Here is a 57671-nt window from a genome sequence, read left to right on the forward strand (position 1 = left end):
GGGGGGCCATGCGCTGATCGTGCTCAAGGGGTGCTCCTCGTTTTCTCAACTCTATCTGGTGGTGCTCTCCTGGCTGGTCTCCTGCTGCTGGCTGGCGCCGGATCGGCCCCTCTACCGGCAGTGGCCCATGTTGCTGCTGGTTTGCCTGCTCTATATCGGGGCCAATCAGCTGCGGCTGGTGCTGATGAGCCTGGATCTGCGCTGGTATGGCTGGCTGCATACCGGCTCGCTGGCCCAGCTCTACCAGTGGGCCATCATGTTGCTGGTGATGACCATCCTCTTTATCCGGGGGCGCCGTGATGCATCTATCTAGGGGGTATCTGCTGCTGTTGCTGGTGGCGCTGCTCAGTGCTGCCGCCATGGGCTGGCGTTATCAGAACCGGGCAGTTAACGAGGGGGCCAAGCCCATGCTGCTGGAGCTGGTCCAGCTGGGATGGCGCTTGCGGGTGGCTACGCCGGTATTGGGCGGCACCTATGTCAGCTATCAGCTTGCCCATCCCCGTTGTGACGGCCTGCTGCAGGCCATGCTGGTGGCGCCGGATAGCGAGGCGATGTCAGTGACGCTGGCGGGTGAAGGGATGAGCCAAGGGGTGATGTTTTTAGGCGAGCTGCACCAGAGTCCACCGTTGCTCTCTTACCGTCTGACCCAGGGTTGGCGCAAGTTGTGGGGGCTGACCCCTTATCCCCTCTATCGGGTGGCTTTGCCAACCTCTTGCCTCGGCCTTATTGCGCCGCCGCTGGGGTGACCGACCCCGGTTCACCGTTTGGCAGAATGCGGATCAGCAAGGTATTGGGGGCCAGCATGGGGTCATAGCGGGGCTCCAGTTCAATGGCGCGAGCTCCAAGCAAGCGGGTGAGGGCGGTCAGCCGCACGCTCGCTATCCGCGCACTCTCCAGCATGTCGGTTTGCAGCCCGGGGCCGCTTACCAGCGCAATCCGGGCCGGATCCTTGCGTCCCAAAAACTGATGCAGCTGCTGCTCCTGATCCGCCGGCAGTTGTGTCTCCGCTTGCTGATACTGCAGTTGCAGTTGGGGCTGTTCGGCCAGCTGTTGTTCCCGCAACTGGTTGAGGATCGGCAGGGTCTCATTGACCGGCTCCTGACGGGCGCAACCGGTGAGGATCAGCAACGGCAGCATCAGGGGTAACAGGCGGCGCAGGGCGCTGTCTTTGGCTGTGGAGCGGGGAATCTGGTTGGCCATACGCAGTCACTTCAGGAGGATGAGTTGGCACCAGTTTGCAATGTTTTCAATCCCTTGGCCAGTTGTTCAATCTCGCGGCGCCACTGGATCCAGGCGGCAGAGGGCAGTTGCTCTGCCACCTGCCAGCGGGTCGGCAGTTGATCCCGCAGGCGCTCCAGCAGCAGGGCTGCTTCCACCTGATAGCGGGCCTCCTGCTCCAGCCAGGCGAGCCAGCGCAGATCCTCGATGGCTTGCTGCAACAGCAACAGATCGTGAGAGAGTCGGTGCGCCTCGCAGGCTTGCGGGCCGAGCAGCATAAAGTCGCTCTCCCGCCCATCGGTGGGGTCATAGGGCAGGGCGGTGGGCATGCGGCCATGCCACTGCAAATAGCCCTCGGCGCCGCTTTGCCACAGATAGAACCCGGCGGCTCTCGGGGTGCCCAGATTGTAAAACCAGGGGGTGACCTTGTGCTGGCGCACCCGCGCCACATCGGCCTTGTCGGCGCCAAAGCCTGCGTTGATCAGGGCAATCTCCACCTCTGCCAGCAGACCAACCTGACCCGGATGATTGAAGTGGCCCGCACGGATCACCGCCGGATCCCGCCGTTTCATCTCCCGCGCCAAGGTGGTGATGGCGGGCAAGGTGGCAAGATCCGGCTCATCAAACAGGCTCCATGCCAGCGGGGGCAAGCCGCTGGCGGTCAGCCCCTGTTGCCGCGCCTGCCACTGTTCAAGCTGGCTGGCAGGGTCGCCCCCCCAGCGTTTGAGCGGGGTATAGGCCAGCAGGGGCGGCACAAAGCCGAGCCCCACCGCCTCTCCCATGATCTCCCGCATCCCCGCCTCATCTTGTGGCAGGGCAGGCGAGAGGCCAGTGATCCCGAGCTTGGCGAGCCGCGCCAGATCGCAGCGACTGGCCTCGGCGATCTGCTCTTTTAACGCCTCGGGGTCGGGGCTCAGCCAGTTGAGATAAGGGGGCGCTTCGACATAGATGCCGACCGGCTTGCTGGCCGCGGGCAGAGTCAGCGGCAGCACCTCGATAGTCAGTGGCAGCTGCACCAGTTGCTGCTGGCTCAGCAGCTGAATATTGCCCAGATAGCGCCCCGCCGGCGCATCGCGGGGGATGGTGATCTGCAACACCAGACGCCGAGGTACGTCTGCCAGCAGGGTGAGCCCGGCGATCCCCTCGACCAGCTCCTGATCCGAGGGAGCCAGCAGGGTGCCACTCGCCTGCGGACGAACCAGATGCCACTTGCCGTAATAGGGGGTCAGCGCCAGCGGCGATCCTGCCTGCTCGGGGGGCTGGATCACCAGCAAGGGGGCCGGATCGTCGGTGGCGGCGTGGATGGCAAATTCCAGCAGCAGCTGGCTGCCACGGGCGGCCAGCACCGGTTGAGCAGCCTGCTGCAACGCATCGACCGCAGATGCCGGGGCGATCTGCAGGGTTGGGGCGGCATCCGTAATCGGCGTGAGGCTCAGTTGCTGCGCAGCTGGGGCTGGGGTTGGGGAATAGGGGGCCAGAGTCCACTTTTCCAAAAACAGCTGGCGCTGCTTGGTCAGCACGCTTGCGGTAGCGTCGGCCAATACGGCGAGATCTTTTCCACTATTTGGCAGCGCCTCTTTGCTGGTGGGGGCCGGATAGGGGGCAAGCAGCAGCCCTGCCAGGTATTTGGCATCCGGTGAGTGGCCCACCAGTGTAATAGTGAGCGAGCCGCCGGGGTGGTTCAGGGTGACATGGACCGGGCCGCCTTGACGCGCCCCGAACAGCTGCCAGGGATCCGGATTTGGCAGTGCCTCGCGAGATTGCCCCGCCAGATAGCTCTGCGTTAGCCACTCCTGCGGTTGCCACTGCTCGGCCCAGATGGGCTCGCCATTGACCAGCACGCTGCGCTCGAAGGGGTGGGGCAGGTACTCCCACTCGCCGGGGTCATCCAGCCAGAGGGTGAGCTGGTAGCGTCCTTTGGCCAGGTCCAGCCGCACCCCGTCGAGATTGCGCAGTCCATCGCGAACCAGGGCATCGCCGGAGGGACGCATGATGGTGGTGGGATGGCCAATCAGCCGGGGATCCCCCGGGCTCAGGGCCTCAAAGCCGGTAAAGCGGGGCGCAGCCGCAGCCCCCAGATCCAGCGCAATGGTGCCCGCTGGCAAGGTCAAACCGGGCTCCCAGTACCAGCGGCGAATGGTCAGCGAGGGGGCGTTATCGGCCATAAAGAGATAGAGCTTGGTGAGTTTGTCCAGCGCCAGCGCTCTGGGTTGGCTGGTGCGCCACTCGCTCAAGGCAAAGCGCTGGGTGAAGGGGCCGGGTGCGACAATCCGCTCCAGATTGACCCGACTGCGGTAGTTGACCGAGGCCTCGTCGTCGATACGCAGGATCAGGGTTTGCGGGTGGGCGCTGGGGTTATGGCCCTCGATCACCAGTTCATCATCGCTGCCTATTGGCCAGTTGTGGGTGCTCAGATCGAGCCGCTGGGGTGTCTGGTTACCTGTCATGGGCAGCGGGGTCTGCCCCTCCAGCCGGGTAGTGGCCATTGCTGCATTGGCGCAGAGCAGGGTAACCAGCCAGAGCCCTCTGCTCATCCGGCCAGCCCCTTCAACCAGTTGTTCAGCTCGGCAGCCTTGTGATCCCAGCTTTGCAAGGCCACCTGCTGTTGGCGCGTGTGGCGCCCTTCGCTGCGGGTGAGCCCCTCCCAGCCACTCTCCTGAAACCAGCCCGGATTGGATTGATCAAAGGCGGCCCGATTGATGGCCTGGGCCAGGCTCTCCCCATCGTGGGGGAGCTGGATCTGATCCCGATAGCCATCGAGGGCCGGAAAATCGGTGCTGACGATGGGTCGCCCTGCGGCCAGATACTCGCGCAATTTCAATGGATTGCAGGCACGGATCTGGGCGTTGTCGACAAAGGGCAGCAGACTCACCTGCCAGTGCTGGGCATAGGCCGCCAGCGTGTGATGGGGACGGGGCCCCAGCAGATGGATATTGGGGAGCCCCTTGAGGGGGGAGATATCGGTCTGGACCGGGCCAATCAGCACCAGATCCCAATGGGGCAGGGCGGCGGCCGTCTCTGCCAGCAGGGGGATATCAATCCAGTCGCTCAGGCTGCCGTAAAATCCGGCAATGGGGCGGCCGGAGGGGAGATCCGCTGGCCGCTCTCTGGGGGGCATAAACAGTTCGAGATCCACGCCGTGGCTGAGGAGCCGGGTTTTATGGGGGGGGAAGCGGCTGGCCAACACGGGGCTGGCGGCCAGAATGAGGTCCGCTTTTTCCACCAGTCGGGCCTCGCAGTGAGCGATGGCCTGATGATCCACCCCAGCCAGCGCCGAGAAGTCATCGCCGCAGTAGTAGATCACCGCCCGCTCATCCAGCTTGCCAATCAGATCGACGGCGCTGGGCAGGGAGATCCAGAGCAGGGGGCGATCCAGCTCGGGCAGCTGACGCCGGATCTGCGCCGCCAGCCAGTGGCCATTGATCTTGCCCGCCAGCCGACTGCCGGGCAGCGGCAAGGCGAGCGGCGGCAGAACCCGGGGGCTGCTGACCTCTGATGGCGCAACCGACTGGCCGCCAGCTTGGCGCGCACCGCGCAGCACGGCCCCCAGTTTGCGGACGATGCGGGTGAGATCATGAAGGGTAAAGCGGGGGCAACGCATGCCGATGGAGTTGACCCAGAGCACTTGATAATCGGGCAACAGACGCTTGATCAGGTGTTGGGTGCTGGAGGGGTGCTGGCCCCAATCCTCGCCCAGTACCACCAGTTGCGGCAGTGAGTGTGGTTTCATGCAAAGGTCTCCGAAGCGTGTGCGGGGTCGCTGTGATCCTGTGGTTGCAAGGTGCGCAGTACTGTGGCCGGTACACCCGCTGCCAGCACACCTGCGGGCAGATCCCGAGTGACGACGCTGCCTGCGGCGACAATGGTGCCGGCGCCTATGGTGACACCGGCCATCACCATCACCCCGGTGCCAAGCCAGACATCCTGCTCCAGCACAATGGCCCCCACCTGTTCATCGCGATCCGGCAGGCCCCGGGCGCGATCGCGGGCGTTGACCGGGTGCCCCGGGTAGCCCGCCAGAAAGGCACGCCCTGCAATCCGTACGTTATCCCCCAGCACTATCTTGCTGCCCACCGCTAGGGTGGTTTGCCAGCCAATCCCGACATTGCGGCCAATGACCAGCCTTGGTGTCTGGCTCGATGCCCGGCCGCTGATGGTCATGGCGGCGCTGAGGCGGCAGTCGGCACCAATTTCGATGGTGACCGGACCGCTGATATAGGGGATGCCGCCATAGAGATAGAGGCGCGGGGCGGGGGCTGTGAGGCGAGATTGAAACAAGGGAGTCCACCAAAGGGTGCGGGTCAGGGTCGCCAGCGCGTTGCTGCCCAACAGATAGAGCCGATAAAGCAGCCGATGCAGGGGAGGGATCACGGGGCATGACCAGTGGCGGGCACTTTTGGCCAGTCGCCATACCCGGCGAGCCAGTGGCGTCTCCCCCTGTTTGGCCCAGCTTTTCATCCGGTGCAGGTTGATGGTGTTCATTGCGACCTCTCCCTCTGGTGCAGTCCGTTGCTCGCTAAGCAGAAAGCAGGGATCGGGCCAACAGGACGGCCCCAGCTAGATCGGGCCAAATGGGGCTAAGAGGAGGGGCAGATTGCGCCGGTCGGTGCAATTTGCAGCCAGCGTTGTGCAAAACGCAAATGCCAGTCTCATTCTGGGCTTGTTCAGGCCGGTTAAGCCGCACAGAGGAGCTATCGCTTCAGGGCGGGAGTGAGTGGCGTGGGCTTTGCATTAGCGGTAGCTGACCCGGAGCAGGATGCTTCGGGTGGCTGGGAGGCCCTATGAAACTTGGTGTGAACCAGATTGCCATGCTCTATTACGCCGGCGGCTTGCTCCTGATGAAGGGGATCTCCCTGCTGATGCTGCCGGTGCTGACCCATCAGCTGCTGCCTCGTGAATACGGCCAGCTGGAGGTGCTGTTGACCCTCATCAATCTGGGTTCCCTTATTTTGGGCTTCGGGCTGGTGGATGCCCTCTACCGTTTTGCCGGATTGGCGAAAGATGAGCAGGAGCGCCAGCAGGTGGTGGCCCGCATGTTTGGTCTGGTCTGGCTGATCGCCCTGGCCAGTCTGGTGCTGCTCTGGCTGCTGGCACCTGTGGTGCAAGCCTGGCTGCCGGTGGAAACTCGCCTTGCGGATGTGCGCTGGGTGCTTTGCGCCCTGCCGTTTGAAGGGGTGATCGGCGTGCCACTTGCATGGCTGCGCATGCGCAATCAGGCGCGGCTCTTTTTCGTGGCAACCGCAGGCAAGGCGGTGATCCAGTCGGTGCTGACCGGCTGGTGGCTCTGGCTCGGCTGGGGCGTGAGCGGGGTGCTGGCCTCCGGCACCCTGACCTGCGTTGCACTGGCGCTGCTGCTGAGCCTCTGGCAGTGGCGAGATAGCGGGATCCGCTTTGACTGGCAGCACTATCGGCCGCTGCTGCGCTATGGATTGCCCCTGGTGGTGAGCGGGCTGGCAGGTTTTGCCCTGAGCGGACTGGATCGCTGGCTGCTGGCCGATGTGGTGGGGGAGGCGCTGCTTGCCTACTACGCCGTTGCAGGCAAGCTCGCGCTGGCGGTGGGGTTGTTGCTGCAACCCTTTGCCCTCTGGTGGTATCCCCGCCGTTTCATGCTGCTGCGTGAGCCGGATGGACTGCGGCTCAATGCCCACTACAGCGTGATGGGGTCGGTGCTGGGGTTTGTCACCGCGGGGATTGTCGGGCTTACCGCCCCCTTGCTTATTCGCTGGCTGACCCCGGAGAGCTATCACGGGGCGATCGCCTATATTCCGCTGCTGGTGCTGGGTATGGCGGTGCGCAATGTTTCGGACTTGCTCAATGTCGGCTGCTTTAGCGGCGAGAAGAGCAATGCCCAGATGGTGATCAATCTGGGCTGCAGCGCCCTTGGGGTAGCAGGCTTTCTGCTCGCCATCCCCCCCTTCGGGGTCGCCGGGGTGATCTGGACCCTACTGCTGGTCTATCTGGTGCGGGCGCAGGCCTTTTATCTGGTGAGCCAGCGGTTGCTGCCGCTGCCGTATCGCCTCTCGACCCTCTGGGCCAGTTCGCTCGGGGCGCTGGCGATGGTCTGGCTCGGCCAATGGTGGGCAGGATCATGGCTCGTCTAACGCCAGCCATCTGGGCAAGCGCCATCTGTCTGGTGCTGGCACTGCTCTGGTGGCGGCTGCCCCATCCCTTGCTGCTGCCGGTGCTCGGCCTTGCCATTCCCGCCATCTGGTTTGCCCTGCGCTGGCCCTTCTTGATGGTGCTGGGGTTTGTCACCTTCTCCTTCTTTCGGCTGCATGAGGTGTTCCCCCAGCTCTATCCCCTCAAGATCCCGCTGCTCTTCTCGCTGGCCGCCATCGGTGCGCTGGTCTGGCACATTTTGCTGACCGGTCGGATCAAGCCCTACTGGAGTCCAGCCCTGAGCTGGCTGACGGCCTTCTTTGTGATGGTCTCCATCGGTGTGCTGTTTGCCAGCAACCGGGGCGAGGCGATCGCCACCTGGACCGGCAGCTACAGCAAGATCTATCTGATGACCCTGGCCACCGCCTGGCTGGTGCGCACTCCGGGGGATTTTGCGCTGGCGGTGCGCACCTTTGTGGTGGCGGGCTGTCTGGTGGCGCTGGTGGCCCTCTACAACAAGGCGAGCGGGATCGGGCTGGTGGAGGGCACCCGGGTGACCATAGGGCGCGAGCTGGGCTCTGTGCTGGGGGATCCCAACGATCTGGCGCTGGTGCTGCTCTTTCCTGCCGGTTTTTCGCTGAGCTTACTGCTCAATCAGGGCAATGGGGTGGGGGGGCGTTTGCTGGGTGGGCTCGGCTTTGCGCTGACTGCGGCCGCCATTATCGCCACCCAGAGCCGGGGTGGTCTGCTGGGTATCTGCGCCGTTGGTGGCCTGTTTGCCTGGCAGCGGGTGAAGTCGAAAACCCTGTTGATCTCGCTGGGGATGGTTGCGCTGGTGGTGCTGTTTGCCGCTGCCGGGATTAGCGATCGGGCATCTGGCGGTGCCGCCGAGAGTGGGGTCGATGCCTCGGCCATGGGGCGGATCTACGCCTGGCAAGCGGCCTGGGGGATGGCGCTGGGCCACCCGCTGGTGGGGGTGGGCTTGTCCAATTTCTATTACAACTACTTCTTCTACAGCCCCCATTGGGATGGACTCAATCATGCGGTGCACTCCACCTGGTTCGGGGTGCTGGCTGAAACCGGCTTTGTCGGGCTGGCGCTGTTTATCGGCATGGTGACGGTGACCCTGCGCAGTTGCTGGCGTTGCCAGCTTGCTGGCATGCCTCCTGCAGTGATCACGGCGATGCAGGGGGTGATGGCCAGCATGGTGGGGTTTGTGATTTCGGGATCCTTCCTGACCCAGGGGTTTACCTGGCCCATCTACCTGGAACTGGCGCTGGCCGTTGCCGCCATCAAGTACGTGGAGCAGGCGGCCACAGAGGCGAAGGCCACCGCTGAGGATCATCAGGAGGCAACCCGGTTGCCGGCAGTGCCACCAAAGGGAGCAAGAGGATGAACGCAACCCCTGTTTTGCTGGTTCACTACGGAGAGGACTGGATCCGCGGCAGCGAACGCTGCCTGCTGGATCTGCTGGCCCACCTCGATCGCAGCCGGTTTACGCCGTTGCTCTGGTGCAATAGCCCGACGCTGGCGGCAGAGGCGGCCACCCTCGGGGTCGAAACCATGGTCGAGCCGTTCAGCCTGCTGCTGGGATGGCAGGCGCCCCGCTTTGATCTTGCTGCCCATCGGCGCCTCTCCCGGCGAGCCAGAGAGCTCATCACCGAGCGGCAGATTGGGCTGGTGCACGCCAACAGCGCGGCCCCTTGTCAGTGGCTGGCGGGGGTCTGTCGGGCGTTGCAGGTACCGCTGGTGTGCCACCTCCATGCCCGTTACCAGCCAAGAGACAGGTTCAGCCTGCGGGTCCATCAGGCAAGCGTGCTGATCGGGGTGAGCGAGCCGGTGTTGACCGGTTGGCGCCAGGATGGCTGCGCGGCCGAGCGGTTGATCCGGGTACCCAACGGGGTGGATGCCGCTCGCCTGAATGGCAGTGCTCACTGGCCGGTCGTCGGCATGCTGGGCTTGCCCCCGGGGGATATGATCATCGCAACCGTCGGCTCCCTGATCAAACGCAAGGGGATTGATCTGCTGATCCGCTCGCTGGCTGCCCTGATGGCATCGGGGGAGGAGGCCCAGTTGCTGATCATTGGCAGCGGCCCGGAGCGGGAAGCATTGATGGCGTTGGCTGTCGAGCTCGGGGTGGCCGAGCGGGTCCACTTTTTGGGCGAGCGGCCGGACAGTGCCGCTATCTTGCGGGGCGGGGTGGATCTGCTGGTCTCTGGAGCCCGTGAGGAGGTGTTTGGTCTGACGTTGGCGGAGGCGGGCATGTTGGGGCTCCCGGTCAGTGCCTACCGAGTGGGCGGCATCCCCGAAGTGGTGGAAGAGGGGGTGACCGGTTTGCTGGCAACCCCGGGGGATTGGGCCGAGATGGCTGATCACTGGCGGCAATTGAGCAATCCGCAGCGCCGATGTGAAATGGGGCGGGCCGCTCAGTTGCGTGCCGCACAGTTGTTCACGGTGGCGCGCTATGTCGACGGGGTCACGGCGGTGTGGGACGCCGCGCTGGCTGGTCGTTGGCACGCCACGGCCCCCACACCCTTCCGACCACTCATGCATTGGGCGGGGCAACGCCTCCTTGCCAGAGGTCGCAATATGCTGGCGAGTGGGATGGCAAGAGTGGCGCAAAAAGTGCAACTGGGGTTTGGCCGCCGCAAGGTGCCAGAGTAAGGGAGCAGCAAGATGAGCATGCAAACTGAGCCGGTGTTCGGAAAGGTCATCGTTGTGGATCCTATCCCGTTTCGCGGTGGCTCCAAGGTTGCGACCGAAGTGCTGCTCGATGAGTTGGCCAAACGGATGCCCGGGCTCACATGCCATGTGTTGACCCAGGATCCCGACTCCTGGTCCCGTTGTCAGCATCATCCTCTTTGGTTGCCCCACATATTGAAGGGGCGGGAGTCCGGCATCGGTTATCTGCTTAAACAGGGGTGGCAGACCCTGCTGATCCTCTGGCTGGTGTTGCGTCTGGGGCAGGTGAAGTGCCTGGTGGCGGCGTCCGGGCCGGGGGTGGATCTCTGCTGTTACTGGGCTGCCCGCTGGTTGCGGTGCCGGGTGGTTCAGCTGATCCATGGCCCTGTGGGGTGCTCGGGGCTCTCTGCCAGAGCCTTGCAACGGGCGAGTTTAGTGTTTTATCTCGAATCGACCCGCAGCTCCCTGGCGGCGCTGCTGGCCCGGCTTGGCGAGACCGAGTTCCCGTCACACTGGCAGCCATTTACCAACGGTTTGAGCGAGATTGATTGGCCCAAAGCGACCCTGGGGGGGCACCGGATTTTGTGGGCGGCCTCGTTGCTGCGCTGGAAGGGGCTGGAGACCATGCTTGCCGCCCATCAGATGATCCCTGACGCTCGCCCCGAGCTGATGGTGTGCTATCTGCAGCCCAAGGGCACGCTGCAACCCTGCAGCCAGCCTCAGCCACAGCTGCCAGACACGCACTGGTATGCCAACCCCGCCAATCTTGACGAGATCCGATCTCAATGCGGCATTTTTGTCTCCACCAGTCATCAGGAACCCTTTGGTCTCTCCATTCTGGAGGCCATGGCGGCAGGATTATGCGTAGTGATCCCGGCCGATGGCGCCTGGTGGGATCGACACCTCACCGATGACGTGAATTGCTGCAAATATCAGCCAAACGATCCCGGCGATCTGGCGCGGGTGCTGGCCAGCCTCAATGCCATGCCCGACGTGGTCAAGCGACTTGGCCATCATGCCCGCCTGCATGCCATGGTCCATTACAACGCGGCGGATACCTATCAAAGCACACTGGATCAGTGGGAAGGTATGTTGCGATGGGATGCGTTGAGCCTTGCCGTGAGTGGTTAGCGCTTGCTTGGCCAGCAGGCGTGGCGGTTGCCGGTGCCACTGCTCAACTGAAGGTCCACGGATTTTTCTTGGTTGGCCCGTTTATCCCTCTCTCATTATTGCTGACTATTACTGAACGAGAACAATTATCATCGTTGCTGATGAAGAGGGATATTTACGCTTTGGTTAATTAGTCAAGGTGACGTTAAGGTAAATAGTATGAGTGTGAGCGGTAACATCTGTAACCTGATAAACGAGTTCGCCGCCAATTAAATATTATCACTTTGTTGCAGATGGTCTGCTGATGAACTGTTTATCTTACCGTAAAATTGAATGTGAATTCATGATGATGCGTAAACATATCCACCGTCGCGATATTTTACTCGTCTCGACATCGGATGATAAAGCATATCTGGATACCCTCCGATATGAATACATCATCTGCATCTTCTTACTGCTCAGGTTCAACAGACGGGGATGCAACCAGGGGCGCTGCCGCTAGTGCTTTCCGGCAGAGACCATCTGCGCGAATTTACGGGAAATTCTGCCATGAAGGCCCTGGCAGCAAGGGCTGAGCGGGTCTCTTGTTCCTGCCATGATTTGGTGTTGCAAACCGTGCTGAGTCAGATTTAAAGCCAGTAAAATATGCAATTCAGTGAGTAAAGGTATATTTGATTGAACATTTATTGTCGGGTGTCAATACTGTGAAATAAGCGGCATGGCACAGTCATTCCGCATGTTAATTTAACTGGGAACAAAAGGGTATTTGGTCCGGTGATTAATTATTTGCTGTCCAATTAAGTTCATAAAATTTATTTCCCTGCCAAATATCTCTTTGGGGGTAATTAATTCTGTTTGTGATGTGGCTCGCTATGTAAATAGGGGGAAGCCGGTCGAAGTTGATAGAGATCAATACTGTGATGTGGGTGAGTCCTTAGCATTTATTAAGCATTTACCAAACAAGTGCTCACTACGGGAATAACTAGAATGGTCGAGGATAATTTTTTATCGGCTCATGGGATTAATCGCCGTGATTTTATGAAATTGTGTGCCGGGATGGCCGCAACCTTGGGATTAAGTCAGCATGCCGTCGCCAAGATGGCCACCGCGCTCACCAGCCCCGAGCGGCCGCCGGTGATCTGGATTGGGGCGCAGGAGTGCACCGGTTGTACCGAATCGCTGCTGCGCGCCACTCACCCCACCATCGAGAACCTGATCCTCAACACCATTTCGTTGGAGTACCACGAGGTGCTCTCGGCGGCCTTTGGTCATCAGGCGGAAGAGAACAAGCACAACGCCATCAAGCGCTATAAAGGCAAGTATGTGCTGGTGGTGGATGGCTCCATTCCGCTCAAAGATGGTGGTGTCTACTGCATGGTGGCCGGTGAGCCTATCGTCGACCATATTCGCCGTGCCGCCAGTGATGCCGCTGCCGTCATCGCCATCGGCTCCTGCGCCGCCTGGGGCGGTGTGCCTGCTAGCGGCGGCAACCCGACCGGTGCCGTCAGTCTCGAAGAAGCCCTCGGCAATATCGGCACCCCAATCATCAATATCCCGGGCTGCCCGCCCAATCCCCACAACTTCCTCACCACGGTTGCCTACTACATCACCTACGGCAAGCTGCCGGCGCTGGATAGCAAGAAGCGTCCGCTGTTTGCCTATGAGCGGCTGATCCACGAGAACTGCGAGCGCCGTCCGCACTTCGATGCAGGGCGTTTTGCCAAGGAGTTTGGCGATGAGGGCCACCGGCAGGGCTGGTGTCTCTACCATCTGGGCTGCAAGGGGCCGGAGACCTACGGCAACTGCTCGACCCTGGAGTTCTGCGATGTGGGCGGCGGCATCTGGCCGGTCGGCATCGGTCACCCCTGTTATGGCTGCAACGAGCAGGGGGTCGGTTTTAGCAAGGGGATCTTCCAGCTCGCCAAGGTCGAGAACCCGACCCCGCGGGTGGATAAACCCGATGTGAAAATTCAGGAGGGGGGCTATACCTCGCCCACCGCGACTGGCCTGATCGGTGGCGCCCTCGGGGTGCTGGTGGGGGTGAGTCTGATGACGGTGCGTGAACTCGGTCGCCAGCAGAAGCGCCACGAAGCCGGGCAGCACCCATCACGGGAGGAGTAACCGTGAACAGACGCAACTTCCTCAAATTTGCCTCCGTCGGTGCGCTGGCGGCGGGCACAGCCGTACCCGGCACCGCACTGGCGGCGGCCAAGAACAAGCCGCCCATTCCCGGCGCGCTCGGTATGTTGTATGACTCCACCCTTTGCGTCGGCTGTCAGGCCTGTGTGGCGGAGTGTCAGCGCCTTAACGGCAATCCGGCCAATCCAGCCGGGGCGCAAACCTGGTCCAACAACGACAAGCTGACCCCCTACACCAACAACATCATTCAGGTGTGGAAGAGCGGCACTGGCGAGCACAAGGATCAGCTGGTGGATGGCTATGCCTACATCAAGAAGCAGTGCATGCACTGTGTCGATCCCAACTGCGTCTCTGTCTGTCCGGTGCAGGCTCTTAAAAAAGATCCCAAGACAGGCATCGTTCACTACGACCCGAGCGTCTGCACCGGCTGTCGCTACTGCATGGTGGGTTGCCCGTTCGATGTGCCCAAATATGACTATGACAACCCGCTGGGGGCGATCCACAAGTGCGAGCTCTGCAACCAGAAGGGGCTTGAGCGGATCGATCAGGGCAAGTTGCCCGGCTGCGTCGAGGTGTGCCCCACCGGCGCCGTCATCTTTGGCACCCGCGAGGAGCTGATGGCCGAGGCCAAGCGTCGTCTGCTGGCGACTCCGGGCAGTGAGTACGCCTATCCGCGCCAGACCCTCTCTGCCAACGACCCTTACCTGCACGAGGTGCCCAACTACCAGCCTTACGTCTATGGCGAGAAAGAGGGGGGCGGCACCCAGGTGCTGGTGCTGGCCGGGGTGCCCTATACCAAGCTCGACATGCCCGATCTGCCGGAGCTCTCCTCCGGTGCCCGCTCCGAGCATATCCAGCACACCCTCTACAAGGGGATGGTGCTGCCCATGGTGGTGCTGACTGGCCTTTCGGTGCTCATTCGCCGCAACACCAAGAATGGTCACGATCATCATCACGATGATGGCCATGATCAGGGGAGGGCGCAGATCAAGGATCAGGGCACCACAAAGGGAGGCAAGGATCATGAGTAATCACAAGGCGTATCCCCTCGGCGGCAAGCTGGTCAGCTGGCCTGTGCTGGTGCTGGCCCCCTTTGCCGTGCTGTGCGGCATGTTGATTTTAAAACGCCTCGTCTTCGGGCTGGGCTCGGTCACCGATCTGAATGGCGGTTATCCCTGGGGACTCTGGATCTCGTTCGATCTCTTGATCGGCACCGGTTTTGCGTGCGGTGGCTGGGCGCTGGCCTGGGCCGTCTACGTGTTCAACCGGGGCGAGTATCACCCCCTGGTGCGTCCGGCGCTGCTGGCGAGCCTCTTTGGTTATTCCCTGGGGGGGCTCTCCATCACCATCGACGTGGGGCGTTACTGGAACCTGCCGTACTTCTACCTGCCCGGTCACTTCAACACCTCCTCGGTGCTGTTCGAGACGGCGGTCTGCATGACCATCTATATCGGGGTTATGGCGCTGGAGTTCGCTCCCGTGCTGCTGGAGAAGTTCGGTTGGAAGGCGTCACTCATTCGCCTCAACAAGATCATGTTCTTCGTGCTGGCGCTGGGGGCTCTGCTGCCCACCATGCACCAATCCTCCATGGGCTCGTTGATGATAGTGGCGGGGGAGAAGATCCATCCGCTCTGGCAAAGCTACGAGCTGCTGCCGGTCTTTTCGCTGCTGACCGCATTTATCATGGGCTTCTCCATCGTGGTATTTGAGGGCTCCTTGGTGCAGGCGGGACTGGCGGGGCGTGGCCCCAACGAGAAGTCGCTCTTCTACAAGCTGACCCAGGTGATCGACATCTTCCTGATCCTGTTTGTGGCGCTGCGCTTTGCCGAGATCGTCATCCACGACAAGTCGGCCTACCTCTCCGAGTTCAATCGCTACTCCATCATGTTCTGGAGCGAGATCGCGCTGATGATATTCCCGCTGCTGGTGTTCCACTGGGACAAGAGCCGCCGGGATTCGCGCATGTTGTTCCTGGGGGCCCTCAGCATGCTGCTGGGCGCCGCCCTCTGGCGACTGGATTACTCCTTGCTCGCCTTCAACCCCGGCAATGGCTACCACTACTTCCCCTCCGCGGAGGAGGTGCTGATCTCTCTGGGCTTTGTTGCCATCGAGGTGTGTGCCTATTTGCTGTTGATCCGGCTCTTGCCGGTACTGCCATCACTTGAACGTGTTCACCAAGATTATCAGGCCCGAGGGAAAGCCAACGTATGAGCCAACGTATCACCATAGACCCCATCACCCGCATTGAGGGGCACCTGCGTATCGACTGCGAAATCGAAGGCGGTAAAGTGACCAAAGCCTGGTCGTCCGGCACCATGTGGCGCGGCATGGAGGAGATCGTCAAGGGCAACGACCCGCGCGATGCCTGGATGATAGTGCAGCGCATCTGCGGGGTATGTACCTCCATTCACGCCATCGCCTCGGTGCGGGCGGTGGAGAACGCCATTGGCGCCAAGGTGCCGGTCAACGCCCAGTACATCCGCAACCTCATCATCGCGGCCCACAACATCCACGATCACATCGTCCACTTCTACCAGCTCTCCGCGCTGGACTGGGTGGACATCACCGCGGCCCTTGAGGCCAATCCGCAAAAAGCGGCGGACATGCTCAAGGGGGTATCAACCTGGTCCCTCAACAGTGCCGATGAACTGACCAAGGTGCAGGACAAGATCCGCGCGCTGGTGGCGAGCGGCCAGCTCGGCATCTTTGCCAACGGTTACTGGGGTCACAAGGAGATGAAGCTGAGCCCGGAGGTAAACCTCATCGCCGTGGCCCACTACCTGCAGGCGCTGGAGTGCCAGCGCGATGCCAACCGCATTGTCGCCATCCTCGGTGGCAAGAGCCCGCACATCCAGAATCTGGCGGTGGGCGGCGTGGCCAACCCCATCAATCTGGATGCACCTAGCGTGCTCAATCTCGAGCGACTGCTCTATGTGAAGAGCTTTATCGACCGGCTCGGCGAGTTTATCGAGCAGGTCTACAAGGTGGATGCCGCCATCATCGCTGCCCACTACCCCGAGTGGCTGAGTCTGGGGCAGGGGGCCAAGCACTACCTGAGCGTGCCGGAGCTCCCCACCGACGGTGACGGCGGCAGCTTCCTGATGCCGGGCGGCTATATCGAGAATGGCAATCTGACGGGTTATCGCCCCATCGAGAGTCATCAGGATGGCTGGCTGATGGAGGGCATCGCCGAGAGCAACAAGCATGCCTGGTACAAGGATGACGAGCCCCTCAAGCCGTGGGAGGGTAAGACCGAGCCTAATTACACCGGCTGGCAGGATGACGGCAAATACTCCTGGGTCAAATCCCCCACCTTCTACGGCAAGGTGGTGGAGGTGGGGCCGCTCGCCGACTTGCTGGTGAAACTGGCCGCCAAACACCCGGAGACAGTGGCGCACTTCGACCAGTTGAATGGCATCTACAAGGCGCTCACCGGCTCTGCCATCAAGACCGAACAGCTGCACTCCACCATGGGTCGCATCATCGGTCGAGCGGTGCGCTGCTGTGTGCTCAAAGACACCCTGGCGCACCAGTGGAAGGCGCTGGTGGACAACATCGGCAAGGGGGATACCACCGCCTACATCAAGGCGGAGATCCCGGCGGATAAAGAGTTTCGCGGGGTGGGCTTTGAAGAGGCGCCGCGCGGCATGCTCTCCCACTGGATCGTCATCAAGGGTGGCAAGATCGAGAACTATCAGGCGGTGGTGCCATCGACCTGGAACTCGGGCCCGCGCAACTTCAACGATGAACCCGGCCCCTACGAGCAATCTCTGGTGGGCACCCCGGTGGCGGATCCCGCCAAACCGCTGGAGGTGGTGCGCACCATCCACTCGTTCGACCCCTGCATGTCCTGCGCGGTTCACGTGGTGGATACCCAGAATGGCGAAACAACTCAGGTTAAGGTGCTGTGATGAACACCTTGATCCTGGGCGTGGGTAACCTGCTCTTGAGCGATGAGGCCGTCGGCGTCCGCATTGTCGAGGCGCTGGGGCGCGAATACCGTTTTGCCCCCGGCATCGAGCTGCTCGATGGCGGCACGGCTGGCATGGAATTGCTCGAAGCGATGGCCAGTCGCGATCACATCATTCTGGCGGATGCGGTGCGCAGCGGTAATCCGCCGGGCACCGTAGTGACTCTGAAAGATGAGGAGATCCCGACCCTGTTTGGCCGCAAGATCTCCCCCCATCAGCTGGGGCTGGCGGACGTGCTCTCGGCGCTGCACATGACGGGGGAGTCGCCCAAGCGGCTCACTCTGATCGGCATAGAGCCTGAATCCCTCGAACCGCGCATCGGCCTTACCCCAGTGGTGGTGGCGGCCATGGGGGAGGCGACGGATCGGATCTTGACCCTGCTGGCCAGTGTCGGTGCCCCTGCCATCCCGCTCTCTGAGCAGGAGAAAGCTGAACAAGCGCGGGAGGGCCTATGGCGCAGTCCCATTTAAGCGAGGTTGAGAGAGTGCTGGAGAGAGTACCGGAGACGGCACAGGAGTTTGCCGGTTTTGCCACCAATCCAGCACCCTTGCTGGTAGCCCAGTACGAGCGGATCGCTCGCGAAGAGATGCAGGCGTTGCCCTTCTATCACCCGGACATGCCCATAGTGGCGGAGTGCGTGCTGTTTGAAGGTCAGTGGCTTGGCTGTGTGCTCACCCCCTGGATGCTGAGCGTGGTGGTGCTGCCGGGGCCGGATCAGCTTTGGCCGGTGCGCAGCAGCAGCGATCGACTCGCCCTGCAGCTCCCCTGCGGCAACATGACCTTTATGGTGGGTGAACTGCCCGAGACGGGTCAGCTGTTGTCCTGCTCCCTGATGTCGCCGCTCGATCCCAATCTCGGTGCCGGGGAGGGGCGCGTGCTGGTGAGCAGCACCCTCAAGATGCTGCTCTCCTTGCCGGTGCAGCAAGGGGCTGGCGGCGTGGATCTGGGTCGCAGACGGCTATTCGGTGCCCGGCGCGGTCAACCGGCATAGTCGCTAGGTTTCACGCGAAATCAAGTTTAGAATAGGGGGCCATTTTGGCCCCTCACTCCCATGTTCAGACACGCATTCTGCCTCTTTTTTGAGTGATGATCCGTAAGTGGTACAAAACAAGAAGGATCCCCATGACTGTTTCTCGCAATTCCCTTCGCCATTACGCCAGATCCAGCGCTACCGCCCTGTTGACCCTGCTGTTGGGCACCGCTTCTCACGCGGCGCTGGCTGCTGCCCAATTTGTGCCTGCCGAGCTCAAGCTCGCCATCGGAGCCGAACCCACCGAAGGGTTTGACCCTCTGCTTGGCTGGAGTCACGGCAGCTACCTGCTGCTGCACAGCCCGCTGCTCAAACAAAACGCCGATCTCAGTTGGCAGGATCTGCTCACCCAAGCGGTGACCCCGAGCAAGGATGGCAAGGGGTGGCTCATTACCCTCAAGCCTGACCTGAAATTCTCCAACGGCGCGCCGCTCACCGCCGAAGATGTGGCCTTTACCTACAACAGCGCGGCCAAGGGTGGCGGCAAGATCGACATGGGCAACTTTGTCTCGGCCAAGGTGCTCTCGCCCACCGAGGTTGCCATCACTCTTAGCGCCCCTCAGAGCACCTTCGTCAACGTGCTGGGATCCTTGGGGATAGTGTCGAAGAAGGATTACGACGCAAAAGCCTATGCCCAAAAACCGGTCGGTGCCGGCCCCTACCGATTGGTGAGCTTCCTGCCCGGTCAGCAACTGGTGGTAGAGGCGAACCCCTATTACGCCGGTGGCAACAATGACTTCAAACGGCTGGTCTTTGTCTTTATCGATGAAGAGAGCGCCTATGCTGCTGCCCAGAGTAGCCAGCTTGATGTGGTGCGCATTGCCCCGTCGCTGGCGCCCACCGTGCCTTCTTCCCTCAAGCTCTGGGTGCGGCCGAGTGTGGAGAACCGCGGTATCGTTTTCCCCATTCCGCCAGCGGGTGGCAAGGATGCCAAGGGTTATCCCATCGGCAACGACGTGACCTCGGATGTGGCGGTGCGCCGTGCCATCAACTACGCCATCGACCGCAAGCTGCTGGCCGACCAGCTGCTGGAGGGGCACGCCATCCCCGCTTACAGCGCGGTAGAAGGCTTGCCCTGGCTGAACAAAGCCACCGCCTTTAAGGATGGCGATGCCGCCCACGCCAACGCCCTGCTCGACGAAGCGGGCTGGAAGATGGGCAGTGACGGCATTCGCCACAAGGGCGACCTGCGCGCAGCCTTTACCCTCTGGTACATCAGCGGTGATAGCACCCGCCGGGATTTGGCGGAAGCGGTGCGGGCCATGCTCAAACCCATCGGCCTTGAGGTGAGCCTCAAGTCCGGCAGCTGGGAGCAGGTGGAGCGGGAGATGCACGCCAACCCGGTGCTGATGGGGTGGGGGAGTCTGGATCCCATGGAGCTCTATCACCACTACCAGAGCGGCTCCGGTGGCGTGGAGTTCTACAACCCGGGCTACTACAGCAACCCTGTGGTGGATGGCCACCTCAAGCAGGCGCTGGATGCCCCGAACTGGCAGGCGGCCGTGCCGTTCTGGCAGCAGGTGGAGTGGGATGGCAAAACGGGCGCCGGAGTGCAGGGAGATGCCGCCTGGGCCTGGCTGCTCAATGTGCAGCACACCTATCTCGCCAACCGTTGCATCGATCTTGGCAAGGGGGCGCCGGAAATCCACGGTAGCTGGTCACTCCTCAACAACCTGCAGGATTGGCGGTGGACGTGCCGCTAAGTTCGTCCACTATGATGAGCGTCACGGTGAAAGCCCTGCTGCGTCTGGCAGGGCTTTTATGCTTGGTGTCGGTCGCCACCTTTGTGTTGCTCAGCTACTCCCCTATCGATCCCATCAAAGCCTATATCGGCAACGATCTGCTCCATGTGCCGCCGGAGCAGTACGCCCGCATCGCCGCTCGCTGGGGGCTGGATCAGCCGCTCTGGCTGCGCTACTGGCACTGGTTTAGCCAGGTGCTGCAGGGGGATCTCGGCTACTCCATGCTCTACAACGCGCCTGTGGGTGAAGTCATAGGCCAGCGCTTTGCTGCCTCTTTCCTGCTGCTGGCGGGCGCCTGGCTGCTCTCCGGCTTTTTCGGGATTTTGCTGGGCCTCTGCGCCGGTCGCTATCTCAATCGCTGGCCCGATCGCCTTATTTGCCGTTTTGCCTACCTACTCGCCTCCTTGCCCACCTTCTGGGTCGGCCTGTTGCTGCTCGCCCTGTTTGCGGTGCACTGGCCGCTACTGCCGGTCTGCTGCGCCTGGACGCCGGGCCTCTCCGCAGATGAGGCTGATTGGGCTATGCGAGCACGCCATCTGTTGCTGCCGGTCACCACCCTGGCGCTGCTAGGGGTGGGCAATATCGCGCTGCACACCCGGGGGCGGGTGGCCGAGGTACTGGATAGCGACTTTATCCGCTACGCCCGCGCTCAGGGGGATGGCGGTTGGCCCATGCTGCGTTTTCATGTGCTGCGCCATGCCCTGACCCCGGCGCTTTGCCTGCAGTTTGCCTCCCTTGGCGAGCTGATTGGCGGCTCGCTCTTGGCCGAGAAGGTCTTCTCCTACCCGGGGCTCGGCCAGGCCACCGTGGATGCGGGGCTGCGGGGGGATATCCCCTTGCTGATGGGAATCGTGCTCTTCTGCACCCTGCTGGTCTTTATTGGCAATACGGTGGCCAATTTGCTGCTGGCCCGTATCAATCGGGGTTGGGAGGGCGAGCATGCTGTTTAATCCGCTTCCCTCCATACTGCGGCTGGTTTTTGCCCTGCTCGGATTGGCGCTGTTGGCCACTTACGGCTGGAGCCTCTCTCATCAGGATGTGCCGATGGATCTGCTGGCGCGCCAGCAGCCCCCCTCGTTGGTGCACTGGTTCGGTACCGATCAGATGGGGCGGGATCTCTGGTTGCGGGCCTTTCAGGGCACCCTCACCAGTCTGGAGCTGGGGATCAGCACGGCCTTGTGCAGCGGCCTGCTGGCCATGGTGGCGGCCAGCCTCTCGCTGGTTCATCCCAGGTGCGATGCGGCGGTGCGGCTGGTGATCGACGCCATGCTGGCGCTGCCCCATATGCTGCTGCTGATCCTGATCTGCTTTACCGCAGGGGGCGGCATGCGCGGGGTGATCCTGGCGGTGGCGCTCACCCACTGGCCCAAGCTGGCGCTCATTCTCTGCGCCGAGGCGCGGCGCATCGCCAGCAGCGACTACGTGGTGCTGGCGCGCTGTCAGGGGATGGGAACGCTGCGCCGCTGGCGCACCCACCTGCTGCCGGGGCTGCTGCCCCAATGGTTTATCGGCACCCTGCTGATGTTCCCCCACGCGGTGCTGCACAGCGCCGCGCTGAGCTTTCTCGGCTTTGGCCTGGCGGCCCACGAGGCCTCGCTGGGCTTGCTGCTGGCCGATGCCCTGCGTTATCTGGCCGGTGGCGGTTGGTGGCTGGCGCTCTTCCCGGGGCTGATGTTGCTGCTGCTGGTTCTGCTATTTGATCAGGCTACCCGCGCCTTGCAACAGCTGTTGTGGCACAGGAGTGAACCATGCTGAGTTTTGATCAGGTGACCATAGAGGCGGCCCACTACTCCTGGCTGGGGCGGCGCAGCTGGCAGCCTTTGCTGACCGATATCAGCCTGCAACTGGCGCCGGGAGAGATAGTGGCGCTGGTGGGGGGGAGCGGCGAGGGCAAGAGCCTGCTGTTGCAAAGCGCCCTGACATTGCTGCCGGACAACCTGAGGATGCGCGGCAGCATCTCCCTCGATGGCTCGCCTCTGTGCGATGCCAGTAGGGCCCGTCTGCGCGGTCACACCCTCTGCTATGTGCCACAGGGGGTAAGCGCCCTCAATCCATTGCTGACGGTGGAGCGTCAGCTGGGACGGGCGGCACGCCTCTGCGGCCAGAGCGGTTCTCGCGAGCGGCTCGGCGAGCAGCTGCTGCGCTACCAGCTGCCCGCCACCACCCTGGACAGCTATCCGCGCCAGCTCTCCGGCGGCATGGCCAAGCGCATTCTGGCCTGCACAGCGGCCCTTGGCGGCGCCCGCTACATTCTGGCGGACGAGATCACCGCTTGGCTCGACGAGGGGCTGGCCTGCCAACTGCTCACCCAGTTGCGTGAATTGGCCAATCAGGGCAGCGGCATCCTCTGGGTGACCCACGATCTGGCGCTGGCGGCCCGCTTTGCCGATCGCATCGTGGCCCTGCATCAGGGCCAGGTGAGCGATACCTTGAGTTGTCACCATCTGCGCCAGGGGCAGGGGAGCGAGATGCTGCGCGCCCACTGGCAGGCGCTGCCGGAGTTCAATGCACTCTTCTCTGTGCCGGAGGTTTCCTGATGTTTGAAGTACGGGATTTCACCATCGCCCAGGGGGGACGCCCCCTCTGGCAGGGGTTGTCGCTGACGGTGAAAGCGGGCGAGCGGCTAGGGATATCTGCGCCAAGCGGCCATGGCAAGACCACCTTAGGGCGGGTATTGGCCGGTTGGCAACCGGTTCGGGCGGGCGGGCAGATCCTGCTGGATGGGCAGCCTGTGCCTGAACGGGTAAAAGGCTACAACCCCATCCAGCTGGTGCCCCAGCACCCCGAACTCACCTTCAATCCCTATCGCACCACCGGGCAGGCGCTGTGGGATGTATGGCGTCCCGATGACGCCATGCTGGCTCGCTTTATGGTCAAGCCTGCGTGGCTCAGTCGTAAACCCGGCCAGCTCTCCGGTGGCGAGCTGGCCCGCATCGCGCTGCTGCGTGCCCTAGATCCTCGCACTCGTCTGCTGATTGCCGATGAGGTGACTGCCCAGCTGGACCCGCAAGTTCAGCGCCAGCTCTGGCTGGAGTTGATGGTTGAATGCGAGCAGCGCGGGCTTGGTATGCTTGTCTTCAGCCACCAGCAGGCACTGCTGCGCCAGATCTGCCATCGGGTGCTGCGCTTTGGTGAGATGCAGCCCGTGACTGGTGTATTGGCTGAAAATGCGGCTTGAGGGTTAGTTCCCCCTCATCCCCAGCCCTTCTCCCGCAAGGGGAGAAGGGGGCAGACGGTGCCATCTCGCTAGGCTCGGGGTTTAGGGTTTGGAGAACCTTGGGGTTTGAAAATATGGCTGGTTGTTATGCTCGAAGCCCCTCTGAGGGGGATGAGGGAGTCGTATTATTGCAGCATGCTGTCGGCATTCACAAACCGATTCCCTCTACCTGGGGAGAGGGTCAGGGTGAGGGGACGCGAGTATGAGGCGCGGGCCATTCGGTATAGAGAGAGAACGCCTGATAAGGTTTGTAGATAAAGAGAGGGAGGTATCAGCCTCCCTCTCTTGTTTTCTACCGTTATCAGCGGCGTTTAACCGGTTCAGGCACTGGCCAGCCAGTTAAGCCAGGCATCCATCCCTTCGCCCGTGGTGGCGCTGACCTGGATCACCTGAATATAGGGGTTGACCCGTTTGGCGTTCTCGATGCAGCGGGCCACGTCAAAGCTGACGTAGGGCAGCAGATCGATCTTGTTGATCACCATCAGCTGGGCGGCGGCGAACATGTCCGGGTATTTCAGCGGCTTCTCTTCCCCCTCGGTGACGGAGAGAATCGCTACCTTGTACTTCTCGCCGAGATCGAAGCTGGCGGGGCAGACCAGATTGCCGACGTTTTCGATAAAGAGGATGCCCCCTTCATTGGCGGGCAGCTGGTGGCAGGCGTCGTGGACCATTTTGGCATCCAGGTGGCAGCCCTTGCCGGTGTTGATCTGCACAGCAGGGACGCCGGTGGCACGGATGCGATCCGCATCTCTGCTTGTCTGCTGATCCCCTTCGATCACCGCACAGGGGCGCTTGTCTGCCAGCTGGCGCAAGGTTTCGCACAGCAAAGTGGTCTTGCCTGAACCCGGGCTCGACACCAGATTGAGCACCAGCTGTGCCGCCTCGTCGAAGTGTTCGCGGTTGTGGGCGGCCAGCGCATTGTTCTTGGCCAGCACATCCATCTCGATGGCGATCAGCTGGCGCTGCCCCATGCCGGGCACCGACAACCCCGCTTCCCCTTTGCCGTAGTGCAGATCAGCCTGCTGATGGTCATGGTCATGGTCATGGTCATGGTCATGGTCATGGCTGTGGCTGTGATCATGGGGATGTGCGTGGGAATGGCCGTGGTCATGAGATTGGGCATGATCATGATGATGGTCGTGGGGGTGATCATGGTGGTGCTCATGGGGGTGATCATGCCCCTCATGGCTTATGGGAGCCCGTTCCCCGTGGTAGTGGTGATGGACATCCCCCTGATGGTGGTAGTGGTGGTGAATGATCAGGGTACGCGGCGCACTCTGCTTGTGGTCATGATGGTGATGGGCGTCATGATCATGATGATGGTCGTGCTCATGACCATGTTTATGGTGATGTTCATGCTCGTGATCGTGCTCATGGCCGGCGATCCGCGCCTGGCCGCATCCGCATACGCTACACATATCAACTTACCTCGATGTCGGTGATGCGCAGGCTATCACCCTGCGCGACTCGTAATTTGTATCCGCCACACTCGGGGCAGGCCTGCCCGCGCTCGGTGAGGGTGACCGTCTGGTTGCAGTCGTAACACCAAGCCTCTGCCGCCTGGTGCTGAAAGTGCAGCTGGGCCCCTTCGACGGCGGAGCCCTTGGCGGCAGCCTCGAAACAGAAGGCAATTGTGTCCGGGTCGACGCAGGAGAAGCTGCCAACCTCGAGCCAGAGGGCGGTCACCTTGGTAAACCCCCGCTGGGTGGCCTGCTCGGCCGCCAGATCGATGGCAGCCATGGCCAGAGACATTTCGTGCATGGTGACTCCTTAACCGATATGGGGAGGAGCAGTGATTCCTCCCTGTAATTGACGGAACGGCATGGCCGCTCAACAGATCCGCGGCAGCAGCTCCCCTTGCGGCAGCTCCAGATAACGGCGGCTACCCCAGGGGTTGTTGAGGATCACCTTGTGGCGATCGCTCGCCTGAACCACGCCGATCTGGCTTGCCGCGGGGTTGAATTGCCGCAAGATGCCCAGTGCGTCCTGCGCCTGTTCGGCAGGCAGGGCCAGCACCATGGTCCCCTCGTTGGCGAGATCATGGGGCTCGAAACCGTAGAGCTCGCACAGGCCGCGCACCGGATCGCACACCGGAATGGCGGACTCCTCCAGCTCGATGGCAACGCCGGAGGCGCTGCTCCACTCGTTGAGCACGGCGGCAAGGCCACCGCGGGTGGCGTCGCGCAGGGCGTGAGGGGTAATACCCGCTTTTAGCAGCGCTTCGACCTGTGGCCAGAGGGTGGTGCAGTCGCTTTTCAGATCAGAGCCCAGTTGCAGGGCGTCGCGGGCCATCAGGATGCAGGCGCCGTGGCTGCCGATATCCCGCGACACCAGAATGGCGTCACTGGCCTTGAGATTGCGAACCGAGATGCCCCGGCTCTGTTCGGGCAGGGGGAAGGTACCGACCCCGCTGGTGTTGATAAAGATCTTGTCTGCCGCTCCCTTGGTCACCACCTTGGTGTCGCCGCAGACGATGCGGGCGCCGCTCTTGGCAAGCTCGGCCGCCATCGACTCGACGATGCGGGCAAGATCGGCGTAGGGGAAGCCCTCCTCGATGATAAAGCTGCAGCTCAGATACTCGGGCTTGGCTCCCATCATGGCGAGATCGTTGACCGTACCGGCGATGGCCAGCTTGCCGATATCGCCCCCCTCGAAGAACAGCGGCGAGACGGTAAAGCTGTCGGTGGTGAAGGCGACGGGGCCGTTTACCGGCAGCAGGGCGGCATCTTCACCGCGCAGCAGGATCTCGTTGCCAAAGTGGCGAAAGAAGAGCTGGTTGATCAGCTGGTTCATTTCTACACCGCCGCCGCCGTGGCTTAACTGAATTTCTCTCATTGGATCCCCATATATCGGTAGTAGGCATTGCAGGCCCCTTCGGAGCTGACCATGCAGCTGCCCATGGGCTGGGTCGGGGTGCAGCCCCGGCCAAAGACTTTGCACTGGTTCGGTTTGGCCAGGCCGCGCAGGATATCGGCGCACTGGCACGCCTTGTGGTCATCGATGGGAGTCTGATTGAGTTGAAAGTGGCGTTCCGCATCGCGCTTGGCAAAAGCATCGCGCAGGCGCAGGGCGGAGGCGTTGATATCGCCAAGACCCCGCCAGCGAAAGTGCTCGCGGGTCTCGAAAAAGCGCTCGACCAGCCGCTGGGCGGCTTTATTGCCGCTGGCGGTGACGGCGCGGCTATATTGCACCTCCAGCGCGTAGCGACCCTCCACCTTCTGGCGCACCATCATCAAGAGCGCCTCCATCACATCCACCGGCTCGAAACCGCTCACCACCACAGGCACCTGATAGCGATCGACGATGGGCAGGTAGATATCGGCGCCTGTGATGACGCTGACGTGGGAGGGGCCGATAAAGGCGTTCACCTTGGCCACCCCGTCGGCCATCACCGCATGAATGGCGGGGGGCACCAGCACATGGTTGATATGAAACAGGAGGTTATCGACCTCTTGCTCTTCAGCGGCGGCCAGCAAGGCGGCGGTCATGGGGGTGGAGGTCTCGAAACCGATGGCGAAGAAGACCACGGTTTTTTCCGGGTTTTCTTTGGCGATGCGCAGGGCGTCGAGGGGGTCATAGACCGGGCGGATATCGCTCCCCTTGGCCCGCTGCTGGGCCAGCGTACCTTTGGAGCCCGGCACCCGGATCATGTCCCCCAGGGTGACCAGAATGACGCTGGGCTGGCTCGCCAGCTCGATGGCCTGATCGATGCGCTCTTTGGGCATGATGCAGACCGGGCAGCCGGGGCCGTGAACGAACTCGATGCTGGCTGGCAGCAGCTGGTGCAGGCCGTACTTCATGATGGTGTGGGTATGGCCGCCGCACACCTCCATCACCCGCAGCGGCTCGGGCAGGTCTTTGGCCAGTTCTGTAATTTGGGCGGCGAGGGCGCGGATCACCTCGGGCTGGCGAAAGCCCTGAAACAGATCATTCAAGGTCAGCATGGCAAGATATCCTGTTTGGGCATCAGGGCCACCATCTGGCGGAAGCTCTCGAGGCTGGCCTGCGCCTCCTCTTCATCAATCTTGCTCATCACAAAGCCGATGTGGAGCAGCACATAGTCGCCAATGTTGAGAGGCTCTTCGAGCAGCATGCAGCTGACTCGCCGCTGCACCCCCAGGGTATCGACGGTGACGCAGTTATCTTCGGGGTGCAGTTGCACCACCTGAGAGGGGATGGATAGACACATGAATTTCAGGACTCCGACAAGGTGGCACAACCGGCTGTGGCAGGCTGGTGCGTGGCAAGATGGTGGATGGCAAACCAGAGCTGACCGGCGGCGATGCCACCGTCATTGAGCGGCAGGGTTTCGCTGGTCAATACCTGCCGGCCAGCGGCTTCGAGAGCGGGAACAAGCTGGTCCATCAGCACCCGGTTTTGAAAGACGCCGCCCCCGAGCGCCACCGGATAGCCGGGGAAGCGCTCTGCAAGGGCGATGACCAGATTGCTGATGGCGCGGATAAAACCGGCAGCCAGGCTGGCGGTGGAGGTGCCTTTGCGCCGCTCGCTGACAAGGGTATTGATGAGCTCGGCCCACTGGATCTGCAGTGGTCCCTCCGCTGATTGGCTGAGATCAAAGGCGAGGGGGAAGGGCTGTTCATCGGGGGCCAGCTGCAAGGCGGCAGACTCCAGCAAGAGTCCCGCTTCGCCCTCGTAATCCGGGGTATCGATCACTCCCAAGAGTGCTGCCACCGCATCGAACAGACGGCCGATGGAGCTGGTGTAAGGGGCGTTGCGGCCAAGATGCCAGAGCTGGTGCAGGTTGCTGATCCGCTCAAGGGGCAGTTGCTTGATCAACGGAATATCGAGGGTGCTGATCTCTTCCAAATCATAGGATTCGAACAGCAGCCCCAGCAGCTGACGTACCGGCTCGCGAATGGCCGCTTCGCCGCCGATCAGCTTGAAGGGGGCAAGGTGGGCAACGCGCTCAAATCCCTGAATGTCTGCGATCAGCAGCTCGCCGCCCCAGAGGGTGCCGTCATCGCCAAGGCCGGTGCCATCGAAGGCAACACCCAGCACCGGGCCTGTAATGTCATGCTCGGCCATTACTGCCAGCAGGTGGGCGTGATGGTGCTGCACCTCGAGATGGGTTGCACCCTGATCCTGGCAATAGCGTTTGGCCCACTGATGGCTGAGGTAGCCCGGGTGGCGATCCGACACCAGCAGTTCGGGGTTGAGATCGTAGAGTTCGCGAAAGGTCGCCAGGGTCTGCTCGAAGTGCTCCTGCATCGGCAGGTTGTGCAGATCGCCGATATAGGGGCTGTAGATGCGCTGGCGGCCGAAGGCGAGCGCCAGCTGGTTCTTCTGCTGTGCCCCGACTGCCAGCAGCGGCACCTTGACCGCCTCTTGCAGGCTGGGGGTGCAGGGGGCATAACCCCGGGCGAGGCGCAACGTCTGGCGTCGCCCGCCTGCCCACTGCACCAGACTGTCGTCGCACGGGTGCAGGATGGGGCGGTTGTGATCCAGGATGCCGTCAATCTCGTCCCCGAGTTCCCTGACCACTGCCTCGCACTCGATAAGGATCGGGCTGCCGCGCCCATTGGCGCTGGTGGCCACCAACGGCATGGCGCAGGCGTCCTGCAGCAGCTGATGGAGCGGGGTATAGGGGAGCATGACCCCAAGGTAGGGGATGCCGGGAGCGATCCCCTCGGCCAGCGGCGCAGCAGATAGTTGCGATTCTGACGGCCGATCATCGTTTTTGCGTTTGCGCAGCAGAGTAATGGGTCTGGCCTGAGAGGCGAGCAGCTTCCACTCTGCCTCGCAGCCGGTGACATGCAATTTGGCCTCGGCAAGGGAGCCTATCATCACCGCCAGCGGCTTGCGCGCGCGCCGCTTGAGCATTCGTAATCTGGCAACACTCTGTTCATTGCGGGCATCACACATCAGGTGATAACCCCCCATCCCCTTGACCGCAATCAGCGCCCCCGCTTGCAGGGCGCTTGCAGCTGCTTGCAGCGCATCCTCGCGCTCGGCCAGCGCATCGCCGTTGCCGCTGCGCCAGCTGAGATGGGGCCCGCACTCGGGGCAGCTCACCGGCTGGGCATGGTAGCGTCTGTCCAGCGGGTTTTCATAGGCCGCCGCGCAGCGCGGGCACATGGCAAAGTCGGCCATGGCGGTATGGGGGCGGTCGTAGGGGAGGCGGCGGATGATGGTGTAGCGCGGGCCGCAGTGGGTGCAGTTGGTAAAGGGGTAGCGATGGTGGCGATCCGCGGGGTTGGCCACATCCCGGGCGCATGCCTCGCACATCCCCTGATCCGGCGAGATGGCGACCGTGGCCGCGCTCTGCTGCTGGCTCGCTTTAATTCGAAACTGGCCATGAAATTGGTCATCGAAGTCGGGATCATGAGCAAGGGGCAGTTCCCGCTCGCTGAAATGATCGATACGGCTCAGCGGCGGCGCCAATTCCCGCAGTTCGCGGGCAAAGGCGGCCAGCTGCTCAGGCGATCCTTCGGCACCTATGGTGACGCCGTTGGCATCGTTCAAGACATAACCGGCAAGGCCGTGGCGCAGCGCCAGCCCATAGACGAAGGGGCGAAAGCCGACCCCCTGAACTATGCCGTCGATATGAAATTCGCGGCGCAGCCGGTTGGCCACTGGATTGGAAGAGCCAGAGGGGGCGATGGTGGTGCTCATGCCGGCTCCATCTCATCTTGAGTCTGCGGCAAACGCAGCACCCGGCGCTCGTTCTCCTCGCGCCGTACCCAGCCATCCATCTCCATGCGCAGGCAGAACGGAATGGCGTATTTGCGCGACAAACCGGTGATCTCCTTGAGGGATGCCATGTCGATCAGATCTCCCACCTGCTGGCCCGCCAGCACTTCGGCGACCATCTGGTTGTAAAGCTCGGCGTCGTAGTAGATGGGGCCATCGAGCTGCACCAGATACTTGAGTCGCGCCAGATTGCGCAGTTGCTTTTGCAACGCGCCTTTTTGCTGCAAGCCCTGCTGCAGGGCGGCGGGCAGCTTGCGGGTGATAAAGGGATCCAGCTCCACGCCGCCGGGGCCCAGTTTACCGGGCTCGTAACCCTCCTTGCCTTGATCTCGCACCACCTTGAGCACCAGCTGTGCTTCTTCCCCCAAATCATCTTCTGACTCGCCGCTGCCCTGCTGCCACTTGTCATGGTGCAGGCGAACAAGCTGCTCGCTTTTGAGCTGCTGGAGCAGGGCCTGAATGACCGGCAGGGCGATGCCAAAGCGGGTTGCCAGCTCGGCGGCACTCAGCGGTTCGCTGGCCAGCGTGGCGAGCAGCTGGTCGCGGCTTTGGGCCAGCCAGTGGTTGTCCAGCAGCCACTCACCGAGGGGGGTGACCTGCTCTGGCTGCTGGTCAAAGCGGCTGGCCAGCACATAGCTATTGAGCCCCAGTTGCAGGGTGGCCGGGTTGTAGTGCTCCAAGTCATCAGGCAGCTCGCCCAGCAGGGCGTGCAGCGCCTTGCGTCTGGCGGGGTGGATGTCGCCGCACCAGACGATGCGGGCGCCGTGCAGCAGTTCGCTGCTGCCGTGGCGAATGATGGCGAGTGGCTGGCCGAAGAAGCAGGGAATGGGGCTGGTAAAGATCAGTCGCGCCAGCCGGGTATCCTTGATGGGCACGAAACGGGCCCGGCCATGCCAGCTGCCAAGGGCCACCTCGACCTCCTTGTTGTGCAGAGAGGGGCGCAGTGTCTTGTTACTCAGGCTCTCGGCGTTGAGTCGCACGATAAGGTGGGTTGCCGCCTCGCACTGACCGGCAGTGCTGGTAAGGCAGTGACCGCGGGCCACCTCCTTGTGGGGCACTTTTTTCAGGCCCACCGCTACCCTGCAGACGGCGCCAATCTCGTCGACGCTCTGGTGATAGGCCTGCAGGGAGCGCACCTGCACCTCCCGAGCGGCGGGGTAGAGGCGCAGCTTGTCCCCCACCTTGAGGCTGCCCTGTTGCAGGGTGCCGGTCAGCACGGTGCCGGTGCCATTGGCGGTAAAGACTCTGTCTACATAGAGGCGCGGGGCGCCCTGCTCGCGGGCAGCGTGTGAGGCTGGCAGATCGGCTAGCTGGCGCACGATGGCGGCGTGCAGGGCATTCATATTCTCGCCGGTCTTGGCGCTGACGCTGACGATGTCGGGCACCATGCCGCTCTCGTCCATCACCCGCTCCAGCAGGCTCTCTTCCAACAGCAAAAGCTCGTCGGGGGAGACCAGATCGCACTTGTTGATGCAGACCAAGAGACGCGGCACCCCCATCGCCTTGAGCAGGCGCAGGTGATCGCCGGTCATCGGCATCCACCCCTCGTCGGCGGCAATCACTAGCAGCACCAGATCCAGACTCCAGAGCCCCGCCACCATATTGCGGATATAGCGCTCGTGGCCGGGCACGTCGATGACGCCTATGGTGTTGCCCTGACCGTCGTCGAAGTGGGCAAAGCCGAGATCCTGGGTCATGCCGATGGCCTGCTCGTGGGCACGGGCGGTGGTGATGCCGGTGAGGGCCTTGATCAGCTGGGTCTTGCCGTGATCCACGTGGCCGGCAAGGCCGATAACGGCGCGATAGGGGGTCATGGGATCAGGGCTCCTCGGTCGCATTTGTTGCATTGAACGGGGCGGGGAGAAGCAACTCCCTGAGTTGGGCGATCAGCAGTTCCATCTCGGTCGGCAGCAGGGTCGCCATATTGAGCAGTACCTTCTGCTGGCGCACGGTGGCGATGACAGGGACGGGGAGTTCGCGCAGAGCATCAAGCAGCTGCTGGGCCGGACGCGGGTCGGTGCACTCGAGCGCGGGCGCCGGATAGAACTCGTCCGGCAATGTGCCGCCGCCCACCACCAGTTGGGCGGGAACCGGCACAAAGGAGCCAGGCAGGGCGGCCATCAGCTGGGAGGCTCTCGCCTCCATGGCAGCCGGGTTGCTTAAGACTTGCTGGGCGATACCCTCGCCGACGGGAGATTTGTTGAGCTTGTGGATGAGCAGACGTTCGAGCAGGGAGTAGACGATGCGGCTCGGGCGGAAGGTGCGCATCATGGGGTGTTTTTCCAGCCGCTTGATAAGGTCGCTGCGGCCGCTGATGATGCCCGATTGCGGGCCACCAAGCAGCTTGTCGCCGGAATAGCAGACCAGATCCGCCCCCGCCTTGATGTACTGGCGCACCGAGGTTTCATCCGGTGCAAACTCTTCGGTGGTCAAGCCCGACCCCTGATCCACCGCCAGCACCACATGCTCGGGCAGGGCGCGGGCCACCTCGCCGATATCGGGGGATTCAGTAAAGCCGCGAATGGCGAAATTGGATCTGTGCACCATCAGTACCAGCGCGGTCTGATCGGTGATGGCATCGAGGTAATCTTTGGCGGTAGTGATATTGGTGGTGCCCACCTCCACCAGTTTGGCGCCGGAGAGGGCCAGAATGTCGGGGATGCGAAAGCCACCGCCAATCTGGATCTGCTCGCCGCGCGAGACGATTACCTCGCGCCCTTTGGCCACCTCCTGCAGCAGCAAAAAGAGCGAAGCGGCGTTGTTGTTGACCACCAGCGAATCCTCGGCCTGGGTGAGGCAACGGAGCAGGGGGGCGATCAGCCCCTTGCGCCCGCCGCGCTTGCCGGTGGCGAGATCCAGCTCCAGATTGTTGTACCCGGTGTTGAGGTCACGCACCTCGTCCCACAGCTCGTGACTTAATGGCGAACGCCCCAGATTGGTATGCACCAGGGTGCCGGTGGCGTTGATCACCCGGGTTTGACACTGGCGCAACTGCTGTTGGCAGCGTTTGGCAATCAGCGCCTCGATCTGCTCGGGGGCGACCCCATGCTGGCGAAAATCTTCGCTTTGGCGCAGCTCGCTGAGGGTGTCGCGCACCGCCTGGGTCACCAGCGGGCGGCTCAGCGCTTCGATAAAACCGGCGAGAAAGGGTTGCTGCAGCAGCTGTTCCACTTGCGGCAAACGGCGCGTTTGTTGCTGGCTGGGCTGTTGCTGTGAATCTGGCAGTGAATCGTCGGCAGCCGTACCTGATGCGGGCTGGCGGTGGGGGATAGCTGACGCGTGAGACGAGTTCGGCATGGGATTACCAGTGCAGTGCGTGGGTTCGGGATGCGCACCGGTTTGCCGATAGAGAGACCGAGCTGACGGGTTATGGCACTGCTGGCGATTTGCGGATAACTGCAAACTGGGTGCATCAATGATGCGGGTATAAATTAATGCTGCATCGATGCTGATAAATTAATTTTTGGCCAGCGAGATAACCTGAGTTCGGATTATATTGGCAAGCGGCAAGCACCTTTTTTAAGGTATTACTTAAAACATATTGAACAAACAATGGAAATAACATCCAGGCCGAAAAATTCAGCGGGAGAGTATTTGTTCAATAGATAAATTTGGCGGAAGAGGCAGGAATCGAACCTGCCAAAGCCTTCTCGGCTCACATCGGTTTTGAAGACCGAGGAGGCCACCAGACCCCATCAACTTCCGTAACGGTCGCCATTTTGTGGCAAATTTCTGTGACTAGCAACGCTTTTTTGTCATAAAAAAGCGAGAGTTAGCGATTTTTTGAAAAAATCAAAGAACCTTGTTTTATATCAAGTTCAGCACAATTAGCCCGATGTTTTTAATTTAACATCGGGCCTTGATCACATTGCCGTAACCGTCGGTCAATAACGGTCGTTAACAACTCGATAAATAATCACCGGCTGGCGTTGGCAATATTCCACTGATCCAGTTTATCTATTAACAGACTGGTGTCACTGGCGGCATCAAGATGCTGATAAAGATAATCCATCGCCTCGCTCACCATCTCGGTCATCGGGAAGGAGAACGCCACGATGGCCGGTTGTACCCCGACAAAGATCACCTCGGGGACAAAGGTCTTGAGCTCGTCGATCAAAAAATTGAGCGGCATATTGTGGGTCGAGAAGATAAACATCTCGGCGATGGTCTCGGGGGGGATCACCTGCAGGGTTCCCGCCTTCTCGCCGATCTCGGCGGCATCCACCAGCACCACTCGCTCCGGTTGCAGCTCCCGCACCTTGTAGACCACATTTTCCGGCGCGATGCCGCCGTCGATATGGATCCAGCCGGGCAGAGGGGCGGCTTGCAGTTTGTCGGCAAGATAGGGGCCGGCACCGTCGTCCCCCATCATGGCATTGCCCACGGTCAACACGAGATTGCAGCCCATCAGCGGCTCCTTACCATCAGGTACATATGGGGGTCGTTATAGAGGGCGGTGAGCTGATCCATAAAGGTGTTGGTCCAGCCCAGCTCCTGCTCATCGAGCAGATTGTCGGCTTTGCGCAGTCGGTCGAAGGCGCAGGCCAGCATATGGCAGTGCTCGCGATAGATGGTGATCTCGCCAAAGGTGAGAAATCCCTCCATCTTGCGGCGCGCTTCGCTCCCCTCTGGCAGCTTGGCTACCCAGTCGCGATAACCGGTCAGCGAGCAGACCAGGTCTGCTCGCAGGCAATCGACAATGCCGAGGTGGTGGCCGATGGCGAGGCTGTAGTACATCACCTCCTTTGCTTCCTCGGGGACGTCGAACTGCTCGTCGACGAACTTGCGCGAGAGGCGGTAGAAAAAAACCTCGTCAGCCATGCACCGCCTCTCCCTTGCCGGCCGCCCGGTTGAGGCAGGCGTTTGCGAGGTTGTTGACGATCTCCGCCAGGCGCGGATCGTCGTGCTGATCGAGGTAGCTCTGGATGCGCAGATCCACATCCTGCTGGGTCGCCCCTTCGAGCAGGGCCATAAACTCGTCGGCGATGATCCGCCCCTGCCGGTAACCGGCCATGCGGCGCGCTTCGCGCTCGATCATCACCCGGATTTCGTTGGGGATGCCGGTGTGGCGCAGCTCGACCCGCTCACCCGGTTGCACCTCGTGGCTGGTGGCTTTGAGTTTTTGTTCCAGCAGACCGAGCGCCACGGCAAAGCCGTAGATGGTTGCCGCCGGTGTCGGAGGGCAGCCGGGGATATAGACATCCACCGGCACTATCTTGTCGGTGCCGCCCCAGACGCAGTAGAGGTCGTGGAAGATGCCACCGTCACAGCCGCAGGCGCCGTAGGCGATGCAGATCTTGGGATCGGGCGCCGCCTCGTAGGCGCGCAGGGCCGGTACCCGCATCGCCCGGGTCACCGCGCCGGTAAAGAGCAGGATGTCGGCATGGCGCGGGGAGGCGACCACCTTGATGCCGAAACGCTCGGCATCGAACAGCGGGGTGATGGTGGCGAAGATCTCGATCTCGCAGGCGTTGCAGCCGCCGCAATCGACCCGGTAGACATAGGCCGAGCGGCGAATGTCCTTGAGCAGGGTCTTCTTGAGTTTGGTGATCTCGGGATCCTGTGCCAGCGGCACGGCGCGGGTATGGGCATGGCCGACAACCGGTTCTATGCCTTTGATCTTGCTCATCACATCCACTCCTTTTGTGCGGCCATCGGTGTGGCTATCGGTGTGATCAGGGCCGAGTCAGGCTGGCTCAGCATGCTCTGTTTTCGTTTGCAGTCGGGGCAGTGGTGCAGTCGCTCCGGGGTGGCCAGCGGCGTGCCAGCTTGCTTGAGAGTGTCCTCCACCAGCGCCACCAGCTTGCTCGGGGCAAAGTAGGTGCCGCACAGGGTGCAGGGGGCCAGCGCGAAGCGGGCCTCCTCATAGAGATCCGCCTTGTTGGTCACCGCCAGCTCGAACTCGGGGGAGAGCGCGATGGCGCGGGTCGGGCAGACCTCCTCGCAGCGGCCGCAGAAGATGCAGCGCGCCATGGAGATCTCCCAGCGCCGTTCGCCGGTCTCCATGTCCACTTCCATCACCAGCGCGTTGGCCGGGCAGGCCTTGGTGCAGGCGGCGCAGGCGATGCACTGATCCGCCTGATATTTCGGTTTGCCGCGAAAATCCCGGTTCACATCAATAGGTGCGAAGGGGTACTTGGCGGTCGGGGTGCCAGCCTTGAGGATGGTCTTGAACAGCTTGATCATGATGACCCCTTATTTCAGCGGAGAGTTTTTGCGATCGATGCCGTAGCGCTCGATCTCCTTGTAGGAGACCACGGTGGATTTGCCCTTCTTGGGGTCGACCAGGGTGACCCGGTCGGTACAGGAGTAGCAGGGATCCAGACTGCCGATGATGAGCGGCGCATCCGCCACGGTATTGCCGCGCAGCATGTAGCGCAGGGCGGGCCAGTTGGCGTAGGTAGCGGCGCGGCAGCGCCAGCGGAACAGCTTCTGGTTATCTCCCGTCATGCTCCAGTGGACGTTCTCGCCGCGGGGCGCCTCGGTAAAGCCCAGCGCAAACTTGCCCGGCTGGTAGGTGAAGCCTTCGGTGAGCAGTGGCCCTTCCGGCAGGTGCTCAAGACCAAACTCAATCATGTCGAGGGAGTCGTAGAGCTCGTGGATGCGTACCAGCACCCGGGATTGCACATCGCAACCCGCCTTGGTCTGGATCTCCATCGGCAACTCGCGGTAGCCGGCAAAGTCGTGGACCCGGCGCACGTCACGCTTGAAGCCGCTCGCCCGCACCATGGGGCCGACGCAGCTGAAATCGCGGGCAATTTGCGGGTCTAGCTTGCCGATACCGATGAGGCGGGAGGAGATGTTGGCGGTATCCAGCAGCATGGCCACCAGGGGTTTGAGCTCATCACGGAGCTCCCGTACCAGCTGGGCACCCTTGATGCGATCTTCCTTGAAGATGTCGCGGCGCACCCCGCCAATCAGGTTGAGGCCGTAGGTCTTGCGCGCGCCGGTCAGCAGCTCGGCCAGGGTCATGGATTTTTCCCGTACCCGGAAGAACTGCATGAAGCCGGTGTCGAAACCGGTGAAGTGGCTCGACAGGCCGATGTTGAGGATATGGCTGTGCAGGCGCTCCACCTCCAGCAGCACGGCGCGGATCATCTTGGCCCGCTCCGGCACCGGAATGCCCATGGCGTTCTCCACCGAGGTGGTGTAGGCGACGCTGTGGGTAAAGCCGCAGATGCCGCAGACCCGGTCGGTCAGGAAGGCCACTTCGTTGTAGCCCATCCGGGTTTCCGCCAGCTTCTCCATGCCGCGATGGACATAGAAGAGGCGGTAGTCGGCATCGATGATGTCTTCCCCGTCGACGAACAGACGAAAGTGCCCCGGTTCATCCGAGGTGATGTGCAGCGGGCCGACCGGCACGATGCGGTTGGCATCACTGCCGAGCTCATTGACGAAGGGGTAGGTCTCGGTGTCGGTGGTGGGCATCGGGCGCTGGCGGTAATCCATGGCATCCTTGCGCAGGGGATGGATGTCCTCCGGCCAGTCGTCCGGCAGCACCAGACGGCGTTCATCCGGCAGACCGATGGCACGCAGGCCGTACATGTCGCGGATCTCCCGCTCGCCCCACACCGCCGCCGGAATGGTCGGAGTGATGGAGGGGTACTCCTGGGTATCGGCATCCACCAGCACCTTGACGGTGATCCAGCACTTGGTGTCGCCCTCCATGGAGAAGACGTGGTAGACGGCGAAGTGGCCGTTGAGGCTGCGCTCGTCATTGGCAAAGGAGAGCGGAAGCCAGCCCCCCAGCTGGTGGAAGATCAGGCTGGCCGTTTCGACCAGACTGGTGGGCTTGACGGTAATGGTGGCCTGATCGGCGGTTTGCCACTCCTCGTCGACGATGGCGTGGGGCAGTTGTGCTCGCACCTGCTGGATGTAGTCGCAGCCGATGCGATCCGAAATGGCGATGGTCATGCAGTTCTCACTTTAATGTTCGGGAATGAGCATTCACAAATGATGAAATCGGAAAAAGTTGCTGTGCTGGCGGGCATGGCTCAGATCCCGACCAGATAGGCGAGCAGCGCCAGCAGGGCCAGCCCCAACCCGTAGCGGGTGAGCTTGTGGGTGCGCACGAACTGGGTTCGGGCCATGGCGTTTTCGATGATGCCGGCCAGCAAAAAGGCCACCAGCAGCTTGCAGGCGAGGATCAGCGCCGCGCCGATGAGTGCCGGCAGACTCCAGTTGGTCGCCTTGCCGAAGGGCAGGAAAATCACCAGAAAGAGCTGCACCACTACCAGCTGCTTGAGGCCGATGGAGAGCTTGAGCAGGGCCAGGCCCGCACCGGAGTACTCGGTAAGCGGCCCCTCCTGCAGCTCCTGCTCGGCTTCGGCGCAGTCAAAGGGCAGCTTGCCCATCTCGACAAACACCGCGAAGGCGCAGGCGGCACCGGCCAGCAGGGTGGCGATGGGAGCGGCCAGTGGCTGGGTCGCCACATAGCTGCTGATGTTGCCCAGATCCGAGCTGCCCACCATCATCGCCATGATGAAGCAGGCGAGCACCAGAATGGGCTCCACCAGAATGCCGAGGGTCAGTTCGCGGCGGGCACCAATACCTGCAAACATGCTGCCGCTGTCGAGCCCCGAGAGGGAGAAGAAGAAGCGGAAGATGGCGAACAGATAGATATCGGTGATGAGATCCCCGGCGATGGGGAAGGGGGACTCGTGAGTCAGGGTCGGCAGCGCCATCCCTACCAGCAAGAGGGCGGCGATGAGCAGCGCAGGCATCAGGTTGAAGATGATGCCGGCAGGCTCGGGGGTTACCTCCTGACGGCGCAGGAGCTTGGCGATATCCCGGTAATCCTGCAGCAGGCCCGGCCCCTGACGGGAGTGCATCTTGGCCCGCAGCACCCGGTTGAAACCGGTGGCGAGCGGTGCCAGCGCCAGCATGGCGATGGCCTGGGTCAGGGCGAGGGCAACCATGCCCCAGCTCGGCATTTCAAGAACAGGCATATCAGACTCCTACAGCCATCAGGATAAAGAGCGCCAGCACAACACCGTGCAGCAACCAGCCGGTTGTCCCGCTGGTATCGCTCACCCCGTGCAGGGCGCTGGCCAGATCGAGCTGCGGCTGCTTGCGATAGAGCTGCGCGCAGAGTTGGCGCAAGGTGTGGGTGACACCGCCGGAGGTAAGGCTCATGCGCTCCTCATAGGCATAACCACAGGCCCACGGGGTGCCAGCGTGACGACGACCCAGCTTGGGCCCCTTGAAGATGGCCAGTACCAGCAACGGGATGAGGAACAGCCCCAGCAAGGTGATGGCGATAACGGGCGGGGAGAGGATCGCCTGACTGCTATCGAGTGGCAGCAGGGTGGCGCCGGTGGCCACGTTCATTTGGCCGCTTACCAAGGCTTGGCCATAGCTGGCGATATGGGGGGCAATCCAGGGGGCGCCCAGACCCAGCACCAGACAGACGGCGGCCAGCAGCAGGGTGCCAGCCACCATGGCGCCCGGCACTTCGCGGGCGTGGCTCGCGTGTTCGCTGCGCGGTGCACCGCAGAAGCAGATGCCATACACCTTGACGAAACACATCACCGCCATGGCGCCGGTTACCGCCAGCATCACTACCGCGAGCGGTGCGACGACAGAGGTGCCGAGTTTGGTCATGGAGAGCAGGGATTGGTAGATAAACCACTCGCTGACAAAGCCGTTCAGCGGCGGCAGCGCCGAGATGGCCATGGCACCGATGAGGAACGCCAGCGCGGTCCAGGGCATCAGCTTGGCGAGGCCCCCCATCTTGTCCATGTCGCGGGTGTGCAGGCGGAACATCACAGAGCCGGTACCCATAAAGAGCAGGCTCTTGAAGATGGCGTGGTTGAGCAGGTGATAAAGCGCACCGAGCAGCCCCAGCACCACCAGCGCCGGTTGCTGGTTGGCGATGCCGATCATGCCGATGCCCATCCCCATCAGGATGATGCCGATGTTCTCCACCGTGTGGTAGGCGAGTAGCCGCTTGAGATTGTGCTCGGCCAGCGCAAACAGCACCCCGAGCACTGCCGAGCAGGCACCGAAGATCAGTACCACATAGCCCCACCAGAGCTGGCTGGCGCCGAGAAAATCGATGCTGACCCGCAATATGCCAAAGAGACCCAGCTTCACCATCACGCCGGACATCAGCGCCGAGATATGGGAGGGCGCAACGGGCTCGGCCACCGGCAGCCAGCCGTGCAGCGGTACGAAACCGGCGCGCAGGCCAAAACCGCAGAAGCTGAGCAGGAACACCAGAGAGGCCAATCCGCCCGCCAGATGGTGCTCGCGTAGCGCAGCGAACTCCAGCGAGCCAGATTCGCGGCAGAGCAGCCAGAAGGCGATCAGCACCAGCGCCATGCCGATATGGTTCATCACCAAGTAGAGACGGCTCTGTTTGGCAGCATCCGGATTGGTCTTGATCAGCCAGTAGGTGGTAAGGGTCACCAGCTCGTAGCAGAGCAAGAAACCGAGCGCGTTGTCGGCCAGCACCATGCCCACCATGGCAAAGAGGAAGAGGTTCATCAGCGCACCGATGGCCACATCCCCCTTGCCCTGATATTCGCGGATATAGGCAAAGGAGTAGAGGGCGACGGCGACGCCGACGGTGCTAATCACCAGCAGCATCAGTGCGGCCAGCATGTCGAGGTGCACCGAGCCCAGCAGCCAGAGCTGGCCGTCGACGGGGGCGCCTTGGGCAAAGATCTGGATGGCGGCGACCAGACCCGCGAGTGACCCCAGCAGGGCAAAACCGCTATTGAGACGGTTGGCCAGTGCGGGCAGTTTTTGCAGGAGCAAACCGGCAGCAGCGCCCAGCAAAAAGAGCAGGAGCGTGGCCATGACAAGGGGGGACAACATCAGCGAACTCCCTCTGTGATGGATAAATCGGATGCAGGGAGCGCTGTGGCAGGCGCCGGGAAGGCGGAGGCCCCTTGCGGGTTGGTGTCGGCCGCTTGCTGGCGACGGATACGGGCGGCGCGTTCGGTGTCGCCGTCATTGACCAGCTTCAGTGCCTGGGAGGGACAGGCACCGACACAGGCCGGGCCATCGGTGCGAAACTCGCACAGGTCGCACTTGACCGCGATGCTGCGCACCCCCGGCTCCCAGCTCAGCAGATCCTCGCCAAAGCAGCGCAGGCCGGCAGAGGTGGAGGGGTTGCTGGAGCGGATGGAGCAGGGGATATAGGTGTCATAACTGGTGGCCACGGCCACCGGACGGCTGCCGCCGCTCTGGATGGCGCCAAAGGGGCAGGCCACGGCGCAGAGGTTGCAGCCGATGCAGAGCGACTCGTTGAGTTGCACGCAATCGCCGGTCTGGCGAATTGCCTCGACCGGGCACACCTTGATGCAGGGGGCATCGTAACAGTGACGGCACTGAACCGGCATGGTCGCCTGCTCGTGTCGCATAACGGTTAAACGGGGGGCTTGCTGCAAACCTTGTGCCTTGTGTACCTCGCTGCAGGCCGCCATACAGGTGCCACAGCCGATACAAAGCTTGGGGTCAGCGATAACGAAGCGGTTCATAGCCTACCTTGTCGTGTCGCGAACGGAGAAAGTAGGGGCAGGTTGGCAAGATACGGGCCAGAATGGTTTTTGCTGCGAAATTGGTTTTAAGTGGCTGTTTTTAAATAAATAAAAATCTTGGTGTGGTTGAGTGAAGGTGCGAATGTGGCTGTCGAACTGTGACGTTCGTCACTTGTGACGAAGCCGCCCGGAGGGTTCGTCACCTTGGAAAACGCAGCATAAGTAGGGTGCAAAGAACGCAGTGAATTGCACCGCTTTCAAATATGTTCGCGGTGCACGGCGCTGCGCTTGTTGCACCCTACGGTGGGATGTCTGAGGGGGCGATGTGGTTTGCTCCCTTCTCCCCTTGCGGGAGAAGGGCTGGGGATGAGGGGGGAGGTCAGCCATATGTTCGCGGTGCACGGCGCTGCGCTTGTTGCACCCTACGGTGGGATGTCTGTGGGGGGCGATGTGGTTTGCCCCCTTCTCCCCTCGCGGGAGAAGGGTTGGGGATGAGGGGGCCGGTAACTGAGTTAACGGAAACAAGAGAGGGAGGCCAATGCCTCCCTCTCTATTTGCTGACGTTTTCTATGCCTTTAAGAGGCCATCAACCCGCCATCAGATATCCACCTGCGAACCCAGCTCGATGACCCGGTTGGGCGGGATCTCGAACTGATCCGGCGCGCGCAGGGCGTTGCGCTGCAGCAGCATAAAGAGCTTGCCGCGCAGATAGAGATACCAGGGGCGGTCTTTCATGATGAGCGACTCGTGGGCCATAAAGAACGAGGTCTCCATCATCCGGCAGCTCAGCCCCTCGGCGTTGCAGCGGTGGAAGATCTCCTCCACGTTCGGAGTCTCGCGCCAGCCGTAGCTTGCCACCACCCGCCAGAAGGTGGGGGAGAGCTGCTCGATGCAGACCCGGCGCACATTGTGGACGTAGGGCACATCCTCCACCCGCAGGGTGAGCAGGATGATCCGCTCGTGCAGCACCTTGTTGTGCTTGAGGTTGTGCAGCAGCGCATGGGGGATAACATTGACCACCCGCGACATATAGACAGCAGTACCGGCCACCCGGGTCGGCGGGGATTTTTCCAGCGAGGCGATCATCGGCTCAAGGGAGTTGCCGTGCTCGTTGAGGCGGCGAATAAGCTGGAAACGCTCGCTCTTCCAGCTGGTCATCACGGTGAACATCACCGCGCCCAGGGTGAGCGGCAGCCAGCCGCCGGAGAATATCTTGGCGAGGTTGGCGGCAAAGAGAGGCACGTCGATACAGAGCAGCGCGGCAAACAGGATGGCCACCAGATACTTGTTCCAGTGCCAGCTGTTCTTGGCCACCGAGCAGGAGAGGATGGAGGTGAGCACCATGGTGCCGGTCACCGCGATGCCGTAGGCCGCCGCCAGATTGCTGGAGTGCTCGAAGCTCATGATGACGATCACCACCGAGATATAGAGCATCCAGTTGATGACCGGAATATAGATCTGGCCGGACTCCTGCTCGGAGGTGTGGACGATGCGAATGGGGGAGAGATAACCGAGCCGTACCGCCTGCCGGGTCAGCGAAAAGACCCCGGAGATCACCGCCTGTGAGGCGATCACTGTCGCCATAGTTGCCAGCAGCAGCAATGGCAGCAGCGCCCATTTCGGCGCAAGCAGGAAGAAGGGGTTGGCAATGGCGGCGGGGTTGCTCAGCAGCAGCGCCCCCTGACCGAAGTAGTTGAGCACCAGAGAGGGCAACACCACGATAAACCAGGCGAGGCGAATGGGATTTTTGCCAAAGTGGCCCATATCCGCGTAGAGCGCCTCCACCCCGGTGATGGCCAGCACCACGGCGCCGAGGGCAAAGAAGGAGGTGGTCTGGTACTGGACAAAGAAGCGCACCGCCCAGATGGGGTTGAGCGCACCCAGCACCTCGGGGTTGTGGATGATGCCGCGCAGCCCCAGCACCGCCAGCGTCATAAACCAGATCAGCATGATGGGGGCAAACAGCTTGCCCACCATGGCGGTGCCATGTTTCTGGATGGCAAACAGCAGGGTCAGCACCAGCACCGAAAGGGTGACGATATAGGGGTCGAGGGCGGGGGTGAGAATGCTCAGACCCTCGATGGCCGACATCACCGACATCGCCGGGGTGATCACCACCTCGCCATAGAAGAAGCTGCCACCAATCAGACCGAGGATGATCAGCAGCGGTGTCCAGCGGGTGGAGGCGTTGCGGGTCGCCAGCGACATCAGGGTGAGAATGCCACCCTCACCGGCGTTGTCGGCCCGCATCACAAAGGAGAGGTACTTGACCGACACCACCAGGATCAGCAGCCAGAAGATCAGCGAGAGAAAGCCGAGAATGGAGGCGGGCTCGACGCCGAACCCGAATTGACCTGACAGGCACTCGCGCAAGGTATAGAGCGGGCTGGTGCCGATATCGCCATAGACTACGCCAATCGCCGCCAGCATGACGCCGGACATGGCTTGTTGTTTATCACAGTTCATGAGTTCATCTTGTCAGTTTGATGTTTACACGTTTGCCACAGCAGATCGCCCCGAACACATCAGGTATGTGTGGATACAACATCGGGGGGAAATCAAAGGATTGCGATGGGAAGGGAGCTAATCGGATATAAAGATGCGTTTCATGGGACACAGTCTGTTCATCTGTCGTTAAGCTTATAATGACACACACTCTGCGGGTTCATGCTCAGGTATAAATAATCAAAACGTCCTTTTGAGTAAGGTTATTAATTGGCCATTGATTGAAATATTCATGCGCTCTGCGGGCAACCGTTTGTTTTATCTGGGGAAGTGGTTTTGCCACAATTATTTACCGGATTGAGTGAAAAACAGACGATAAAATAGTGACTAATTAATTGTTGGCAGGATAGCAAAGGTGAGGGCGCTGGGTAGCAATGGAGTCTTTATTTGGGCGGGGAAAATGCAGGGTGCAATGAACGAAGTGAATTGCACCAAATATTGAAAGAAGCAAGAGGTGCAATGCGCTGCGCTTATTGTATTCCTACGATACAGACTCGATTTTCTTTGATAGTGATAATTATCCATATGAATGCATTCTCTGTAATCTGTTCATAGTTATCACCATGTGAAAAATAATGAGACATGAATTTTTAACAATGAATCTTCTATGCATGGTTATATTGGTTGTCAAGGTTAATGTCGTGCATTAAAATTAGAAAGCAATAGAGTACAATGAGAAATTCTCATTGTACTGCACAGGTCATATCGTGTATTAAAAATAAACTAAAATATTTAACTTAAGAACAACTCGCTCTTTAATTTTCTATGGTAATCAACTAGTTCCTTTGGGGAGGGGCCTCCTTCTAGGAGGCAATACCATGATTGAGCTATTTCAAATAGATCTGCATAAAGATCAAAGAAATCATTTGTGATATCGCAACCTTTACCGATGAGATTCATCTGAAAGCCAAATAAACTCAGGGGAGCGATATTTGCTATTGAACTCTTAGCTCTCTTGCCAAATTTAAGTGCAGCTATTATTTCTGAGGTATTTAGTTGTTGTGATTTGGGGAAGCATTTCTCCACCAAAACAATAGAGTATTCATCTTTTATTTCCTCTAAATCAAAAGGAAAGAAATTTTCATGTGGTCTTATTCCATCTGCAAACATTGCACGATAAACGCGCAATGTATTAACTATTAACTCTTTGTCGATATTTTTGAATATTTTATTTGTTTGACGGAATAAAGTCAGAGTAGTCTTTGCATCCTCAGATAAGCTCTCAAGTGTTGGTGATACAATATCAATTAACTCTTTTTTTATTTCTGTGTAAACTAGTTTTTCACTATTTAATGAGATGTGCTTGCTGTTAGATACTATCAACCTAATTTCATCGTCTATTTCTGAAGATATTCTTTCTAAATTCAATCTGAATAGATTTGGCCAAGTGTCTGACTTTATTATCGCGGATTTTTCTTTGTTATTTCTTTCTGCGACAGTTATTTTCCCGCTGGGTTTGTATGGTATTGCACTCATACCTAAATAGGTAGTCATGTGGTTATAAACGCTATCTACGATATTCCAATGTTCTAATGTTAGTTGTCTAGTGTCTGTGGGGAAGCCACATTTATTTATCCATGTAATTTGATCCTGCTTTAAATCCCCATTTGGATGCTTCCAAGATGCATGTACAATCGCATTTCTTATGTATTTTATAGCTAGAAATTGATCGAAGATATGGTCTTCTACATCAAATCCACAATTCTTAAAGGTGGCTTTTAGTAAATTAACCTTATCTTCATTAGACATTCTTTTATTCGCGGCTGTTTCGGCTAGGTAACATTCAATGATTCCATGCTGATCTTTTTCTTGCCATGCTTCAAGCATAAATTCAATGCTTCCTATTACAGCAACTATATATAACCTACATAGTGCAGCATTACATAAGCTAGGTATTTCAATTCTTAAAGGATGCGATAAGAGGGTCTCTCTTGCATCCCTTAAATAAATGATGTCATCTGAGTATGTATCAATAAATTGTTGATTGTGCATAATTTACGCTCCATGTAAAAAGATGTTATAAAAATAATCAATTATGACATTTCTATGATATTTATAAAAATAACAGTCCGCACAGCTGCAATCTTGATTTTAGTCCTGGTCTACACCTATTAATGAGCGCTGCTCAACTGGTCATTTTCATGGGCACGCCCCAACGGACATGGTTTCCAAGTGACACATGGTAACCGAACAGATAAAAAACTAAAAGGGCAGAGTCTGAAAATTCGCCATATATAAACAAACAGATCGGCAATTGGTTTTTTGTGTTTGTCTGTATTCAGTTTTGCTTGATGATCTTCAGTTTTGCTTGATGATCTCTTGTTTTATCGAGAGAAAGCCAAACAACTTGCCGCCACTCCAAGCGGCTTTGGCGTGCTGCACTGTCCATTTTTGGCCCTTGGCATGGCTTTTCTCCCCGGATGTCATTCCTCCGCTTGCCCGGTTTGGAGTGGCCGAACCTGGCTGCAAACGCCTTCGAACTGCTCCTTATGCGGCTGGGGCAGAGGCTGGTCAGCCGGTGTCGAGCTCGTCACTTTTGTCGTGTCGATCACACTTCCCACCCCGTCGTCACCCTCGTCAGGGGTGGCGTTCAGCACGAAAATTTTTCTGATTACTTCTTTATTTTCAGTTGCTTGTGAATTTTTATCGCACCCTCGGCCCGTTTTGGTCTGATAAATGCTTTGTGTGGGGCTGGCCGCCTCTTTGCCTGTCGGCGGGCGGCCCGGTGTAACGAACCATTTAGGATCCCTCTCTATGAACAGCTTCGTGATTGCAGATCCCAGTCTCTGTATTGGGTGTCGTACCTGTGAGGTGGCCTGCGCCGTTTCACACCAGTCAGGGTCTTGCAGCGGGACCCTTGAGCGGGAGGGCGGCCTGCATCTTGCCATCGAGGATGGACATCTGGTCTCCAAGGACAGCTACTTTCAGCCGCGCCTGAAGGTGATCGTGGGCAGCAAGGTGACCACGCCGGTGCTCTGCCGCCAGTGTGAAGACAAGCCGTGCGCCATGGCCTGCCCGAACAATGCCATCGTCAGCGAGGATGGTTGCGTCAAGGTGTTGCAGGAGCGCTGCATCGGCTGCAAGTCCTGCGTGGTGGCCTGTCCTTACGGCGCCATGGCGGTGGTGCTCAAAGAGGTGGCACCCGCTGCCGATTCGCTCTTCAAGCGTCCGCAGACCAAGGCGCAGGCGCTCAAGTGCGATCTCTGCCGTCACCGCGAGGCGGGCCCGGCCTGTGTCGAGGTGTGTCCGACCCAGGCGCTGCGGCTGGTCACGCCGGAGCATCTTGAAACCCTGAACCGGCAGAAACAGCTGGCCAGTGCCGAGGCACTGCTGGCGATGCCGGCGCGGGTGTGAGCGGGCTTGCCGAGCCGTTTTTCGTTAACAAACAAGAGTGTGAGTCATGAAAAAAGTCATTACCGTGTGCCCCTATTGCGGCACCGGTTGCAAAATCAACCTGCTGGTTGAAAACGACAAGGTGGTGGGGGCTGAAGGCGCCAACGGCCGGACCAACGAGGGGCAGCTCTGCCTCAAGGGCTATTACGGTTGGGATTTTTTGAACGACACCAACCTGCTGACCCCCCGTCTCAAGAGCCCGATGATCCGCCGCGAGCGCGGTGGCAAGTTCGAGGCCGTCTCCTGGGATGAAGCGATCGAGTTTGCCAGCAGCCGTCTCTCTGCCATCAAGGCGAAATATGGCCCGGACGCCATCATGACCACCGGCTCTGCCCGTGGCCCCGGCAATGAAGCCAACTATGTGATGCAGAAATTTGCTCGTGCGGTGATTGGGACGAACAACGTCGACCACTGCGCGAGGGTGTGACACGCACCCTCAGTCTCCGGTCTGGAGACAACTGTAGGTAACGGCGCCATGAGCAACGCCATTCCCGAAATTCAAGAGACCAAGTGCCTGCTGGTGTTTGGTTACAACGCTGCTGACTCTCACCCCATCGTCGCCCGCCATATCCTCAAGGCGAAGGCAAACGGGGCCAAGGTGATTGTGTGTGATCCCCGCATGGTGGAGACCGCCCGTATCGCCGATCAGTGGCTGCCGCTCAAAAACGGTTCCAACATGGCGCTGGTTAACGCCTTCGCCAACGTGTTGATTAACGAAGGGCTCTACAACAAGGCGTTTGTCGCCAACTACACCGAAGGGTTCGAGACTTTCAAGGCGACGGTGGCCAAGTACACCCCGGAATATGTCGAGGGGATCACTGGCCTCAAAGCCGCCGATATCCGCGCCGCCATTCGCACCTATGCCGAGTCGCCTGCGTCCATGATCCTGTGGGGCATGGGGGTGACCCAGTACGGTCAGGCGGTGGACGTGGTCAAGGGGCTGGCGGGTCTGGCGCTGCTGACCGGCAACTTCGGTCGCCGCGGCACCGGTTGCGGGCCGGTTCGCGGCCAGAACAACGTGCAGGGCACCTGTGACATGGGGATGCTGCCGCACCAGTTCCCGGGTTATCAGTCGGTGGCCGATCCCGCCATCAGCGCCAAGTTTGCCAAGGCGTGGGGCGTGGAGTCGCTCTCCCAAAAGCCCGGCTATCGCCTGACCGAGCTTGGCCATAAGGTAGAGGAGGGCAAGTGCAAGGCCTTCTACATCTTCGGTGAAGACCCGGCCCAGACCGAGGCTGACTTGGGTCAGTTCCGCCGCACTCTGGCGGGGATGGAGCTGGTGATCGTGCAAGATATCTTCATGACCCAGACCGCCGAGATGGCCGACGTCATTCTGCCCGCCACTAGCTGGGGCGAGCATGAAGGGGTCTACAGCTCGGCGGATCGCGGCTTCCAGCGTTTCTACAAGGCGGTGACGCCCCCCGAGAACGTGAAGCCGGACTGGGCCATCTTCTCGCTGATGGCGACCGCCATGGGTTATCCCATGGAGTACCACAACACCGAAGAGATCTGGGACGAGATGCGTGCGCTCTGCCCGCTCTACGCCGGGGTCAGCTACGACAAGATGGCCGATCTCAAGAGCGTGCAGTGGCCCTGTCCGACCGAGGATCACCCGGGCACCAGCACTCTGTTCGAGGGGAATGTGTTCACCACCCCGAGCGGCAAGGGTCAGCTGATCGCCTCCGAGTGGCGGCCGCCGCTGGAGCAGCCCTGTGCGGAGTACCCGCTGGTGCTCTCCACCGTGCGCGAGGTGGGTCACTACTCCTGCCGCTCCATGACCGGCAACTGCTCGGCGCTGCAAACCCTGGCCGATGAGCCGGGCTATGTGCAGATCCACCCGAGCGATGCCAAAAAGCTTGGGGTGAAGGATCAGGCGCTGGTCTGGATCTCGTCGCGCCGTGGCAAGGTGATCACCCGTGCCAACTACAACGACCGGGTCAACGCCGGGGTGGTCTACATGACCTACCAGTGGTGGATCGGGGCCTGCAACGAGCTCACCATCGAGCACGTCGATCCCGTCTCCCACACGCCGGAGTACAAGTACTGCGCGGTGAAGATCGAGCGCATCGACAATCAGCCTGAGGCGGAAGTGTATGTCCAGACTGAATACAGCGCGCTCAAGGCGAAATTGCGCAGCGCAGCCAAGGGCTGACCCGCCCTAAAAAAGGACGTTCTGCACAAATAAGGGAACCCGACTCGGATTTATCGAGTCGGGCACCCTTTTATTACCCAAAAACAGGGGATAAATGATGCAACATGAAATTGGTCGCTTATTCGGAATTTTCTATATTGGCACCTATCTGGCGGCGATATTGCTAGGAATAGGTTGCTATATTTGGCGCGACGAGATGATATTTCTGCTCGGCTTCGGTTTTTTCGGCTGTTTTATGGCTGCACGGCTCGCCATGGGCAGCGTATTTTCCGCCTTGAGTATTTCCAGTGCCTGGCTGATCGGGTTTATCTCCACCACCTTGATCAACGGCCTGCTGCTGGGGGTGATCACCCTGCTGGTCTACCTCACGCACCAGAGCGTCACCGCCGAGCTTGCCGACAACGCCAGCTGGCTGCTGATGGCCTTCCAGAGCCTGTCGGCCCTCTTTATCTTCGGTGGCCTGAAGTGCTGCCATAGCCGGATCATCACTTCGTAAATTGCTGATGGATGGGCAGCAAATGCCATCTTGAAACCCGCAGTCAGCGAAGAGGAGAGGCAGATCTGACAGTTGACGGCGGCCCACTTTTCGGGCGCCTTAATTGAGATCAAGAACTGATGAAATAACCGGTTAAATATGGCCGTCAGATATATTAAATCGGATTGTAATGAAATTTGAGCTCATCTATGATGAGTCGCCATTCCAATATATCCCCCGATAACGATGTTACTTTTTGTTGTCGTTCGTTAATAACAACTCTGGAATTGCAACATGCGACAATTTTCGTCACCGCTTTTCTTATTGGCAGCCGCTTTTACGGGCTGCGGCTATTTATTTTGGTGACGGGTGCTTGTCGTGATGCGATGGCATGGACAGCCTGACTGGTGACTAAATCGATATAACGTGAGGCCGCAATGCTAAATGTGAGTGCCATCCCCCTGGACGAGATCTCTCCCATCTGGGACGACGGTTTCCTCCTGCTCTCCAAATCCCTCCTGTCGGCCGTGACGCTCGATGATTTTATCCACAAACTCAACAAGATAGATGCCAGCTTTGGCGGCGTGACCCGGGTCAACCTGATCCTCAACATGGGTGCAGACGAGGAGGCCATCTTCTACTTCATGGGACATTCCGGCCCAAAGCATCTGGTCTGCCCCAAGGCAGAGCTGCACCTCTCCCCCCGTCCTGCCAAAGAGACCCCGGAACAGGCCATCATTCTCGCTGCCGCCCGCTTTGAGAATCGCTGCCCGGCGCTGGATCGCGAAGGGGTCTACGGGGGGCTGCGCTCCTACTGCCAGCTCCCCATCACCACCGCCCGCAGCCACCTTGGCGGGGTCGAGTTTATCAACACCCAGCTAGACAGCTTCACCATGGAGACCCTCGCCAAGCTGACCCAGCTGGCGGCCATTATCGCCATTGCGCTGGAGAACGTGCTCGACAAGGAGCGCACCCTGGAGCAGGCCAACTCCCTGCGTCTTGAGCGCGACAGCTGCAAAATTCTGGTGGATGTGACCAACGCGGTAATCAAACTGGTGCGCATCGCCGAGCTGCCCAAGAGCCTGTTTACCATCCTGCATCACCACTTCGGCATCAGCAGCTTGTGTCTGGCGGAGTACAACGCCACCTCCGACAGCTTCAAGAGCTATCTGGTCAATCAGCACCAGAGCGATCAGCCGGGCATCATCGATCACTCCTGTTTTGAAAAGAAGTGTCTGCAGGGGGCCCTTGGCCACAGCGAGCCGTTTTTTGTCTATCGCGAACACGGCCACGGTTGCAGCAATCGCTGCCGCTTTACCTCCCAGATCCTGCCGCCCGAGGCCGACAGCTCCTGCATTTTGCCGCTGCGCTATCGGGGCAACCTGCTGGGGGTGTTGATCCTCTCGCACCCCAACGCCGACTTCTTTGCCGATATCGATATCTCCTTGCTGGAGCAGGTGGCGGCGCGCACGGCCATTGCCATGAACAACGTGCAGGCGCAGCAGGAGATCTCCAACACCAACGGAGCCAAAGAGAAGACCATTCGCATCAACGAGCCGCAGATGCAGGGAGAGTTCCCCCACATCATTTACCAGAGCGCGGTGATGGAGAGCGTGCTGGAGAAGGTGCGGCTGGTGGCCGAGAGCGACAGTACCGTGCTGATCCTCGGCGAGACCGGCACCGGCAAGGAGCTGATCGCCCAGGCCATTCACGCCCTGAGTGCCCGCCACGACCACGAGATGGTGAAGGTGAACTGCGCCGCCATCCCCACCGGCCTTATCGAGAGCGATCTCTTTGGCCACGAGAAGGGGGCCTTTACCGGCGCCCTGACCCAGCGGATCGGCCGTTTCGAGCGGGCCCACAAAGGCACCCTGTTCCTCGATGAAGTGGGGGATATGCCGCTGGACTTGCAGCCCAAACTGTTGCGGGTATTGCAGGAGCACGAGCTGGAGCGGGTGGGCAACAGCAACCCCATCGCAGTGGATGTAAGGCTGGTGGCCGCCACCAACTGCGATCTGCTCTCCATGGTCAAGAACAAGCGCTTTCGAAGCGATCTCTACTACCGGCTCAACGTCTTTCCCATCGAGCTGCCACCCCTGCGGGAGCGGCGCGAGGATATTCCGCTGCTGGTCAATTTCTTTATCAAGAAGATCGCCAAGCGGATGCGCCGCACCATCACCTCGATCCCCGCCGATGCCATGAAAATGCTGGTGTCACTCCCCTGGTACGGCAATATCCGCGAGCTGGAGAACGTCATCGAGCGCGCCGTGGTGATGACCCGTGGCCATGTGCTCAACCTCTCGCCCGATGAGCTGATGCCCCTCAAGGGTTATCACAAGATTGAGACCCTGGTGTATGACGAGCCCGCCACGCCGCTCTTTGCCGAGGAGGGGCCGACCGATGAGCGCGAGGCGATCATCGCCGCCCTGCGCGACTGCAACGGCATCGTCGCTGGCGAGCGGGGGGCGGCCAACCGCCTTGGCATGAAGCGCACCACCTTGCTTTCGAAAATGAAGCGGCTCGGTATTTCAGCCCGAGATCCCGAGATCATTGACGGGGTCGCACCATGAGAGAGCTACTTGAGCTGGAGGCGCGTAGTGAGCGGAGCGAGCAAAAACAGAACGAACAGTGCGAGCAGAGAGAACAGAACGAGCTGGCCCGCTGCGCCATCCACCGCGAGGTGGTGCACTACCGCGCCGATGCACTGACCTGCGACAGCGAAATGGCGCTCCCCTCCGAGACGCCGGTGGCGCTGGTCTACAACGGCATCGCCCACAGCGTGATGATGTGCTCGGCCTCCGATCTGGAGGATTTCGCCATCGGCTTCTCTCTTTCTGAGGGGATCATCGACAGCCTGCTCGATATCCACGACATCGAGCAGATCGACGGCTGTCAGGGGATTGAGCTGCATATCACGTTGGCCAATCGCTGCGTTCATCGCCTCAAAGAGAAGCGGCGCACCATGGCGGGACGCACCGGTTGCGGCATCTGCGGCAGCGAGAGTCTGGAGCAGGTGATCCGCACCCAGCCAAGCTTGCCCGACAGTCAGCGTCTGGCGGTGGGCCATATCGACAAGGTGCTGAGCGCGCTGCGCCCGCTCCAGCTGCTGGGCCAGCGCACCGGCGCCACCCATGCGGCAGTGCATCTGGATGGTGAGGGCAACATTCTCGCCATCCGCGAGGATGTGGGACGCCATATTGCGTTGGACAAGCTGGTGGGGCACTTGTGCCGCACTGGCCGCCGTGACGGAGCCATTCTGGTGACCAGCCGCGCCAGCTTCGAGATGGTGCAAAAGTGCGCCAGCGCCGGGGTGGAGATCTTGCTCGCCATCTCGGCTGCCACCGAGCTTGCAGTCGAGCGGGCCGAGCAGACCGGGCTCACTTTGGTGGGCTTTTGCCGTCCCGGGCGGGCCGAGATCTACAGCGGGTGTCAGCGTATCCTGCTTAAGTAACAGCAAGAGTGAGAGCCTGCTAAAGGGCTTATAAAAACAGCTAATAAAAAGGGCGGGGAGTGTGACTCCCCGCCCTTGTTGTCTCTGCTTCTGTGGCGGATTAGCGCGCCAGCAGGATACGCAGCATGCGGCGCAGCGGCTCGGCGGCGCCCCACAGCAGCTGGTCACCCACGGTAAAGGCGGCCAGATACTCAGGGCCCATATTGAGTTTGCGCAGACGACCCACCGGAATGCTGAGGGTGCCGGTAACGGCGGCCGGAGTCAGCTCGCGGGCGGTGATGTCGCGATCGTTGGGGATCACTTTCACCCAGTCGTTGTGGGCTGCCAGCAGCGCTTCGATCTCCGCCAGCGGCACATCCTTTTTCAGCTTGATGGTGAACGCCTGGCTGTGGCAGCGCAGGGCGCCGATCCGCACGCAGAGACCATCCACCGGAATGACGGCGTTTTCGATACCCAAAATCTTGTTGGTTTCGGCCTGACCCTTCCACTCTTCACGGCTCTGGCCGTTGTCGAGCTTGGTGTCGATCCAGGGGATAAGGCCACCGGCCAGCGGTACGCCGAAGTTGTCGACCGGCAGGGTGCCGGAGCGGGTCTTCTCGGTGATCTTGCGCTCGATATCGAGAATGGCGGAGGCAGGGTCGGCCAGCTCGACCGCCACTTCGTCACGCAGCATCCCCATCTGGGTGACCAGCTCGCGCATATGGCGGGCACCGCCACCGGAGGCAGCCTGATAGGTGGCCACGCTGACCCACTCCACCAGATCGGCCTTGAACAGGCCGCCAAGGGCCAGCAGCATCAGGCTGACGGTGCAGTTGCCGCCAACGAAGGTCTTGATGCCGTTGTTCAGTGCATGCTCGATGACGTCGCCGTTGACCGGATCCAGAATGATGACGGCGTCCTTCTCCATCCGCAGGGCGGAGGCGGCGTCAATCCAGTAACCCTGCCAGCCGGCGGCTTTCAGGCGCGGATAGACATCCTTGGTGTAGTCGCCGCCTTGCGCGGTGATGATGATATCCTGCCTGGTCAGCGCCTCGATATCGAAGGCGTCCTGCAGAGTACCGGCATCGACGCCGAAGTTGGGGGCGGCCTCACCGGCCTGGGAGGTGGTGAAGAAGGTGGGTTGAATATGGGCGAAATCCTGCTCTTCCTGCATCCGGCTCATCAGAACCGATCCCACCATGCCACGCCAACCGACCAAACCTACTTTTTTCATAATGTCCTACCCTGGATTGCTGCTAATGAAAGGGGTGTTGCACGCCTGCGTCCCTGCTGGCGAAGGCCATTTACAAGGTCTTTACAAGCCATTTAAAAAATATGCGCTGCGAAAAATGCGTCTATCCACATTACGGATTGTGGCGGCGGGCGCAAGTCGAATTGCGCAATATTCTGTGCCGTTCGCTGCAATAAGCGGCAACGGCGGAGCGAGGAACAAAACGGGGCGCAGTAACGATGAAAAGGCCACCGCTTATGGCGGTGGCCTGTCAATAAAGTGGGTTAAACAGCCCGACAGCTTAGGCGCTTAGCCGTAACGGGCCAGGGTCAACCCCTCATCGCTGATGGCGGGCTCGCTGCCGCTGATAAGATCGCACAACAGCTGACCCGAACCGGCCGCCATGGTCCAGCCCAGGGTGCCGTGGCCAGTATTGAGCCAGAGGCCGGGAATGGGGCTCGGCCCCACCAGCGGGGTGCCGTCCGGCGTCATGGGGCGCAGGCCGGTCCAGAATTCAGCCTTGCTGATATCACCCCCCTCGGGGAAGAGATCGCCGACCACCATCGCCAGAGTGTCATGGCGCCTCGGATTCAAGGCGAGGTTGTAGCCTGACAGCTCCGCCATGCCGCCGACCCGGATCCGCTCGTCAAAACGGGTGATGGCCACCTTGTAGGTCTCGTCCAGCACGGTACTGCGCGGCGCGGCATCTGCGTTGATCATCGGCAGGGTGAGGGAGTAGCCCTTGACCGGATAGACCGGCAGCTCAAGCCCGAGCGGGCGCAGCAGCGGCCGCAAAAAGCCGGTAGTATAACTGCCGAGCGCACAGACGATGGCATCGGCGCGATAGCGCTGCTCGCCCGCCCGCACCGCCACGGCGCGGCCGCGGGCTTGCTCAATCTCGTCGATGTCGCAGTTGAAGACGAACCTGACCCCGAGCTTCTCGGCTTCAAGGGCAAGGGCCTTGGTGAAGCGGAAGCAGTCGCCGGTCTCGTCGCCGGGCAGACGCAAGCCGCCGACGATTTTGCCACGTACCCGCGCCAGCGCAGGCTCTGCCGCCTCGCAGCCGCTGGCATCCAGCGACTGGTAGGGGACGCCGTACTCCTCCAGCACCTCGATATCGCGTTGACTGGCATCGAGCTGGGACTGGCTGCGAAACAGCTGCAGGGTGCCGAGCTGGCGTCCTTCGTAATCGATGTTCAGCTCGTCGCGCAGCAGCTTCATGCAGTCGCGGCTGTATTCGGCCAGACGCACCATGCGCCCCTTGTTGGTGGCATAGGCGGTCGGGGTGCAGTTGGCGAGCATCTTCAGCATCCAGCGCAGCTGGAAGGGATCGGCAGTGGGGCGCACGGTGAAGGGGGCATGCTTTTGCAGCATCCATTTGGCCGCCTTGAGCGGGATGCCGGGAGCTGCCCAGGGGGCTGCATAGCCCGGGGATATCTGCCCGGCGTTGGCATGGCTGGTTTCAAGGGCAACGCCCCCTTGTCGCTCCAGCAAGGTCACCTTGTGACCCGCTTTGGCCAGATACCAGGCGCTGGTTACCCCGATCACGCCGCCACCGAGAACCACTATCTCCATATCGTCTTTCCTTGACTGATCTCCTGATGTGGCCACCACCATAATCAGCCGCCACAGGATATTCAACCGCTCTGCGCAGGATTGGGATCTCCGTCTGCCAGCCAGTCACAGGCTGGTGTTTGGTGCGATAGCACGCCTGATTATCAGCGTAAATCGCTGCGCTGTTGTCAGGGGTATGTGTCAGGGGACATGGTCCGCTTACAGCTGCTCAAGGTGGATCAGGTACTGCTCCGCCGTCGCCAGAATGGCCTGCTGCTGTTCGGCGGCTTGGCCATCCCAGTTGGCATAGGGGAGGGCGAGGCGGGGATTGCCGCCCAGTTTGTCCCGATTGCGCCAAAGAAAGTGCCAGTAGAGGCTGTTGAAGGGGCAACTCCCGTCGCCGTGGCGGGCTTTGACCTGATAGTGGCACCCCTTGCAGTAGTGGCCCATCCGCTCGAGATAGGCGCCGCTGCTGGCGTAGGGCTTGCTGCCCATCAGGCCGCCATCGGCAAACTGGCTCATGCCGCGGGTGTTGGGCAGCTCCACCCACTCGATGGCATCCACATAGATAGCGAGATACCACTGATCCACCTCATCGGGGTCAATCCCCGCCAGCAGGGCAAAGTTGCCGGTCACCATCAGCCGCTGGATATGGTGGGCGTAACCGTGCTCAAGGGATTGGTTTATGGCGTGGCGCACGCAGGCCATGTCTGTTTCTCCATTCCAGAAGAAACCGGGCAGCGGCCGGTTGGCCACGAGAAAATTGGTCTGCTGATAGTCCGGCATCTTTTCCCAGTAAAGGGCACGGACAAACTCGCGCCAGCCGAGGATCTGGCGAATAAAGCCCTCCACCTGCGCCAGGGTGATGGTGGCCTGATTGGCCTGCCAGTGGGCTTCGGCTGCGCGGATCACCTCAAGCGGATGAAGCATCTTGCTGTTGAGGGAAAACGACAGTCGGCTGTGAAACAGACTCCAGCCCCGCTCGCTCAGGGCATCCTGATAGCGGCCAAAGTGGGGCAGGCAGTGGGCCAGAAAATGGGTCAGCAACTCGCGACTCTGACGCCTTGTGATGGGCCACGGCAGCTTGCTGGCATCCGCCTCGCCGATGGTGCTGACCCCGTGGCGGGTCAGCATGGCATCGATGTCGCTCACCTCGTTGGCAAAGGTGAGGGGGGCCGGGATTGGCTGGCTCGCCGGCAGTTTGGCGCGGTTCTCGTCATCAAAATTCCAGCGCCCGCCAAGGGGTTGGCCGCGCTCATCGAGCAGCACTTGATATTGCTTTCGCAGGGCGCGGTAGAAGAACTCCATCCGGCTGTGGGGATAGCGCTGCCAGCCATCGCGGGGGGTGAGAAAATGTTCGCTCTCCACCTCGGTAGCAGGGATGGCAAGGCCCGTCGCCCAGCTTTTCAACTGGCTGGCGAGGCGCCACTCATCCGGGCTCTGCCAGGCGAAGCTGTCGGCCTGATGTGCTTCGAGCTGAGCCTCCAGCAAGCCGGGCAAGTCGGGCCAGCGGGCACTCTCATCAA

49 protein-coding genes and 1 tRNA gene (2 of these 50 only partly in view) are annotated in these 57671 nt (G+C 60.7%); 24 read left to right on the forward strand and 26 right to left on the reverse strand.

Annotated elements, in window-relative coordinates; all coding sequences use genetic code 11:
* Positions 1-313, forward strand: the final stretch of a protein-coding gene (locus G5287_RS02835) for a hypothetical protein (RefSeq protein ID WP_100645977.1). It extends 455 nt beyond the left edge of the window; 313 of the gene's 768 nt are visible here — the last part of the coding sequence; the start codon falls outside the window, past its left edge; its stop codon occupies positions 311-313.
* Positions 300-746: a hypothetical protein gene (locus G5287_RS02840; protein ID WP_270817206.1), complete on the forward strand. Its 447-nt coding sequence runs from the start codon at positions 300-302 to the stop codon at positions 744-746. Before G5287_RS02835 ends, G5287_RS02840 begins: the two co-directional genes overlap by 14 nt.
* Here G5287_RS02840 and G5287_RS02845 read toward each other — a convergent pair.
* The 4 genes from G5287_RS02845 to G5287_RS02860 are packed head-to-tail and all read right to left on the reverse strand — an operon-like array spanning position 724 to position 5700.
* On the reverse strand, positions 724-1200 hold the full coding sequence (locus tag G5287_RS02845) for a hypothetical protein (protein ID WP_421230773.1): 477 nt from the start codon (positions 1198-1200) through the stop codon (positions 724-726). The genes G5287_RS02840 and G5287_RS02845 overlap by 23 nt on opposite strands.
* 11 nt (positions 1201-1211) lie before the next feature.
* Positions 1212-3752, reverse strand: coding sequence for a hypothetical protein (locus G5287_RS02850; RefSeq protein WP_421230774.1), 2541 nt, complete (start codon positions 3750-3752; stop codon positions 1212-1214).
* Entirely contained in the window at positions 3749-4948 is a 1200-nt protein-coding gene (locus G5287_RS02855) for a glycosyltransferase (RefSeq protein WP_421230775.1), read from the reverse strand. The genes G5287_RS02850 and G5287_RS02855 overlap by 4 nt, the downstream gene beginning before the upstream one ends.
* Positions 4945-5700 (reverse strand): acyltransferase, encoded by a 756-nt coding sequence (locus G5287_RS02860; RefSeq protein WP_150999130.1) that lies wholly within the window; start codon positions 5698-5700, stop codon positions 4945-4947. The genes G5287_RS02855 and G5287_RS02860 overlap by 4 nt, the downstream gene beginning before the upstream one ends.
* 299 nt (positions 5701-5999) lie before the next feature.
* Between G5287_RS02860 and G5287_RS02865 the strand changes: the two genes are divergently transcribed.
* From G5287_RS02865 to G5287_RS02935, 15 genes are all read left to right on the forward strand, one after another.
* Complete coding sequence (locus G5287_RS02865; protein ID WP_421230776.1) at positions 6000-7319, forward strand: lipopolysaccharide biosynthesis protein; 1320 nt, start codon at positions 6000-6002, stop codon at positions 7317-7319.
* A complete protein-coding gene (locus G5287_RS02870; RefSeq protein ID WP_100653873.1) occupies positions 7307-8713 on the forward strand; it encodes an O-antigen ligase family protein in 1407 nt (468 codons plus the stop codon). The genes G5287_RS02865 and G5287_RS02870 overlap by 13 nt, the downstream gene beginning before the upstream one ends.
* On the forward strand, positions 8710-9981 hold the full coding sequence (locus G5287_RS02875; RefSeq protein ID WP_421230777.1) for a glycosyltransferase family 4 protein: 1272 nt from the start codon (positions 8710-8712) through the stop codon (positions 9979-9981). The genes G5287_RS02870 and G5287_RS02875 overlap by 4 nt, the downstream gene beginning before the upstream one ends.
* 12 nt (positions 9982-9993) lie before the next feature.
* Complete coding sequence (locus tag G5287_RS02880) at positions 9994-11130, forward strand: glycosyltransferase family 4 protein (RefSeq protein WP_421230778.1); 1137 nt, start codon at positions 9994-9996, stop codon at positions 11128-11130.
* 966 nt (positions 11131-12096) lie between these two features.
* Positions 12097-13230: a hydrogenase 2 small subunit gene (gene hybO / locus G5287_RS02885; protein ID WP_047435203.1), complete on the forward strand. Its 1134-nt coding sequence runs from the start codon at positions 12097-12099 to the stop codon at positions 13228-13230.
* Between the two features lie 2 nt (positions 13231-13232).
* Positions 13233-14279, forward strand: coding sequence for a hydrogenase 2 operon protein HybA (gene hybA, locus G5287_RS02890; RefSeq protein ID WP_201991513.1), 1047 nt, complete (start codon positions 13233-13235; stop codon positions 14277-14279).
* Complete coding sequence (hybB, locus tag G5287_RS02895; RefSeq protein ID WP_421208417.1) at positions 14272-15459, forward strand: Ni/Fe-hydrogenase cytochrome b subunit; 1188 nt, start codon at positions 14272-14274, stop codon at positions 15457-15459. Before hybA ends, hybB begins: the two co-directional genes overlap by 8 nt.
* Positions 15456-17159 carry a hydrogenase 2 large subunit gene (gene hybC, locus G5287_RS02900; protein WP_421230779.1) on the forward strand — a complete coding sequence of 568 codons (1704 nt, stop codon included), beginning with the start codon at positions 15456-15458 and terminating at the stop codon, positions 17157-17159. The genes hybB and hybC overlap by 4 nt, the downstream gene beginning before the upstream one ends.
* A complete protein-coding gene (locus G5287_RS02905) occupies positions 17159-17689 on the forward strand; it encodes a HyaD/HybD family hydrogenase maturation endopeptidase (RefSeq protein ID WP_421230780.1) in 531 nt (176 codons plus the stop codon). Before hybC ends, G5287_RS02905 begins: the two co-directional genes overlap by 1 nt.
* The gene (gene hybE / locus G5287_RS02910) at positions 17671-18210 is read left to right on the forward strand and encodes a hydrogenase-2 assembly chaperone (protein WP_421230781.1); all 540 of its coding nucleotides are present in this window, start codon (positions 17671-17673) and stop codon (positions 18208-18210) included. The genes G5287_RS02905 and hybE overlap by 19 nt, the downstream gene beginning before the upstream one ends.
* A 131-nt stretch (positions 18211-18341) precedes the next feature.
* Positions 18342-19952, forward strand: a complete 1611-nt coding sequence (locus G5287_RS02915) for an ABC transporter substrate-binding protein (protein WP_421230782.1) — start codon at positions 18342-18344, stop codon at positions 19950-19952.
* Complete coding sequence (locus tag G5287_RS02920; protein ID WP_421230783.1) at positions 19937-20941, forward strand: ABC transporter permease; 1005 nt, start codon at positions 19937-19939, stop codon at positions 20939-20941. Before G5287_RS02915 ends, G5287_RS02920 begins: the two co-directional genes overlap by 16 nt.
* Entirely contained in the window at positions 20931-21746 is an 816-nt protein-coding gene (locus tag G5287_RS02925; RefSeq protein WP_421230784.1) for an ABC transporter permease, read from the forward strand. The genes G5287_RS02920 and G5287_RS02925 overlap by 11 nt, the downstream gene beginning before the upstream one ends.
* Positions 21740-22528, forward strand: coding sequence for an ATP-binding cassette domain-containing protein (locus G5287_RS02930; RefSeq protein WP_421230785.1), 789 nt, complete (start codon positions 21740-21742; stop codon positions 22526-22528). The genes G5287_RS02925 and G5287_RS02930 overlap by 7 nt, the downstream gene beginning before the upstream one ends.
* Positions 22528-23169, forward strand: coding sequence for an ATP-binding cassette domain-containing protein (locus G5287_RS02935; protein WP_421230786.1), 642 nt, complete (start codon positions 22528-22530; stop codon positions 23167-23169). Before G5287_RS02930 ends, G5287_RS02935 begins: the two co-directional genes overlap by 1 nt.
* A gap of 359 nt (positions 23170-23528) precedes the next feature.
* Here the strand turns inward: G5287_RS02935 and hypB are convergent, their stop codons facing one another.
* Entirely contained in the window at positions 23529-24401 is an 873-nt protein-coding gene (gene hypB / locus G5287_RS02940) for a hydrogenase nickel incorporation protein HypB (protein ID WP_421230854.1), read from the reverse strand.
* Between hypB and G5287_RS02945 the strand changes: the two genes are divergently transcribed.
* The gene (locus G5287_RS02945) at positions 24288-24650 is read left to right on the forward strand and encodes a hypothetical protein (protein WP_421230855.1); all 363 of its coding nucleotides are present in this window, start codon (positions 24288-24290) and stop codon (positions 24648-24650) included. The two genes, hypB and G5287_RS02945, sit on opposite strands and share 114 nt — an antisense overlap.
* On the opposite strand, the gene hypA is transcribed toward G5287_RS02945, so the two are convergent.
* From hypA to G5287_RS03035, 18 genes are all read right to left on the reverse strand, one after another.
* Positions 24628-24969 (reverse strand): hydrogenase maturation nickel metallochaperone HypA, encoded by a 342-nt coding sequence (gene hypA / locus G5287_RS02950; protein ID WP_236763887.1) that lies wholly within the window; start codon positions 24967-24969, stop codon positions 24628-24630. The two genes, G5287_RS02945 and hypA, sit on opposite strands and share 23 nt — an antisense overlap.
* A 69-nt stretch (positions 24970-25038) precedes the next feature.
* Positions 25039-26043: a hydrogenase expression/formation protein HypE gene (gene hypE / locus G5287_RS02955; protein WP_421230787.1), complete on the reverse strand. Its 1005-nt coding sequence runs from the start codon at positions 26041-26043 to the stop codon at positions 25039-25041.
* Entirely contained in the window at positions 26040-27152 is a 1113-nt protein-coding gene (gene hypD, locus G5287_RS02960; protein ID WP_421230788.1) for a hydrogenase formation protein HypD, read from the reverse strand. Before hypD ends, hypE begins: the two co-directional genes overlap by 4 nt.
* Positions 27146-27397, reverse strand: coding sequence for a HypC/HybG/HupF family hydrogenase formation chaperone (locus tag G5287_RS02965; protein WP_043819819.1), 252 nt, complete (start codon positions 27395-27397; stop codon positions 27146-27148). The genes hypD and G5287_RS02965 overlap by 7 nt, the downstream gene beginning before the upstream one ends.
* Positions 27398-27402: 5 nt before the next feature.
* Positions 27403-29841 (reverse strand): carbamoyltransferase HypF, encoded by a 2439-nt coding sequence (gene hypF / locus G5287_RS02970; protein ID WP_421230789.1) that lies wholly within the window; start codon positions 29839-29841, stop codon positions 27403-27405.
* On the reverse strand, positions 29838-31733 hold the full coding sequence (gene selB, locus G5287_RS02975) for a selenocysteine-specific translation elongation factor (RefSeq protein ID WP_421230790.1): 1896 nt from the start codon (positions 31731-31733) through the stop codon (positions 29838-29840). Before selB ends, hypF begins: the two co-directional genes overlap by 4 nt.
* Positions 31734-31737: 4 nt before the next feature.
* Positions 31738-33216 (reverse strand): L-seryl-tRNA(Sec) selenium transferase, encoded by a 1479-nt coding sequence (selA, locus tag G5287_RS02980; protein WP_421230791.1) that lies wholly within the window; start codon positions 33214-33216, stop codon positions 31738-31740.
* Positions 33217-33531: 315 nt separating this feature from the next.
* A tRNA-Sec gene (locus G5287_RS02985) sits at positions 33532-33623 on the reverse strand.
* A 212-nt stretch (positions 33624-33835) separates the two neighbouring features.
* Positions 33836-34327 carry a hydrogenase maturation peptidase HycI gene (hycI, locus tag G5287_RS02990; RefSeq protein ID WP_139435284.1) on the reverse strand — a complete coding sequence of 164 codons (492 nt, stop codon included), beginning with the start codon at positions 34325-34327 and terminating at the stop codon, positions 33836-33838.
* Positions 34327-34740 carry a formate hydrogenlyase maturation HycH family protein gene (locus G5287_RS02995; RefSeq protein ID WP_187268520.1) on the reverse strand — a complete coding sequence of 138 codons (414 nt, stop codon included), beginning with the start codon at positions 34738-34740 and terminating at the stop codon, positions 34327-34329. Before G5287_RS02995 ends, hycI begins: the two co-directional genes overlap by 1 nt.
* Positions 34733-35548 carry an NADH-quinone oxidoreductase subunit B family protein gene (locus G5287_RS03000; RefSeq protein WP_005301886.1) on the reverse strand — a complete coding sequence of 272 codons (816 nt, stop codon included), beginning with the start codon at positions 35546-35548 and terminating at the stop codon, positions 34733-34735. Before G5287_RS03000 ends, G5287_RS02995 begins: the two co-directional genes overlap by 8 nt.
* The gene (locus G5287_RS03005) at positions 35548-36105 is read right to left on the reverse strand and encodes a formate hydrogenlyase complex iron-sulfur subunit (RefSeq protein WP_005351513.1); all 558 of its coding nucleotides are present in this window, start codon (positions 36103-36105) and stop codon (positions 35548-35550) included. Before G5287_RS03005 ends, G5287_RS03000 begins: the two co-directional genes overlap by 1 nt.
* 9 nt (positions 36106-36114) lie before the next feature.
* Positions 36115-37833, reverse strand: a complete 1719-nt coding sequence (locus G5287_RS03010; protein WP_017784116.1) for an NADH-quinone oxidoreductase subunit C — start codon at positions 37831-37833, stop codon at positions 36115-36117.
* A gap of 80 nt (positions 37834-37913) precedes the next feature.
* Positions 37914-38867: a respiratory chain complex I subunit 1 family protein gene (locus G5287_RS03015; protein WP_342012185.1), complete on the reverse strand. Its 954-nt coding sequence runs from the start codon at positions 38865-38867 to the stop codon at positions 37914-37916.
* A gap of 1 nt (position 38868) precedes the next feature.
* On the reverse strand, positions 38869-40740 hold the full coding sequence (hyfB, locus tag G5287_RS03020; RefSeq protein WP_421230792.1) for a hydrogenase 4 subunit B: 1872 nt from the start codon (positions 40738-40740) through the stop codon (positions 38869-38871).
* Positions 40740-41405 carry a 4Fe-4S dicluster domain-containing protein gene (locus G5287_RS03025; RefSeq protein ID WP_421230793.1) on the reverse strand — a complete coding sequence of 222 codons (666 nt, stop codon included), beginning with the start codon at positions 41403-41405 and terminating at the stop codon, positions 40740-40742. Before G5287_RS03025 ends, hyfB begins: the two co-directional genes overlap by 1 nt.
* A gap of 597 nt (positions 41406-42002) precedes the next feature.
* Positions 42003-43871: a low affinity potassium transporter Kup gene (kup, locus tag G5287_RS03030; protein ID WP_421230794.1), complete on the reverse strand. Its 1869-nt coding sequence runs from the start codon at positions 43869-43871 to the stop codon at positions 42003-42005.
* A 771-nt stretch (positions 43872-44642) separates the two neighbouring features.
* Positions 44643-45902: a hypothetical protein gene (locus G5287_RS03035; protein WP_421230795.1), complete on the reverse strand. Its 1260-nt coding sequence runs from the start codon at positions 45900-45902 to the stop codon at positions 44643-44645.
* Between the two features lie 762 nt (positions 45903-46664).
* On the opposite strand from G5287_RS03035, the gene G5287_RS03040 reads away from it, so the two are divergent.
* The 5 genes from G5287_RS03040 to fdhD all read left to right on the forward strand — a co-directional run bounded on the left by G5287_RS03040 (position 46665) and on the right by fdhD (position 53381).
* Positions 46665-47264, forward strand: a complete 600-nt coding sequence (locus G5287_RS03040; RefSeq protein ID WP_040065709.1) for a 4Fe-4S binding protein — start codon at positions 46665-46667, stop codon at positions 47262-47264.
* A 46-nt stretch (positions 47265-47310) separates the two neighbouring features.
* The gene (fdhF, locus tag G5287_RS03045; protein ID WP_081376060.1) at positions 47311-49455 is read left to right on the forward strand and encodes a formate dehydrogenase subunit alpha; all 2145 of its coding nucleotides are present in this window, start codon (positions 47311-47313) and stop codon (positions 49453-49455) included.
* Positions 49456-49651: 196 nt separating this feature from the next.
* Positions 49652-49951, forward strand: coding sequence for a hypothetical protein (locus tag G5287_RS03050; protein ID WP_234898290.1), 300 nt, complete (start codon positions 49652-49654; stop codon positions 49949-49951).
* Between the two features lie 416 nt (positions 49952-50367).
* Entirely contained in the window at positions 50368-52500 is a 2133-nt protein-coding gene (locus tag G5287_RS03055; protein ID WP_421230796.1) for a sigma 54-interacting transcriptional regulator, read from the forward strand.
* Positions 52497-53381, forward strand: coding sequence for a formate dehydrogenase accessory sulfurtransferase FdhD (gene fdhD, locus G5287_RS03060; protein WP_421230797.1), 885 nt, complete (start codon positions 52497-52499; stop codon positions 53379-53381). The genes G5287_RS03055 and fdhD overlap by 4 nt, the downstream gene beginning before the upstream one ends.
* 100 nt (positions 53382-53481) lie before the next feature.
* Here fdhD and asd read toward each other — a convergent pair whose 3' ends face one another.
* Positions 53482-54594 carry an aspartate-semialdehyde dehydrogenase gene (gene asd, locus G5287_RS03065; protein ID WP_182927845.1) on the reverse strand — a complete coding sequence of 371 codons (1113 nt, stop codon included), beginning with the start codon at positions 54592-54594 and terminating at the stop codon, positions 53482-53484.
* Between the two features lie 25 nt (positions 54595-54619).
* Here asd and G5287_RS03070 point away from each other — a divergent pair, with 25 nt between their 5' ends.
* Entirely contained in the window at positions 54620-54904 is a 285-nt protein-coding gene (locus G5287_RS03070; protein ID WP_421230798.1) for a hypothetical protein, read from the forward strand.
* Here the strand turns inward: G5287_RS03070 and G5287_RS03075 are convergent.
* Both G5287_RS03075 and G5287_RS03080 read right to left on the reverse strand, forming a co-directional pair.
* Positions 54901-56208, reverse strand: coding sequence for a D-amino acid dehydrogenase (locus G5287_RS03075; protein ID WP_421230856.1), 1308 nt, complete (start codon positions 56206-56208; stop codon positions 54901-54903). The genes G5287_RS03070 and G5287_RS03075 overlap by 4 nt on opposite strands.
* A gap of 156 nt (positions 56209-56364) precedes the next feature.
* Positions 56365-57671, reverse strand: partial view of a cryptochrome/photolyase family protein gene (locus tag G5287_RS03080; RefSeq protein WP_421230799.1) — the 3' portion only. Its footprint extends 214 nt past the window's final position; 1307 of the gene's 1521 nt are visible here — the last part of the coding sequence; its start codon lies beyond the right edge, outside the window; the stop codon is at positions 56365-56367.

Origin of the sequence: Aeromonas sp. 603079 (assembly GCF_049172135.1) — a bacterium.
GTDB classification, from domain to species: Bacteria; Pseudomonadota; Gammaproteobacteria; order Enterobacterales; family Aeromonadaceae; genus Aeromonas; species Aeromonas veronii.

Bases quoted from the DNA above. Each gene is read 5' to 3' on its own strand.
- hycI (WP_139435284.1), bottom strand. From the start codon at position 34,327: ATGGGCTGCAATCTCGTGTTGACCGTGGGCAATGCCATGATGGGGGAC.
- hybO (WP_047435203.1), top strand. From the start codon at position 12,097: ATGGTCGAGGATAATTTTTTATCGGCTCATGGGATTAATCGCCGTGAT.
- fdhD (WP_421230797.1), top strand. From the start codon at position 52,497: ATGAGAGAGCTACTTGAGCTGGAGGCGCGTAGTGAGCGGAGCGAGCAA.
- hybC (WP_421230779.1), top strand. From the start codon at position 15,456: ATGAGCCAACGTATCACCATAGACCCCATCACCCGCATTGAGGGGCAC.
- G5287_RS02965 (WP_043819819.1), bottom strand. From the start codon at position 27,397: ATGTGTCTATCCATCCCCTCTCAGGTGGTGCAACTGCACCCCGAAGAT.
- hybB (WP_421208417.1), top strand. From the start codon at position 14,272: ATGAGTAATCACAAGGCGTATCCCCTCGGCGGCAAGCTGGTCAGCTGG.
- hypF (WP_421230789.1), bottom strand. From the start codon at position 29,841: ATGAGCACCACCATCGCCCCCTCTGGCTCTTCCAATCCAGTGGCCAAC.
- G5287_RS02860 (WP_150999130.1), bottom strand. From the start codon at position 5,700: ATGAACACCATCAACCTGCACCGGATGAAAAGCTGGGCCAAACAGGGG.
- G5287_RS02905 (WP_421230780.1), top strand. From the start codon at position 17,159: ATGAACACCTTGATCCTGGGCGTGGGTAACCTGCTCTTGAGCGATGAG.
- G5287_RS02870 (WP_100653873.1), top strand. From the start codon at position 7,307: ATGGCTCGTCTAACGCCAGCCATCTGGGCAAGCGCCATCTGTCTGGTG.
- G5287_RS02865 (WP_421230776.1), top strand. From the start codon at position 6,000: ATGAAACTTGGTGTGAACCAGATTGCCATGCTCTATTACGCCGGCGGC.
- G5287_RS03005 (WP_005351513.1), bottom strand. From the start codon at position 36,105: ATGATCAAGCTGTTCAAGACCATCCTCAAGGCTGGCACCCCGACCGCC.
- G5287_RS02850 (WP_421230774.1), bottom strand. From the start codon at position 3,752: ATGAGCAGAGGGCTCTGGCTGGTTACCCTGCTCTGCGCCAATGCAGCA.
- asd (WP_182927845.1), bottom strand. From the start codon at position 54,594: ATGAAAAAAGTAGGTTTGGTCGGTTGGCGTGGCATGGTGGGATCGGTT.
- G5287_RS02845 (WP_421230773.1), bottom strand. From the start codon at position 1,200: ATGGCCAACCAGATTCCCCGCTCCACAGCCAAAGACAGCGCCCTGCGC.
- selA (WP_421230791.1), bottom strand. From the start codon at position 33,216: ATGCCGAACTCGTCTCACGCGTCAGCTATCCCCCACCGCCAGCCCGCA.
- G5287_RS03035 (WP_421230795.1), bottom strand. From the start codon at position 45,902: ATGCACAATCAACAATTTATTGATACATACTCAGATGACATCATTTAT.
- hypA (WP_236763887.1), bottom strand. From the start codon at position 24,969: ATGCACGAAATGTCTCTGGCCATGGCTGCCATCGATCTGGCGGCCGAG.
- G5287_RS02945 (WP_421230855.1), top strand. From the start codon at position 24,288: ATGGGGATGTGCGTGGGAATGGCCGTGGTCATGAGATTGGGCATGATC.
- G5287_RS03070 (WP_421230798.1), top strand. From the start codon at position 54,620: ATGAAAGGGGTGTTGCACGCCTGCGTCCCTGCTGGCGAAGGCCATTTA.
- G5287_RS03050 (WP_234898290.1), top strand. From the start codon at position 49,652: ATGATATTTCTGCTCGGCTTCGGTTTTTTCGGCTGTTTTATGGCTGCA.
- G5287_RS03025 (WP_421230793.1), bottom strand. From the start codon at position 41,405: ATGAACCGCTTCGTTATCGCTGACCCCAAGCTTTGTATCGGCTGTGGC.
- G5287_RS03075 (WP_421230856.1), bottom strand. From the start codon at position 56,208: ATGGTGGTGGCCACATCAGGAGATCAGTCAAGGAAAGACGATATGGAG.
- G5287_RS03000 (WP_005301886.1), bottom strand. From the start codon at position 35,548: ATGAGCAAGATCAAAGGCATAGAACCGGTTGTCGGCCATGCCCATACC.
- G5287_RS02925 (WP_421230784.1), top strand. From the start codon at position 20,931: ATGCTGTTTAATCCGCTTCCCTCCATACTGCGGCTGGTTTTTGCCCTG.
- G5287_RS02855 (WP_421230775.1), bottom strand. From the start codon at position 4,948: ATGAAACCACACTCACTGCCGCAACTGGTGGTACTGGGCGAGGATTGG.
- G5287_RS02875 (WP_421230777.1), top strand. From the start codon at position 8,710: ATGAACGCAACCCCTGTTTTGCTGGTTCACTACGGAGAGGACTGGATC.
- G5287_RS02840 (WP_270817206.1), top strand. From the start codon at position 300: ATGCATCTATCTAGGGGGTATCTGCTGCTGTTGCTGGTGGCGCTGCTC.
- kup (WP_421230794.1), bottom strand. From the start codon at position 43,871: ATGAACTGTGATAAACAACAAGCCATGTCCGGCGTCATGCTGGCGGCG.
- G5287_RS03010 (WP_017784116.1), bottom strand. From the start codon at position 37,833: ATGACCATCGCCATTTCGGATCGCATCGGCTGCGACTACATCCAGCAG.
- G5287_RS02935 (WP_421230786.1), top strand. From the start codon at position 22,528: ATGTTTGAAGTACGGGATTTCACCATCGCCCAGGGGGGACGCCCCCTC.
- selB (WP_421230790.1), bottom strand. From the start codon at position 31,733: ATGACCCCCTATCGCGCCGTTATCGGCCTTGCCGGCCACGTGGATCAC.
- hyfB (WP_421230792.1), bottom strand. From the start codon at position 40,740: ATGTTGTCCCCCCTTGTCATGGCCACGCTCCTGCTCTTTTTGCTGGGC.
- G5287_RS03040 (WP_040065709.1), top strand. From the start codon at position 46,665: ATGAACAGCTTCGTGATTGCAGATCCCAGTCTCTGTATTGGGTGTCGT.
- G5287_RS03015 (WP_342012185.1), bottom strand. From the start codon at position 38,867: ATGCCTGTTCTTGAAATGCCGAGCTGGGGCATGGTTGCCCTCGCCCTG.
- hybE (WP_421230781.1), top strand. From the start codon at position 17,671: ATGGCGCAGTCCCATTTAAGCGAGGTTGAGAGAGTGCTGGAGAGAGTA.
- hypD (WP_421230788.1), bottom strand. From the start codon at position 27,152: ATGCTGACCTTGAATGATCTGTTTCAGGGCTTTCGCCAGCCCGAGGTG.
- G5287_RS02995 (WP_187268520.1), bottom strand. From the start codon at position 34,740: ATGGCTGACGAGGTTTTTTTCTACCGCCTCTCGCGCAAGTTCGTCGAC.
- G5287_RS02930 (WP_421230785.1), top strand. From the start codon at position 21,740: ATGCTGAGTTTTGATCAGGTGACCATAGAGGCGGCCCACTACTCCTGG.
- G5287_RS02880 (WP_421230778.1), top strand. From the start codon at position 9,994: ATGAGCATGCAAACTGAGCCGGTGTTCGGAAAGGTCATCGTTGTGGAT.
- hypE (WP_421230787.1), bottom strand. From the start codon at position 26,043: ATGAGAGAAATTCAGTTAAGCCACGGCGGCGGCGGTGTAGAAATGAAC.
- G5287_RS02915 (WP_421230782.1), top strand. From the start codon at position 18,342: ATGACTGTTTCTCGCAATTCCCTTCGCCATTACGCCAGATCCAGCGCT.
- G5287_RS03055 (WP_421230796.1), top strand. From the start codon at position 50,368: ATGCTAAATGTGAGTGCCATCCCCCTGGACGAGATCTCTCCCATCTGG.